The sequence below is a fragment of the Cohnella cellulosilytica genome, from assembly GCF_042431195.1.
GTDB lineage: Bacteria > Bacillota > Bacilli > Paenibacillales > Paenibacillaceae > Cohnella > Cohnella cellulosilytica.
Genome location: NZ_JBHMDN010000018.1, coordinates 57,672 through 115,342 on the forward strand (window position 1 = coordinate 57,672; position 57,671 = coordinate 115,342).

42 protein-coding genes (1 of these 42 only partly in view) are annotated in these 57,671 nt (G+C 56.7%); 34 read left to right on the forward strand and 8 right to left on the reverse strand.

The window, feature by feature from the left end:
• Nucleotides 1-516 carry the 5' portion of a helix-turn-helix transcriptional regulator gene (locus tag ACFFT4_RS14595; RefSeq protein WP_378048770.1) on the reverse strand. Its footprint begins 432 nt before the window's first position, so only the first 516 of its 948 coding nucleotides appear in the window; it begins with the start codon at nt 514-516; its stop codon lies off the left edge, out of view.
• Between the two features lie 181 nt (nt 517-697).
• On the opposite strand from ACFFT4_RS14595, the gene ACFFT4_RS14600 reads away from it, so the two are divergent.
• Both ACFFT4_RS14600 and ACFFT4_RS14605 read left to right on the forward strand, forming a co-directional pair.
• Nucleotides 698-1,894 carry an ROK family protein gene (locus ACFFT4_RS14600; protein WP_378048771.1) on the forward strand — a complete coding sequence of 399 codons (1,197 nt, stop codon included), beginning with the start codon at nt 698-700 and terminating at the stop codon, nt 1,892-1,894.
• Nucleotides 1,895-1,916: 22 nt separating this feature from the next.
• Nucleotides 1,917-2,645, forward strand: coding sequence for a glucosamine-6-phosphate deaminase (locus ACFFT4_RS14605; protein WP_378048773.1), 729 nt, complete (start codon nt 1,917-1,919; stop codon nt 2,643-2,645).
• Here ACFFT4_RS14605 and ACFFT4_RS14610 read toward each other — a convergent pair.
• On the reverse strand, nt 2,634-3,767 hold the full coding sequence (locus ACFFT4_RS14610; protein WP_378048775.1) for a Gfo/Idh/MocA family protein: 1,134 nt from the start codon (nt 3,765-3,767) through the stop codon (nt 2,634-2,636). The genes ACFFT4_RS14605 and ACFFT4_RS14610 overlap by 12 nt on opposite strands.
• A 120-nt stretch (nt 3,768-3,887) precedes the next feature.
• On the opposite strand from ACFFT4_RS14610, the gene ACFFT4_RS14615 reads away from it, so the two are divergent.
• The 10 genes from ACFFT4_RS14615 (at nt 3,888) to ACFFT4_RS14660 (ending at nt 15,783) form a co-directional block, all read left to right on the forward strand.
• A complete protein-coding gene (locus ACFFT4_RS14615; protein WP_378048777.1) occupies nt 3,888-4,700 on the forward strand; it encodes a helix-turn-helix transcriptional regulator in 813 nt (270 codons plus the stop codon).
• A gap of 114 nt (nt 4,701-4,814) precedes the next feature.
• Complete coding sequence (locus ACFFT4_RS14620; protein ID WP_378048779.1) at nt 4,815-5,402, forward strand: TetR/AcrR family transcriptional regulator; 588 nt, start codon at nt 4,815-4,817, stop codon at nt 5,400-5,402.
• Nucleotides 5,395-6,375, forward strand: coding sequence for a glycerophosphodiester phosphodiesterase family protein (locus ACFFT4_RS14625; protein WP_378048781.1), 981 nt, complete (start codon nt 5,395-5,397; stop codon nt 6,373-6,375). The genes ACFFT4_RS14620 and ACFFT4_RS14625 overlap by 8 nt, the downstream gene beginning before the upstream one ends.
• Before the next feature lie 255 nt (nt 6,376-6,630).
• On the forward strand, nt 6,631-8,187 hold the full coding sequence (locus ACFFT4_RS14630; protein WP_378048782.1) for a response regulator transcription factor: 1,557 nt from the start codon (nt 6,631-6,633) through the stop codon (nt 8,185-8,187).
• Nucleotides 8,184-10,010 (forward strand): cache domain-containing sensor histidine kinase, encoded by a 1,827-nt coding sequence (locus ACFFT4_RS14635; RefSeq protein WP_378048784.1) that lies wholly within the window; start codon nt 8,184-8,186, stop codon nt 10,008-10,010. The genes ACFFT4_RS14630 and ACFFT4_RS14635 overlap by 4 nt, the downstream gene beginning before the upstream one ends.
• 217 nt (nt 10,011-10,227) lie before the next feature.
• On the forward strand, nt 10,228-11,646 hold the full coding sequence (locus ACFFT4_RS14640) for an ABC transporter substrate-binding protein (protein ID WP_378048786.1): 1,419 nt from the start codon (nt 10,228-10,230) through the stop codon (nt 11,644-11,646).
• Between the two features lie 116 nt (nt 11,647-11,762).
• Entirely contained in the window at nt 11,763-12,668 is a 906-nt protein-coding gene (locus tag ACFFT4_RS14645; protein WP_378048896.1) for a carbohydrate ABC transporter permease, read from the forward strand.
• An 8-nt stretch (nt 12,669-12,676) separates the two neighbouring features.
• The gene (locus tag ACFFT4_RS14650) at nt 12,677-13,534 is read left to right on the forward strand and encodes a carbohydrate ABC transporter permease (RefSeq protein ID WP_378048789.1); all 858 of its coding nucleotides are present in this window, start codon (nt 12,677-12,679) and stop codon (nt 13,532-13,534) included.
• A gap of 12 nt (nt 13,535-13,546) precedes the next feature.
• Complete coding sequence (locus ACFFT4_RS14655; RefSeq protein WP_378048791.1) at nt 13,547-14,647, forward strand: glycoside hydrolase family 172 protein; 1,101 nt, start codon at nt 13,547-13,549, stop codon at nt 14,645-14,647.
• Nucleotides 14,648-14,685: 38 nt separating this feature from the next.
• Nucleotides 14,686-15,783, forward strand: coding sequence for a glycoside hydrolase family 32 protein (locus tag ACFFT4_RS14660; protein ID WP_378048792.1), 1,098 nt, complete (start codon nt 14,686-14,688; stop codon nt 15,781-15,783).
• Between the two features lie 277 nt (nt 15,784-16,060).
• Here the strand turns inward: ACFFT4_RS14660 and ACFFT4_RS14665 are convergent, their stop codons facing one another.
• Nucleotides 16,061-17,041, reverse strand: coding sequence for a glycoside hydrolase family 43 protein (locus ACFFT4_RS14665; RefSeq protein ID WP_378048793.1), 981 nt, complete (start codon nt 17,039-17,041; stop codon nt 16,061-16,063).
• A 189-nt stretch (nt 17,042-17,230) separates the two neighbouring features.
• Here ACFFT4_RS14665 and ACFFT4_RS14670 point away from each other — a divergent pair, with 189 nt between their 5' ends.
• The 6 genes from ACFFT4_RS14670 (at nt 17,231) to ACFFT4_RS14695 (ending at nt 24,670) form a co-directional block, all read left to right on the forward strand.
• Nucleotides 17,231-19,030 carry a sensor histidine kinase gene (locus ACFFT4_RS14670; RefSeq protein ID WP_378048794.1) on the forward strand — a complete coding sequence of 600 codons (1,800 nt, stop codon included), beginning with the start codon at nt 17,231-17,233 and terminating at the stop codon, nt 19,028-19,030.
• Nucleotides 19,027-19,815, forward strand: coding sequence for a response regulator transcription factor (locus ACFFT4_RS14675; protein ID WP_378048796.1), 789 nt, complete (start codon nt 19,027-19,029; stop codon nt 19,813-19,815). Before ACFFT4_RS14670 ends, ACFFT4_RS14675 begins: the two co-directional genes overlap by 4 nt.
• A gap of 109 nt (nt 19,816-19,924) precedes the next feature.
• A complete protein-coding gene (locus ACFFT4_RS14680) occupies nt 19,925-21,331 on the forward strand; it encodes an ABC transporter substrate-binding protein (RefSeq protein ID WP_378048798.1) in 1,407 nt (468 codons plus the stop codon).
• A gap of 63 nt (nt 21,332-21,394) precedes the next feature.
• Complete coding sequence (locus tag ACFFT4_RS14685) at nt 21,395-22,369, forward strand: carbohydrate ABC transporter permease (RefSeq protein WP_378048800.1); 975 nt, start codon at nt 21,395-21,397, stop codon at nt 22,367-22,369.
• 3 nt (nt 22,370-22,372) lie between these two features.
• Entirely contained in the window at nt 22,373-23,266 is an 894-nt protein-coding gene (locus ACFFT4_RS14690; protein ID WP_378048802.1) for a carbohydrate ABC transporter permease, read from the forward strand.
• A 51-nt stretch (nt 23,267-23,317) separates the two neighbouring features.
• Nucleotides 23,318-24,670: an extracellular solute-binding protein gene (locus ACFFT4_RS14695; protein WP_378048803.1), complete on the forward strand. Its 1,353-nt coding sequence runs from the start codon at nt 23,318-23,320 to the stop codon at nt 24,668-24,670.
• A 104-nt stretch (nt 24,671-24,774) separates the two neighbouring features.
• Here ACFFT4_RS14695 and ACFFT4_RS14700 read toward each other — a convergent pair whose 3' ends face one another.
• Together ACFFT4_RS14700 and ACFFT4_RS14705 are read right to left on the reverse strand one after the other, a co-directional pair.
• Nucleotides 24,775-25,608, reverse strand: coding sequence for a phytanoyl-CoA dioxygenase family protein (locus ACFFT4_RS14700; RefSeq protein ID WP_378048805.1), 834 nt, complete (start codon nt 25,606-25,608; stop codon nt 24,775-24,777).
• Nucleotides 25,609-25,712: 104 nt separating this feature from the next.
• The gene (locus ACFFT4_RS14705; protein ID WP_378048807.1) at nt 25,713-26,606 is read right to left on the reverse strand and encodes a helix-turn-helix transcriptional regulator; all 894 of its coding nucleotides are present in this window, start codon (nt 26,604-26,606) and stop codon (nt 25,713-25,715) included.
• A gap of 314 nt (nt 26,607-26,920) precedes the next feature.
• Here ACFFT4_RS14705 and ACFFT4_RS14710 point away from each other — a divergent pair, with 314 nt between their 5' ends.
• A complete protein-coding gene (locus tag ACFFT4_RS14710; protein ID WP_378048809.1) occupies nt 26,921-28,054 on the forward strand; it encodes a serine hydrolase domain-containing protein in 1,134 nt (377 codons plus the stop codon).
• A gap of 47 nt (nt 28,055-28,101) precedes the next feature.
• Here the strand turns inward: ACFFT4_RS14710 and ACFFT4_RS14715 are convergent, their stop codons facing one another.
• Both ACFFT4_RS14715 and ACFFT4_RS14720 read right to left on the reverse strand, forming a co-directional pair.
• Nucleotides 28,102-29,931, reverse strand: coding sequence for a sensor histidine kinase (locus ACFFT4_RS14715; protein WP_378048811.1), 1,830 nt, complete (start codon nt 29,929-29,931; stop codon nt 28,102-28,104).
• A 17-nt stretch (nt 29,932-29,948) separates the two neighbouring features.
• A complete protein-coding gene (locus ACFFT4_RS14720; protein ID WP_378048813.1) occupies nt 29,949-30,671 on the reverse strand; it encodes a response regulator transcription factor in 723 nt (240 codons plus the stop codon).
• Nucleotides 30,672-30,915: 244 nt separating this feature from the next.
• Between ACFFT4_RS14720 and ACFFT4_RS14725 the strand changes: the two genes are divergently transcribed.
• The 3 genes from ACFFT4_RS14725 to ACFFT4_RS14735 are packed head-to-tail and all read left to right on the forward strand — an operon-like array spanning nt 30,916 to nt 34,112.
• Entirely contained in the window at nt 30,916-32,292 is a 1,377-nt protein-coding gene (locus ACFFT4_RS14725; RefSeq protein WP_378048815.1) for an ABC transporter substrate-binding protein, read from the forward strand.
• 48 nt (nt 32,293-32,340) lie between these two features.
• Nucleotides 32,341-33,276: a carbohydrate ABC transporter permease gene (locus tag ACFFT4_RS14730; RefSeq protein ID WP_378048817.1), complete on the forward strand. Its 936-nt coding sequence runs from the start codon at nt 32,341-32,343 to the stop codon at nt 33,274-33,276.
• Nucleotides 33,273-34,112, forward strand: coding sequence for a carbohydrate ABC transporter permease (locus ACFFT4_RS14735; protein WP_378048819.1), 840 nt, complete (start codon nt 33,273-33,275; stop codon nt 34,110-34,112). Before ACFFT4_RS14730 ends, ACFFT4_RS14735 begins: the two co-directional genes overlap by 4 nt.
• A 91-nt stretch (nt 34,113-34,203) precedes the next feature.
• Here the strand turns inward: ACFFT4_RS14735 and ACFFT4_RS14740 are convergent, their stop codons facing one another.
• Nucleotides 34,204-34,764 carry a TetR/AcrR family transcriptional regulator gene (locus ACFFT4_RS14740; RefSeq protein ID WP_378048821.1) on the reverse strand — a complete coding sequence of 187 codons (561 nt, stop codon included), beginning with the start codon at nt 34,762-34,764 and terminating at the stop codon, nt 34,204-34,206.
• Between the two features lie 176 nt (nt 34,765-34,940).
• On the opposite strand from ACFFT4_RS14740, the gene ACFFT4_RS14745 reads away from it, so the two are divergent.
• The 12 genes from ACFFT4_RS14745 to ACFFT4_RS14800 all read left to right on the forward strand — a co-directional run bounded on the left by ACFFT4_RS14745 (nt 34,941) and on the right by ACFFT4_RS14800 (nt 57,647).
• Entirely contained in the window at nt 34,941-35,684 is a 744-nt protein-coding gene (locus ACFFT4_RS14745; protein ID WP_378048823.1) for an SDR family oxidoreductase, read from the forward strand.
• A gap of 191 nt (nt 35,685-35,875) precedes the next feature.
• Nucleotides 35,876-36,031, forward strand: coding sequence for a hypothetical protein (locus ACFFT4_RS14750; RefSeq protein WP_378048825.1), 156 nt, complete (start codon nt 35,876-35,878; stop codon nt 36,029-36,031).
• Nucleotides 36,032-36,117: 86 nt separating this feature from the next.
• Nucleotides 36,118-36,654, forward strand: coding sequence for a hypothetical protein (locus tag ACFFT4_RS14755; RefSeq protein ID WP_378048827.1), 537 nt, complete (start codon nt 36,118-36,120; stop codon nt 36,652-36,654).
• 413 nt (nt 36,655-37,067) lie between these two features.
• Nucleotides 37,068-38,033, forward strand: a complete 966-nt coding sequence (locus ACFFT4_RS14760; RefSeq protein WP_378048829.1) for an ABC transporter permease — start codon at nt 37,068-37,070, stop codon at nt 38,031-38,033.
• A 12-nt stretch (nt 38,034-38,045) separates the two neighbouring features.
• A complete protein-coding gene (locus ACFFT4_RS14765; RefSeq protein WP_378048831.1) occupies nt 38,046-38,927 on the forward strand; it encodes a carbohydrate ABC transporter permease in 882 nt (293 codons plus the stop codon).
• 69 nt (nt 38,928-38,996) lie between these two features.
• Nucleotides 38,997-40,697, forward strand: coding sequence for a type 2 periplasmic-binding domain-containing protein (locus ACFFT4_RS14770; RefSeq protein ID WP_378048833.1), 1,701 nt, complete (start codon nt 38,997-38,999; stop codon nt 40,695-40,697).
• Between the two features lie 116 nt (nt 40,698-40,813).
• On the forward strand, nt 40,814-42,556 hold the full coding sequence (locus tag ACFFT4_RS14775) for a cache domain-containing sensor histidine kinase (protein ID WP_378048836.1): 1,743 nt from the start codon (nt 40,814-40,816) through the stop codon (nt 42,554-42,556).
• Entirely contained in the window at nt 42,553-44,118 is a 1,566-nt protein-coding gene (locus ACFFT4_RS14780) for a response regulator (RefSeq protein ID WP_378048838.1), read from the forward strand. Before ACFFT4_RS14775 ends, ACFFT4_RS14780 begins: the two co-directional genes overlap by 4 nt.
• Before the next feature lie 77 nt (nt 44,119-44,195).
• Nucleotides 44,196-45,341, forward strand: coding sequence for a sensor histidine kinase (locus ACFFT4_RS14785; RefSeq protein ID WP_378048840.1), 1,146 nt, complete (start codon nt 44,196-44,198; stop codon nt 45,339-45,341).
• A 2-nt stretch (nt 45,342-45,343) separates the two neighbouring features.
• Entirely contained in the window at nt 45,344-46,012 is a 669-nt protein-coding gene (locus ACFFT4_RS14790; protein WP_378048842.1) for a response regulator, read from the forward strand.
• A gap of 170 nt (nt 46,013-46,182) precedes the next feature.
• Entirely contained in the window at nt 46,183-49,689 is a 3,507-nt protein-coding gene (locus ACFFT4_RS14795; protein ID WP_378048844.1) for a chitobiase/beta-hexosaminidase C-terminal domain-containing protein, read from the forward strand.
• Nucleotides 49,690-49,826: 137 nt separating this feature from the next.
• Nucleotides 49,827-57,647 (forward strand): S-layer homology domain-containing protein, encoded by a 7,821-nt coding sequence (locus ACFFT4_RS14800; RefSeq protein ID WP_378048846.1) that lies wholly within the window; start codon nt 49,827-49,829, stop codon nt 57,645-57,647.
• Nucleotides 57,648-57,671 lie beyond the last annotated feature (24 nt).

Consider the following 57,671-nt stretch of genomic DNA (forward strand, 5'->3'; position numbering starts at 1 on the left):
ACTTTTCCGATTGCCGTCTGTTTCCGGCATTTTTTTCAGATAGGTTATACGCAATTTGCGGCGCTCCATAATTGCCCGCCTGGCTTGTCCGAGATAATCCTTCTCCCTCAAGCTGGTTATCGGCTCGCCTACCTGAAGAAGCCGCATCGTTTCCCGAACGCGCGTCGACTCGTCGCGCACGGTTTCCGGCAGAATAGCTTCAATTTTGCGCCGGGCCGCCTTAGCTACGCTTGCGTAATCGCCATCCAGCCTCTGTTCGATAAAGTCAGTGCCCATAAGCATGGTTACTGCCTCTTCAGCGGTAAACCCGACCGGTGGAAGAAAATATCCTTCCATCAGGGAGTAGCCCTGCCCGGGCGCCCCAAGGATGGGAACCCCCATTTCGCTTAGAGCTTGTATGTCACGGTATATTGTCCGCACGCTAGTCTCAAACAGAGAGGCCAGATCTTCCGCTCTCAATACTTTATTCCGTTGCAGCTCCAGCATGATGGCGAGCTGCCGATCGGTCTTGTTCATTCCTGCTCCCCCGGTGTCCGTCCTGTTCATCCATTTACTTATTCTACCACAGCAAACTTCACGTTAGCATGGAAGGGACATAACGATTTAAGAGTTTACAAAATAAATCGAATTGAGTAATATAATTAATAACTTTAGTTTATCAATTAAGTTTAGCAATTCAGAAGGAAGGAATTTCGTCATGTTCGAGGGGTTAGGGCACGATCAGTCGATGATGCGCCGGCATCATTCCTTGCTGCTCTTTAATTTAATTCGAGACGCGCGGCAAATTTCTCGGGTCGATCTGGCCAAAGCGTCGCAAATGAGCGGCACAAGCGTGGGGAAGATCGTTAAGGAGCTAATGGATTACGGTCTCGTCATTGAAACGGGTCAAACGTCCGGGAAAGTCGGCCGCAAGCCGACCCTTCTGCAGATTAACCCTCAAGGGGCGCACGTTATCGGGGTTGACGTCGATATCGATCGAATTACATTGGGCGTCGTCGACCTCAACGGGAAGGTGATCAGCAGGCGGGACCAAGCGATCGATATGGAGCAGGAAGATGAGGTCGTTTTGGACGGCATCGCCGATCGCATACTGGAGCTTATCGCCTCTAACGGCAGCAGGAATATGATTGGCGTCGGCGTCTGCATTCCGGGTCTCGTCTCTTGGCCCGACGGGAATGTGGCGGCGGTGCCGCAATTTCATTGGAAAAACGTCAAAGTACGCGAGCATTTGGAAGAGAAGCTGAATTTAACGGTATATGTCGATAACAACGTAAAAACCTCGCTGCTGGCCGAGTATTTGTTCGGAAGCGTCAAAGGGTTAAAGCACGTCGTCGGCATCCATATCGGAAGCGGTCTGGGAAGCGCGGTCATTGAGAATGGAGAAATTCTCAGAGGAGTCGGCAATACGCTCGGGGAAATCGGCCATACCCTTATGGACCCGACCGGCCAGCTGTGCGATTGCGGCCGGTTCGGCTGTCTGCAGACGTTTATTTGTTCGACCGCCCTGGAGAAGCAGGCGGGCAAGCCGATCGCCGAGATCGTGGCGGCGGCGAACGACAACGACCCTGCGGCCGTAAGGCTCATGGATCGCGCCGGAGAATATTTGGCGATTGCGATCGCTAACGCGATTTGCCTGTATAACCCTGAAAGCGTTTTGCTGATGGGCGCCATGACCGAATATTATCCGCAAATCGTCTCGAAAGTCGAGGAATGTCTGCCCAAGTATTCCTGGGAGCCGCTAAGCCAGTCGTTCAGCCTTCGTTCGCCGCAGCTCGGCAGCGACAGCGGAATTATCGGCGGGACGGCGCTTGTCCTTAACGAACAATTGAAGTCTCCTCTCCATAAATTTAACGGGTTCGAGGATAACAACATTCTGCCGCTGGATCTAAATTAAAAAGAAAAGGGAGCTGTTGATTTTGAAAATCGTAAAAACGTCGGACTATAAAGAAATGTCGTACGAGGCCTATAAAACCGTTGCAAAAGTGCTGGAAGAAAACAAAAGCGCGGTAATCAATACGACAACCGGAGCCAGCTACGACGGATTGTTCGAGCTAATGGTCGAAGCGATCAATAAGGGTGAATTGAATATCGAGGAAGCCGTCATTATGAACCTGGACGAATACATCGCGGACAGGGACAAGCCGTTCACCGTATACAGCTACATGAATCAAAAACTATACGGTTTAATCAACCAACGTCCCAAAGTCATCGAATTGATAGACGGCAGCCTGGAGGACAGCGATTCCGAAATCGCCCGTTATGCCAAGGTGCTGAGCCGATATCCGAGAGACCTGCAGATCGTCGGCCTGGGCGTGAACGGGCATTTGGGAGCCAACGAGCCCGGCGCCTCGTTTGATTCCCGTATTTTTCGGGCCGACAGCCACGAATCCACGATACAGAGCACGATGCTGTATCATCGTTTAAGCAGGGACGAAGCGCCTACGCAAATGATCACCTTAGGCTTGGCGGACATTATGGAGGCCCGCAAAATACTGCTGGTCGCATCGGGGGAGAGAAAAGCGCTGGCGGTCAAGCAGACGATCGAAGGTCCGATCAGCGAGGAATGCCCGGCCAGTCTCTTAAGGACTCACCCCGACGTTACGTTTGTCATCGATTCCGCGGCGGCTTCCCTTCTATCCGAATAACGGAACGGTTACCGGATCGCCGTTGTTCATGGCCGATTCGTGCGCGCAGATGCCGGCGGCCGTGATGTTGCCTCCAAGCGTCTCGTCGATCCACGGCTTGCGATTGTCGATCATGCTGGATACGAATTCGTGCACCAGATGCGGGTGCGAGCCGTGATGTCCCGCGCCCGCGCCTTTTTGGAGAGACTCCTGCGGGTTAAGCGGATCGTAGTTGCCGCCGACCGTAAAGCGCTGAATTTCTTGCGGCAGCGACCGATGATAGTTGGGCATTTCCGCAATTTCGACGGTCATGCCGCGTCCGCGCCTGCCGTCGACCGCCGGAAGCGCCGTTGTGACGTAGGGCTTGTCGCTATCCTTAAATCCCCATTCGAAGCTTTGGCTGCTTCCGTATACGAACATGCCCTCCTGATATTCCCGCGCGGTCGCGAACAGCGAACGGGTCGCTTCGCCTTTTAACCCGTTTTCGAATTCGAAATGGGCGCTTTCGATCGGAAACGGATTGCCGTACCGCTTCGTTAATTGCTCCTCCATCGTCCCCGAGCCTACGCAGCGAACCCGCTTAATTCTCGAACCGGAGAGGGCGACCATCGGTCCGATGGCGTGCGTGCCGTAATACATCGGCGGAAGGCCGAGCCAGTAGTCCGGCCAGTTGGACATATCCTGATAATGGGAGCCGCGCAGGAACTGAATTGTGCCTAGCTCGCCGCTGGCGATCATCTGCCGGACGTAGAAAAACGGATACGTGTAGAGAGCGGTCTCCATCATCATATAATTTTTGCCCGATTTGCGCGTCGCTTCCGCGATGCGGCGAATGCCGTCCAGCGAAATCGCCATCGGCACGGTGCAGGCGCAATGTTTGCCGCTTTCCAATACCTGGACGGTTTGCTCTTCATGCAGGGGAATCGGCGTGACGAGGTGAACGGCGTCTATCGACTCGTCGCGGAGAATTTCTTCAAAGCTGCCATAGGTTTTCTCGATGCCGTAATAGCTCGCCGTTTTTCTTGTCAACTCGCTGCTCGCGTCATAGAGGCCGATCGATCCTACGTTCGGATGGCATTGATAGATTTCAGCGAAAGCTCCCCCGAACCCCAGTCCCACAAGCGCCACGTTTATTTTCTTCATCGCATTCCCTCCTATCGAATTTATCTCAAGCTTAGGCGTTTTCCTGGGAAAAACACATTGATAAACCGGATTAAAGCATGTATAAAATGTACTTATGAGATATTTACGGAGGGACGGCGATTGAGGCAAACTTATCGGATCGACGCGAACAGAATCATCGGCAGCGCCAATCGCAATGTGTACGTGAACGAAGCGCTGCATCCGGACAGAGTGATGAGAGAGCATGATTTTGTTTATATTGAAGAGGGGTATTGGGAGATTTATCAGAACGATCAAGGCTATAAGCTGTATCCGGACGATGTGATCCTGCTCCATGCCGGGGAGCATCATTACGGATTAACGCCTTGCAGCCCCAATACGAAGACGATGTACCTGCATGTAAATTATGATGGTCAGGATCGTACAGTCGCGGGCGAGGAAGACGCCGGACACGTCGTGCTGGACACGGTCATTCGCTGTCAGGGCAGCCCGAAAATCAAAGAGATTTTCCAGCAAATCGTGCATGCGTATTTATCCGAAAATCCGCGCAAGGAGGTAAAGCTGTCCGTCCTGTTTAATCTGCTGCTGCTGGAGCTGGACGAGCATTCCGCCTCCGCGGCGGACAAGCCGAAGCTTGCGGAACGGATCGTTCGGCTCATCCAGCAAAATCCGCAGCGTTTTTATACGGCCAGACAGCTGTCCGATCAGTTTTATATGCACGAACGCACGCTCATGAAGCAGTTCAAATCCCAATACGGCAGAAGCTTATACGCCTATCAGCTCGATATGAAGATGGAAGCCGTCCGGCTGTTTTTATTGAATCATCCCGATATCAAGCTGCACGAAGTCGCGCTGAATTTCGGGTTTTACGACGAATTTCATTTGAGCAAGACGTTTAAGAAGAAATTCAAGGTTTCTCCGAATCAATACAAGCGGCAAATAACCGACTCCTGATCGGAGGGCGGTTATTTGCGTTTATGCGGTCCGATTTACAAACGATCGGAAAAATAGTAAAATGACCACAGTCATAAATGACCGTGGTCATTTTTGTTGGAGGAGGAACTGCTGATGTTAAGGGAAACCAGAAAAAAAGATACGAAGGAAAGAATCGTACGCCATGCCATCCAGCTATTCAAAGAAAAGGGATACGACAATGTCACGGTAGACGAAATCACGAAAATTTGCGGGATCGCCAAAGGCACCTTTTTTAACTATTTTCCGAAAAAGGAGAGCGTCCTGCTTCACTTGGTCAATTCCTATGCGGAACGGATGGACGAAATTGTCGGCCAGCATCGGGAGGGGGACTTGAAAGATCGGTTGCTGAAGATTTTCGGCGAGTTGATGCACATTTACGTGCAGCATGCGGACCTGCTGCGATTTGCCTTGATCGAGACGATTAAATCGGCCATGGAATCGCACGAGGAAGGCTTGACTAACCTGTCCGTATTTCAGGAGACGGTTCGCGACATGCTGGAGAAGGCCAAAGAGGGCGGATCCGTCCGGAGCCGCCTCGATGCGAACGCGAGCGCTTCGGTGCTTGTCGCCATTTTCTATCACACGCTTATTGGCTGGTCGGGAACGGCCGGCGAAGAAAAGATGATGACCGTTTTGCGGCAGCAGCTTGATGCGGTTTGGGAGGGGATTGCCGGTGAATAGACTCAAGAAAATCCTTAAAAGCAAAATCTTCCTGTTCATCGCGGCGCTTATCGTCTTTATTTATTTGAATAACAGCTCTCTGTTTACGCGAACGCGCAGCGGAGACCCGCTTCTATTGGCGCACCGCGGACTTGCGCAAACCTTTGTGATGGAAGGCATTGCTAACGATACTTGTACCGCGCAGCGAATCTACGAACCGGAGCATCCCTACCTGGAAAATACGATTTCTTCGATCGAGGCGGCGTTCGAGGCCGGCGCGGATGTGGTGGAATTCGACGTGCATATCACGAAGGACGACCAATTCGCCGTTTTTCACGACTGGACGCTAGACTGCCGGACGAATGCGGAAGGGGTCACCAAAGACTATCTCATGTCAGAATTGAAGCAATTCGATATCGGATACGGCTATACGGCCGATGGCGGCGCGACGTACCCTTTTCGCGGCAAAGGTGTGGGTTTGATGCCGTCGCTGACGGAGGTTCTGGAACGATTTCCGGACAAGCCGTTTTTGATCGATGTGAAAAGCAACGACCCTACGGAAGGCCAACTTCTTGCTAGCTATCTGTCGAAGCTGCCCGAGCGACAGCAGAGTCTGCTCGCCGTTTACGGAGGGGATGAGCCGATCGCCGCTTTGAAGGAAAGGATGCCCGATATGCGCGTCATGTCGAAAGCGACGATGAAAAGCTGCCTAATCCCTTACCTGGCGGTTGCTTGGACCGGGTACGTACCGGCTGCTTGCGAGCATACCGAGCTGCATGTTCCGGACAAAATCGCGCCATGGCTGTGGGGATGGCCGGATAAATTCCTGAATCGGATGGAGCAAGCCGATACCCGTGTTATCGTCGTCGGGGGCGATGGAAGCGACTTTTCCAGAGGATTCGATACGCCGGAGGACATCGAAAGATTGCCGTCGAACTACTCGGGAGGCCTCTGGACGAACCGGATTGATCGAATCGCTCCGTTATACCGCTAGAGAACTAGCGGTCCGGGGCATACCCCGCAGGCAGTCAGCCTTGCGGGGCGATTTCGCGCGCCAGGCGAATGATCGGGGCTGCGGTAGCGGCCCAATCACCGACGCCAACACCGACACCGACGAAGTCTCATTTTGCAGGTTGGTTTTTTTTGTGCCCTAACCGATTCCGGTAACGGGTTTCATAAACCATATTGAAATATTAAATATATATTTTATACTTACGGTGACTACTCATGCACACTGAGAGGATAAAATATGTACAACGTTCTGATTGTCGACGACGAATCCGCTCATCGTAAAGGCATTATTCAATTGCTGAACAGAATCAAGCCCCACTATCGATTGCTGGAGGCCAGGGACGGCAGCTCGGCCGGACAGATGCTGGCGGCAGCGGATATCGATATCGTTCTGACCGATATCCGCATGCCGAATATGGACGGGCTTGAACTCCTGCAGGAAATCAACAAGGCGAATCGCGAGGCGAAGGTGATCATGATTACCGGGCATGCCCAATTCGAGTATGCCAAGCGGGCTTTATCCGACGGAGCCTTTGATTTTCTGATGAAGCCGATCGATATTAAAGAGCTTAACGCGGCTTTGGACAAGGCGGAGAACAGCATCCTGACGAAAAATGCGCAGCAGCTTACCCAAGGCCTCGGCATGGATATGCTGCTGGGGAAGCTGGTTAAGGGCAAGCTGGACGAGCAGGAGGGACGGCAATTGGCGGGAATGGTGCCCGACGCTCTCCCGGGCTTTCTGTTCGTGATCAAGATTCCTCCGTCGGCGGCGCAAATTTTGGGTCCCGATTGCTTCGCGGCGACCCGGTCGGCCATCGGCAAAGCGATGAAGCCGGTCGGACCCTGTCTCCAATTTCAGCTTCTGGACGGCGAAGTGTCGCTTGTCGGCATGGTTTTTCTCGACCGCGGCCAAGGGACTGTTCAGGGGGCCGCTCGCGAAGCGATAAACCGAATCGTCCGCGAATTGCCCAGCATTTTCAAGATGGGGGTAAGCGAGTGCTTTGACCGGCTAAGCGCCAGCTCCGCCCAGGCGTATGCCCAAGCGAGGGATGCGCTGCTGATGACGTTCTACTCGCATGCGATCTGCGGGGAATTCAAGGACCAGAATCGCAACGACCAGAATCGCAACGACATTCATCTGCCGAAGCTCTTTAACGATCACGAGGCGTTTCTTGCAAACGCAATCAAATACGAGAGCCGGGAGCGAGTCGCCGAGACGGTGTCCGGCCTGTTCGGCAAGCTCGGCGCGCATGACACGACGAACCCGAACCGGATGAAGGAATTGATGCTGCTGACGGCGCTGCGGCTGACCGATGGCTTGCAAAGCAAAATCGCCGCTCGCGATTCCCATCCGGAAATCGCCGGCTTCAACGCCCGAATTACGGAAGCCCCGAGCCTGCAAGCTCTGCAAGCGGCCGTAGAGGGGCTATGCCTCATGCTTTACGACATTTCCCATTCGAACGATTCATCCGAGGAAGCCATTACGCTGGCTCTGAATTATATCGACGAGCATTTTGCCGAGGAGGTAAGTCTGAGCCAATTGGCGGAGAGGTTCTACTTCACCAGCTCTTATTTCAGCTTGTACTTCAAGAAAAAAACGGGACAAAATTTTAATCAGTATTTGACGGCGCTGCGGCTGGAACGCGCCTGCAAGTATTTGCTCGAGACGGCCGACAAGGTCGGGGATATCAGTCTCAAGGTGGGTTACACCGATTCGGCCTACTTCGGCAAGCTGTTCAAAAAAAGGATCGGCTGCAGTCCCGAAGAATACCGAAGGAGAAACTACAAAATTTGAAAACGATACGATCCGGACCTCCCCGCAAAATCGGTCTGCAAACGACGCTGATTCTGTCCTACATCCTGGTCGCTCTGACGGCGCTGTGCTTATTCGCCTGGCGCTCCTACATGACTACGGAGAAGTTCATGACGCAGATGGCCCAGGATAACGTTCACGAGAACATCACCTCCAAGAACAAAATTCTCGATCTGATCTTCGCCAACATTCGCGAGTCGACGCTGAACCTGCTCGTCGACAAGGAATTGTACAGTCTGCTGCACGAGCTGGACTTTAACGAGTATTTGGAGCTGACCGAGGCGGATAAGGAGATGCAGGAGCTGCTGAAAAAATATTTTTACAGCTATCCGCAGATCGCCTCCGTCGCGCTCGTCACGGAAGACCATACCTTCGGTTACTGGAAGGACGACATTACCTTCGACAGGTCCTTTTACGACAGCGAGATTTATCGGTTGGCCGCGCGCAAACAAGGCGGAAGCTTCTATGTTCCCACCTACAACTTCAACAAAGCGATGGGGAAGAAAGCCGAAGACCAGCCCGATTATCCGCAGGAAATGATTTTCTCCCTGGTGCGCGTGGCCAATTTTACCTATATCACCGAGCAGTTCACGACGGAGAAGCTTGACCGCTTCAAGCTTCATCCCACGCTGGTGATCAGCTTCACGGACGAGACTTACCGTTCGGAGATGGAGAGTTTGATTCTGCCCGAAGGCTCGGAATACATGGTTTTTGACGCCGATGGACGGATCGTTTCGCACAGCAATCCCGCGCGTATAGGAACCACGTACAACCGCCCGTGGATTTATCCGCTCATCGCCAAAGACTCGGGAGTCGATTACCTGAACATCGACGGGGAAAATACCATTATCAGCTACGACACCTCCGACGCGACGGGATGGGTAACGATGGTCACGATTCCCCGCAGCTCGTTGTTGAAGGATGTTCTGCATCGCATCCGCAACGATATTTTTCTGTTTTCCGTGCTGGCGCTGCTCGTTGCCGTATCCCTGTCCGTCATGCTGACGCGGAAGTTCAGACAATCGCTGAATCAGGTGCTGAAAACGATCAAAAGCGTCGGCATCGGCAATTTTAACGTAACGGCCAAGTATACCCGCATTCCGGAATTCGACTTTATGGTCGACCGTTTCAACGACATGAGCGGGCAGATCAAGAAGCTGATCGATGAAAATTATATTTCTAAAATCAGACAGCGCGAAAGCGAGATTGCGATTCTCACCACCCAGCTTAATCCGCATTTTCTGTACAACACGTTAAACGTCATCCAATTGGCCAGCCTGAACGGCGAGCATGAGAAGACGGAAGAGATGATTGTCGCGTTGTCCCGAATGCTGAACTACACCGCCGATAACCGCAAGGAAATGAAGCCGCTGCGCGAGGATCTGGCATGGCTTAACCAGTACATCTACATTATGAAGTGCAGATACGATGACGACGAATTCCAGATCGAATGCTCGATCGAGGAGGAGCTGATGGATCTTCTCGTTCCGAAGCTGTTTCTTCAGCCCATTCTGGAAAACAGCATCATCCACGCGTTCAAAAGCCGCGACCGCGGCGGCATGATTGCCATTACCGGCCGGCTCGCCCGGGAGGGCATGATGTTTACGGTGGAGGATAACGGAGACGGAATGAGCGAGGAGCAGGTCGCGGGTTTCTTTGAAAACAAGAACGAGCATATCGGCATCAAAAACGTGTACCAACGTCTTCAGCTGATTTACGGAGAAGCCGTCCGCTTCGAGGTGAAAAGCGAGCTGGGCCGGGGGACCCGAACGACGATCCTCATTCCCGATTCACGGGGCGCATAAGGGAACGAGCGGGAGCGAACAGAGGGTCTCTGTTCGTTTTTTGCTTAATTCCGTTATTTTCAAGTCATTTTGAAATCGCTTTCCACACGTGCGTAAATTTACACCTACCATCCAAAAAGATTCCCGTATAATTCGATTTTTCGTCCACGTTATAATGAACTCGCAACGAAGCATGCGGGGTTGTATTTCATAGAAAGCGAGAGAGGGAGAGTGCTTTATGTTCACGTTTAGAAAAGGGTTAATGACAGCGCTTGCGGCCGTAATGTTCACCGCGATCGTCGGCTGCAGCGGCAAGCCTCAAGAGGGGACGGGGGCTTCCGCGCCGAACGATGCCGAGGCCTCCTCGGCCGCTCCGGCTTCCCAATCCGGAGGCAAATCCTCCGTCAAATTCATGTACTGGGGCTCGCCGGCGGAGAAGGCGGCCGTGGAGCAGGCGATCGCCGATTTCGAGGCCGCCAATCCGGACATCAAGATCGAGGGCATCAACGTTCCCGGCGGCGATTTCTATACGAAGCTGACGGCCATGATCGCGGGCAACGAGGCGCCCGACATGAGCTACTCCGGCCCCTGGAAGCTCAAGCTTGGCGAAGACGGTTATATCTACGAGTTCAACGAGCTGGCCAAGCAGTATCCCGAGATCAATCAGGACGGCTTGCTCAAGTACAACGAATGGAAGTGGGCGCCCGACAAGAGCGCCGGTCCGTTCCAGGCCAGCGTAACGCCTTCCCTCGTCTACAACAAGCAAATTTTCGAAGAGCTTGGCGTCGAATTGCCGCCAACCAAGGCGGAGGAAGCCTGGAGCTGGGACGAATTCGTTCAGGTCGCCAAGCAGCTGACGCTGGACAAGAAGGGCCGCAACGCCCTGGATCCGAACTTTGACGAGAAGAACATCAAACAGTACGGCATCAAGTTCAGCACGGGCTGGAACGGCTATATGCCTCTCGTTCTCTCCAACGGCGGCAACTACTTGTCCGAGGACGGCGCGGAGTTCGGGCTGAACAAGCCCGAAGCGGCGGACGCGATTCAGAAGCTGGCCGATCTGATCAACGTGCACCACGTCAATCCGACGCCGTCGGCGGCCAAGAGCATTCCGGCTCCGGCTACGGCGCTGCAGTCCAAGCGCGTGGCCATGACCGTGGACGGCAGCTGGGTTCACGCGGATTTGGCCAAGACGGACATGGATTGGGGCGTAGGCGTTCTGCCTCGGATGGGCGGCAGCTACAAGACCTTCTTCCACGGCGGCTCGTTGATCATCTATAAGAATGCCAAGAATCTGGACGCCACGGTCAAGTTCTACGCCTGGATAACGGATCCGAAGCGCGTGCTGAGTCTGCATCAAGGGCTATGGCTGCCGCAGTATGAGGAGTATTACACGAATCCCGAGCTGATCGAGACGTGGGCCAGCGAAATGCTGCCGGGTCGTCCCGCGGGCTTCCAGGATGCCGTCATGAAATCCACCTATGAGAACGCGGTACTGGCTCCGGAGCAGGGGGTTAAAAACTTTGCCGAGATCGAGCCGATGGTCTCCTCGGCGCTGGACGAGGTATGGGCGGGCAAGAAGACGGCCCGGCAAGCGCTGGACGGCGTAGTCGGGAAGGTTAAGCCGTTGATTAAAGGCTGGTATTTCGACGACTGACCGCGCTTGAACATCCGCTATCCCTCCTTGAAGCGAAGCCCGCGAGGCCCGCGCGGCGAGGAGGGATACGAGAGGATTTACCGAAAGGAGGCCGAATTCTTGTGACGGCCAAGACGATGAATCCGGCAGCGGGAAGCAAGAAGGCGGCCCTGCGGAACAACGCAACCGGCTACCTGTTTGCCGCGCCGGCGATATTGGGCTTTCTTATCTTCACGATCGGTCCGATGATCGCGAGCCTGGTGTTCAGCTTTACCGATTACTCGGTCACGGGCGGCGCGGATTTTATCGGACTGGATAACTACAGCCGCATGTTCGGCGGTCAGGACCCGTATTTTTACAAATCTTTGTGGGTCACGACCTATTATGTTTTGCTTAGCGTGCCCATGCAGATCGTTTATGCTTTTCTGCTCGCCATCCTGCTCAATCAGAACGTGCGCGGCATGTCCACGTGGAGAACGATTTTTTATTTGCCCTCCATCGTGCCGGCGGTCGCCCTCTCCATGATCTGGTTGTGGATTCTGGATCCCGATTTGGGCTTGGCCAATGAGCTGCTGAGAATGACGGGACTGCCTACGTCGCAGTGGATCTATGCGGAAGAGACGGTCATCCCGACGCTGGCCGGAATGAGCATGTGGTCGACCGGCGGCACGACCATCATTTTCCTGGCCAGCTTGAAGAACATCTCGAAGCAGATGTACGAGGCCGTCGATATCGACGGGGGCAGCTCTTGGCACAAGTTCAGGCATATTACGCTGCCCACGATGACGCCGATTATTTTCTACAATGTCATCATGGCGCTGATCGGGTCCTTCCAGGTCTTCTCGCAAGCTTACATCATGACCAACGGAGGGCCCAACAATTCCAGCCTGTTCTATGTCTTCTACCTGTATCGCGAGGCTTTCGAGTTCTCAAGGCTTGGCAGCTCGTCCGCCATCGCCTGGGTGCTGTTTATCATCATCATGGCGGCCACGGCTTTGATCTTCAAATCGTCCAATTCGTGGGTCCACTATGAGAACAAGTAGGTGCGCGAATGAAGGTTAAATCGAATTCCTATTACCAAAATCGGAAAACAACCGTTAAATTTTTAATTTATATGATGCTGCTCGGCGGAGCGGTCTTCGCGCTGCTGCCTCTCTACTGGCTTGTCCGCAGCTCGCTGATGGATACGGTGCAAATATTCGAAATGCCGCCGGTGTGGGTTCCGCATCCGATCCACTGGGATAACTATGCGCAGGCGCTGACGATCCTTCCGTTTGCCCGGTACTTTTTGAACACCGCCTTGATCGTCGCGGGAGTTGTTGCCGGAACCTTGATCTCCAGCTCGATCAGCGCGTTCGCTTTCGCCCGATTGAAGTGGAAGGGACGCGATACCGTCTTCGGCATCTTGATGACCGGGATGATGCTTCCCTTTGCCGTCACGCTTATCCCTACCTTTATCGGGTGGAGCGCCTTGGGGCTTACCGATACCTACGCGCCGCTTATTATTCCCGCCTGGTTCGGCGGCGGCATGGCCAACGTTTTTCTGCTGCGGCAGTTTTATACGACCCTTCCGCAGGATCTGGACGAGGCCGCGATTATGGACGGCGCGAGCGCTTTTACGATTTTCCTGAAAGTGGTGCTGCCGCTGTCCAAGTCCGCGTTGATCGTTGTAGGGCTGTTTGCTTTCATGGGGGCGTGGAACGATTTTCTGGGGCCGCTGGTCTATATCAGCACGCCCGATAAATACACCGTCGCGTTGGGCTTGCGGCAATTCCAAGGGATGTATAACGCGGAATGGCACCTGATGATGGCCGCCTCCGCCGTCGTTATTCTTCCCGCCATCATCGTTTACTTTATCGGTCAGCGATACTTTATGGACGGTATTGCATTGACGGGTATCAAAGGATAAAGGAGAATGGATATGAATACGGATCTTGGACGTCTGTCCCTGTTGGATGACGGGGAAAGCCGCGCGATTACCGCGGAAAATCCCCGAGGGGAGAAGGGCAAAGGAGGGATGGCCAGCAGCAGCCTCGGTCAATCCCGCAAAGGCTCGCCATGCCTGCCGGAGATCAAGCCGGGCGATACGGCGGTGCTGATGGATATCGACGGACCGGGGGTCATTGAGCATATTTGGATAACCGTCACGAACAAGACGAGCGACCGCAATCCCTTCGTGCTGCGCGATATCGTGCTCAGAATGTACTGGGACGACGAGACGACGCCTTCCGTGGAAGCGCCTCTCGGCGACTTCTTCTGCTGCGGATTCGCTCAGGGGACCAGCGTCAATTCCATACCGGTCGTCGTGATTCCCAATCGGGGGATGAATTGCTATTGGTCGATGCCTTTCCGCAAGCATGCCAGGATCACGGTCGAGAATCAATCGGACGAAGCGATTCCGGCCTTCTTTTATCAGATCGATTACTGCAAATATCCTTCGCTTCCGGAGAATACGGCTTATTTCCATGCGCAGTGGCGCAGACAGCCGATTACGGAGAAGAAGAAGGACTACGTGGTGTTGGACGGGGTAAAAGGAAAGGGCCGTTACGTGGGAACCTACCTTGCCCTGACCACGCTGGAAAGATACTGGTGGGGCGAAGGAGAGATGAAATTTTTCATCGACGGGGACGACGAGTTTCCGACGATCTGCGGAACCGGAACCGAGGATTATTTCGGGGGCGCATGGAGCTTTGCCGCTTACGACGAGCACGGCAAAATGAGAGAGGTGAATTACTCCACGCCTTATATGGGCTATCCGTATCATTCCGCCGCGGACCAGACCGTCACTCATCCTTGCCACGACGACGACGCTCCGACGATGCGGGGATTCTATCGCTGGCATCTGCCGGACCCTGTCCGCTTCTCCAGCGATCTTAGAGTGACGCTGCAGCAGATCGGCGTGAGCCACCGCGGTCTGTTCGAACGGCAGGACGACGTGGCGACCGTCGCTTACTGGTATCAAACCGAGCCTCATCGGCCATTCGGGGAATTCGCAGCCCGTGAAGAGCGCTGGCCGAGATAGGACGCAGAGCCCACCCTATATAATGGAGGTTATACCGAATGGCAGAACGTCTCAAGTATCACTTCGAGCCTCGAACCGGCTGGATCAACGACCCCAACGGTCTGGTCTTTTTCCAGGGGAAATACCACGCCTTCTTCCAGCATTATCCGTTCGCTCCCCGCTGGGGACAGATGCACTGGGGACATGCGGTCAGCGAGGATCTGGTCCATTGGGAGGAGCTTCCGATCGCGCTCTATCCCGACCGGGAGTACGAGGACAGCAAGCAGGGCGGCTGCTTCTCCGGCTGCGCCGTCGTGAAGGACGACGTGCTGTATCTCATCTATACCTCGGTATCGGATCGGCATGGCCAGACGCAATCGGTGGCGATGAGCCGCGACGGAGTCCGCTTCGACAAATACGACGGCAACCCCGTCATCGGATTGTTTCCCGCCGAAGCCAGCGCCGACTTCCGCGATCCCAAGGTTACGTACATGAACGGAGCCTACTATATGGTCGTCGCGTCCGGGAAGGACGGCATCGGCAAAATCCTGCTGTACAAATCGCAAAACCTGCTGGAATGGGACTACGAAGGCGTTCTGTTCGAGGGAGCGCAGTTCGGAGGCATTCTGGAATGTCCCGATTTCTTCCCGTTCGAGGACAAGTATTTGCTGATGTTCTCGCAAATGAATTGCGACACCCGTTCGACGATGTTTGCCTACGGCGACTTCGACGGCAAGAAGCTGACGAACTATTCGCTGCACACGCCCCATATCGGGCCGCACTACTATGCGCCGCAGACTTTCCAGGATCATCGGGGCCGCAGAATCCTCATCGGCTGGCTGTTCAACAAGGACGAGAAGCTTAACGGCGGCACGGACTATGCGGGCGCATTGACGATTCCGTGCGAGCTGAGCATGAAGGACGGCAAGCTGCGCGCGTACCCGGTCGAGGAAGCGCAAGGACTGCTGAGCGGCTCCGATGAGCTGGTCGTTGTCGAGGACGATAAAATCCGGATTAAAGCCGACAACGTCGCCTTCCCCGTTGAATACAGCTCCAGGATCGACTCGGTCCGGGTGCTGCGCGACACGAAAACCATCGAGGTCTTCGTTAACGAAGGCGAGGCCGTTTTTACTTATTGGTATTATGCAGGGAAATAGCTTTCGGCTTCACGCTCAAAACGGGCTGTGCCCTAAGCAGAGCCGCTTAAGATGATCGATAGACAAAGAAGGGGTATGTGTCTCCTGGAGAATGCCTCATACGCTCCTGAAATCACTGATTAACGGGTTAATCCTTCCCATTTCAGGAGCGTATAGCATCGGAAGGAGATACATACCCCTTTCACCTTGTTCATCGATTATCTTTTAAAGCGGCTTGATTGGCTTAGGGGACAGCCTCTTTTGGCTTGCGTAAGCTTCTCCGAAGCGGAGCGGGAGCTTATGGCCCGTACGGCTCGATCGTCCGGATCGTGCCGTCGGCGTTGTACTTCAATTCGGTGAATTTCACGCAGCGCTTGTTGTCGGCGCCGCCGGACAAGGAGCTGTCGTGGTAGAACAGATACCATTTACCCTGAAATTCGACGATCGAATGATGGGTCGTCCAGCCGATGACCGGCGTCAAGATCGTGCCCTGGAAGACGAACGGCCCATACGGATTGTCGCCGATCGCGTAGACGAGCTTGTGTGTGCTGCCGGTCGAATACGAGAGATAATATTTGCCGTTGTACTTGTGCATCCACGGGCCTTCGAAATAGCGTCTGTCCTCGTCGCCGGCCAGAAGAGGCCGGCCGGACGAATCGACAATCGAAATTTCGCGCGGCGTTTCCTTGAACGTCAGCATATCGTCGCTCAGCTCGGCCACTCGCGGACCGAGGGCGGGCGCGTCGGGCGCCGGTCCCGCGGCATCCGCGACGAATTCGCCGGTCTGCCATTTCTCCAGCTGTCCGCCCCATAAGCCCCCGAAATACATATAGGCTTTATCCCCTTCCACGAGAACGGCGGGGTCGATGCTGAAACTGCCGGGAATATAGCTCGGCTGCGGCGCGAACGGACCGGCCGGCGAAGCGCCGGTCGCTACGCCGATGCGGAAGACGTGGTCGTGATCGCGCGCCGGGAAGAACAAATAATAGGTGCCGTTCTTGTAAGCGGCGTCCGGCGCCCACAGCTGCTGCTTTGCCCAGGGAATATCGCGCAGATGGAGCGCTTCCCCGTGGTCGACGCAAGGAGAATTCTCGTCCGCCAGCGACAGAACGTGGTAGTCCTCCATATCGTATTGATCGCCGTTGTCGTTCGATACCTGTTCGTGATCGAGATCGTGCGAAGGATAGATATACAGCTTGCCTTCGAATACATGCGCCGACGGATCGGCGGTATAAATATGGGTGACGAGCGGTTCGTTGCGTTTGACCGGCTTCGACATAGGCCTATCATCTCCGTTAAAATAATCGCATACCTTCCTATTCTATCGTTTTTTGCCGCGCGCCGCAGCCCCTTGATCTTAGGTTTAATACCAAAAAAATTAGCTGTAGGCGCCGCGGAATCGTTTGACACTCCATTTTGAATAAGGTACGTTGGACCTAGATCTACTAAAAGCGAGGAATGGGTGCATGTGAGAAAGTGGGCGGATCGGCTCATCAATATGCGAGAGATCAACACCCTGAGAAACCAGATTTTCGTCGGCTTTACGCTGACGATGATCCTTGTGCTTACGTTTGCGGGCGCCTTTATTTACCGCGAGGTTTCCGTACTTCTCAGGCAGAGCGCGGCCAAGCATATCCAGCAGACCGCGATTCAAGCCAACGGGAGACTGGACGCGCTGCTGAAGCAGATCGATTCGCTGACGACCCAGGTATCCGCGGATTCCTACGTGCAGAAGCTGCTGTTAAAAGAAGTGCAGGGAATGCCGTCGAATTTTAACGAACGCCAGTCGCTGCTGCAGATCGCCAACAACTATATGGCCTATTCCTCCGGCATCAGCTCGCTGGAGCTGTACACGCTGGACAACCGGCGGCTGTTCCCGCTGGACGATTCCAGCATCAACCGCATATCCGGGGAAGAGCTTGCGGCCGCGAACGATCAGAAGGGGCGCATCGCCTGGATCGGCATGGACTCGCGCGTGCCGGACACGGTGCTCGCCATTCGCCGTATCAATTTGATGGACAATTCTTACTTGCCTGGCGGTTATCTGGTCGTTCATATCAACCGGGAATACTTCGATATGTACGGACCGGAGGCCAAGAACGATCCGGCCAGAAGCAGGGAGTTCATGCTGCTGAGCGACAGCGAGGGCAACCCGATCATATCGGATATCGACGACGAAGCGGCGCAATCGGTGCTCGCGCAAGCCGGAAGCACCGTGATGATCGGACAGGAGCGGATGCTCGCCGTCCGGCAGCATTCCGATGTGGCCGGCTGGAGACTGGTGCTGCTCATGCCGGTCGAGGCGGCGACGGAGGGGATTTCCGTGCTGCGAACGGCGATTTACGTGTCCATCGGCATCGCCGCGTTCGCTTTCCTGCTGTTGACGCTGCTGCTGTCGACGATGATAACGCGGCCCATTCAGCGGCTGAGAAGAAGCATGCGCGGCGCCAAATTCGGAGGGCTGAGACTGATTCCCGCCGGCCGCAACCGTTTCCGGACGCTGGAAATCAACGAGCTGAACAATACCTACAACCAGATGGTTACCCACATGAACGAGCTGATCCAAGTCGTCTACGAGAAGGAAATTACGCAGAGCCGCACGGAGCTCAAGGCGCTGCAGGCGCAGATCAACCCCCATTTTCTGTTCAACACGCTGGAAGCCTTCTATTGGTCGTTGGAGGAAAAAGAGGAAAGCGAGCTGGCCCGGACGATTCTCGCCATGTCCGGATTGTTCCGCTATGTCATCGGCAGCGCGGCGGGCAACGAAGAGCGGGTGACGATCCGCGACGAATTGGAGCACGCGCAGCGCTATTTGCAGATTATGAAAATGCGTCTGGTCGATCGCTTGAATTGGAGCATCGACGCGGACGAACGCTTGCTGCAGACGCCGATTCCGAAGCTGATCATTCAGCCGCTGGTGGAGAACGCGATTCTGCACGGCGTCGAGAGCCGCATCGGGCCCGGATCGGTGACGATCCGCGTATTTTCCGCCAGGCCGGGCATTGCGACGATCGCCGTCATCGACGACGGACTCGGCATGGACGAAGAGACGCTGAGCCTGCTTATGCAAAGCATCGAGGGCGCGGCCTCGCAGGATCCGAAGAATGGAGCGGGGGTGGCCATGTCCAACGTGCAGCGGCGCCTCAGGCTGTATTATCCGAACACGGCGGAGCGCGCCGGCGGTTTGCAAATTGACAGCAAGGCCGGCGCAGGCACAACGGTAAGCTTCGAAATTACGATTCCTTCGGAAGGGGACGAACTGTCTTGAAAACCCTGTTAATCGTGGACGACGAACCGCGCACGCGCCTCGGCATCCAGAAGACGCTCGACGCCTGGTCGGCGGGCCGGCATCGAATCGAGACCGCCGCGAGCGGAGTCGAGGCGCTGGAATGGCTGAAATCGAATACGGCCCATATTCTTATCACGGATGTCCGCATGCCGGAGGTCGACGGCCTGCAGATGCTGGAGACGTTGTCCGAGCGCGGGCGGCTGCCCGTCGTCATTGTCATCTCGGGATATGCCGAGTTCGAATACGCGAAGAAATCGCTGCAGCTCGGGGCGTTCGAATATATTCTCAAGCCGCTCGACAAATCCCTGTTGATCGACGCCGTGCAGCGCGCGCTCGAGCTCGACAGCGGAAGGGAGCGCATCGACGCGATGGAGAAGCTTGTCGATCCGAAGCTGCTTGAAGTCGGCCGGGACGAAGCGCGTTACGGCACGGCGATCAAGGACGCCATCGATTACATTTACGCCCATCTTCACGAAGCGATCAGCATGAAGCAGGTGGCGGATCAACTGCACCTGAACGCGAGCTATTTCAGCGTATTGTTCAAGGAGCAGACGGGCGTGACCTTCAGCGATTACGTGACGCTTAGAAGATTGCAGAAGGCCAAGGAGCTGCTGGTCACGACCAGCATGCCGATCTGGGAAATCGCCGAGAAGGTCGGATACCAGACGGCCAAATACTTCATTAAGGTGTTTAAAGAAAACGAAGGCTCGAGCCCCAGCCAGTATCGGCATCGGATTCTGGATACCGGGCAATCTATCCAATAAAAGTGGAATTTCTCCCAATCGTCGGTTACTTATGCGCTTACACCACAAATATTATAATTGTGAGAGCGGTTACAAAGTAACTGTATGTATACAAAAGGGAGGACATGGTATGAAACGCTTTTTAACTGCGACCACTGCAATTTTACTGTTGACTTCCGTTCTCGCCGCTTGCGGCGGAAACTCGAATTCGAACAGCAACGCAGGCGCAAGCTCGAGTCCAAGCACGGGGGGAAGCAGCAGCACCGAGCCTTCGGGGGGAGACAAACCCAAAGAGAAAGTCACGGTCAATCTCTGGAGCTTCACGGACGAAATTCCGAACATGACGGCCAAGTATCTGGAAACGCATCCGGACGCGAACGTCGAGTTCAAGACGACGATTATCGCCACGACGGACGGCGCTTATCAGCCGGCGCTTGACCAAGCGCTTGCCGCCGGCGGCAAGGACGCCCCGGACCTCTACGCTGCGGAAGCCGCATTCGTGCTGAAGTACACGCAGGGCGACGCATCCGATTACGCGGCCAACTACGCGGATCTCGGTCTGACCGACGATATGGTGAAGGAAGCCGATATCGCGCAATACTCGGTCGATATCGGCAGCAAGGACGGTCAACTGAAAGCTCTCGGCTATCAAGCGACAGGTGGCGCGTTCATCTATCGCCGCTCGCTGGCCCAGGACACTTTCGGCACGGACGATCCGACAACGATCAAGAACGAAATCGGTCCCGGCTGGGATAAATTCTTCGAAGCGGCCGCCAAGCTGAAAGCCAAAGGCTACGGTATCGTATCTGGCGACGGCGATATCTGGCACCCGATCGAGAACAGCTCCGACGTGGGCTGGCTCGTAGACGGCAAGCTTCATATCGATACGAAGCGCGAACAATTCCTCGACCTCTCCAAGAAGCTGAAAGACAACGGCTTCCATAACGATACGCAAGACTGGACGGAAGCCTGGTACGCGGATATGTCCGGCTCCGGCCAACAACCGATCTTCGGCTTCTTCGGTCCCGCTTGGCTCATCAACTACGTGATGAACGGTCAAGTCAAAGACACGAACGGCGACTGGGCGGTTACCGAGCCACCGACAGGCTTCTTCTGGGGCGGCACCTGGCTGCTGGCCAACAAGGACGTTGCCAAGGACGACGCCAAGAAGGCGGCCGTTGCCGACTTCATCCACTGGGTGACGCTCGACACTTCCGATACCGGCCTGCAGAACTACTGGGCTAACGGCACGATGAAGGACGGCGAGCAAGGCACGAAAGACAGCGTCGCATCGGCGGTCGTCATGTCCAAGTCCAACGGCGAAATCGATCTTCTCGGCGGACAAAACATGTTCGACGTGTTCGTTCCGGCCAACGCCAACGCTTCCGGCAAAAACTTGACTCAATTCGACGAATCGATTAATAGCATCTGGCGCGATCAAGTACGCGAATATACCGCGGGCAACAAGTCCCGCGACCAAGCGATCTCGGACTTCAAGCAACGGGTCAAAGACGAATTGGATATCGACAGCGAATAACAAAGCGCCGAAGGGGCGGGTGAAATTTCCCGCCCCTTCATATTAATCGATGGGGTGAGAGTCATGCGGCGCAAAGGAGTCAACTATTCGAAATACGGCTATATTTTCAGTCTTCCGTTCATATTTGCGTTCCTGGTTTTCTCGCTGTATCCCATTTTATACACCGCAGCAATCGGGTTCACTAATTTGCAAGGATTGATACCCAAGCCGATTCAGATTCTGGACAATCCGTTCAAGAACTTCACGGATCTGATTTACCATAATGTCGCTTTCCGGACGTCGCTGTCGAACACCGCGCTGCTCTGGATCGTGAACTTCATTCCTCAGATCGCTCTCGCGCTTTTGCTGGCCGCCTGGTTTACGAACCAGCGTCTCCGGATTCGGGGACAGGGCGCGTTTAAAGTTTTGCTCTATATGCCGAATATTATCACGGCGAGCACGATCGCCGTGCTTTTCAGCACGTTGTTCGCTTACCCGATGGGGCCTGTGAACAGCTTGTTCGAATTGATGGGCTGGTCCGACGGGCCGATCTTCTTCCTGCAGGACAAGACGACGGCGCGCGGCATCGTGTCGTTCATCCAATTCTGGATGTGGTACGGCAATACGATGATTGTTCTTGTCGCGGGCGTGATGGGGATCAATCCCGCGCTCTTCGAGTCTGCGGCGATTGACGGGGCGAACGGGTTTCAGACGTTCTTCCGCATCACGCTGCCGAGCCTTCGCACGATCCTTCTGTACGTTATGATCGTGTCGATGATCGGCGGCTTGCAAATGTTCGATATTCCGCAGCTGTTCATCGCTCCGGGCGGAGGCCCCGACAACGCCACGCTGACAACGTCCGTGTTCATCTACGGACAGGCGTTCAAGGGCAGCTACCTGTACAACCGCGCGGCGGCGGCAAGCATGATCATGTTCCTGATCGCGGCGGTGCTGTCCGCAATTATGTTTTACGCGATGCGCGACCGCGACGCGGGCCTGATCAGGAAGCAGGAAAAGAAGATCAGAAAAGCTGCAAAAGCAGCGGCAAGGGGGGCGTAATTCGTGGCCAATGTGGAAAGAAACGGAACCGTCTCCCTGAACGCCAACGCAAGGAAGGAGAGCGGGAGCGTCGTCAGGGGCGTCAACAAGACGATTATTTACATCGTGCTTATTTTTCTGGCGCTGCTCAGCATTATGCCGTTCTGGATTATGTTCGTAAACGCGACGCGTTCCACGCCGGAAATCCAAAGCGGTCTCTCCCTGCTTCCTTCGTCGCACTTGGCAACCAACTGGAAAGTGTTGATGGACAAGAGCTTCGATCCCATTCAGGGATTTTTTAACTCGCTGATCATCTCCGGCGCCGCGACCGTGTTAACGGTTTATTTCTCGTCTCTGACCGCTTACGGGCTCACGGTATACAATTGGAAGATGCGCCAGTCGTTCTTCACGTTTATCATGTGCGTCATGATGATCCCGGCGCAAGCCAGCGCTATCGGCTTCTACCAGTTCATGTACCAATTGCACTGGACGAACAATTTCCTGCCGTTGATTCTGCCGGCGATCGCGGCCCCGGCGGTGGTGTTCTTCATGCGGCAGTACCTGCTCGCCACGCTGTCGATCGAGATGGTGGAGGCGGCGAGAATCGACGGATCGGGCGAATTCCATACCTTTAACCGGATCGTGATGCCGATCATGATTCCGGCGGTGGCGACGCAGGCGATCTTCGCCTTCGTGGCCAACTGGAACAACCTGTTTATGCCGCTCATCCTTCTGACGCAGAAGGACAAATATACGCTGCCGGTTATGGTCAGCTTGCTGAAAGGCGATATTTACAAGACGGAGTTCGGTTCGATTTATTTGGGACTGGCGCTGACCACGCTGCCGCTGTTTGTGATATACTTCCTGTTGTCGAGATATATTATCGCGGGCGTGGCGCTTGGCGGAGTGAAAGAGTAATCGTCCAAGCATTCTGCGGAATTGGCACGACGTTTGGTGGAGGATACGAACGTGCATACAAAAATTCGAGCGCTAATGGCACTTGCGGTTGGTCTGGCCCTGGTGGCGTCCGGTTGCGGGAAAAAGACGAACGATCACGTTCCGTACGCGGCGGGGGACGAGAAGGTGACCATCAATATGATGCACCTGTGGCCGGGAGCGGGCGCACCGGGCCAACACCAGGTCGTGAACGAAATTATCGCAGAGTATCAGGCGGAGAATCCCAACGTCACCATCAAGCAGGAAGTGCTTGATAATGAACGGTATAAAGCCAAGATCAAAGTGATTTCCGCCGTCAACGAGCTGCCGGATGTCGGCATGACGTGGGCGGCCGGATATCTTCAGCCATTCGTCGAGGGCAGGTTGTTCACGCCGCTCGACGAAGTGCTGCAGAACGGCCTGAAGGATTCGTTCGTTGCGGGAACTTTGGAAGCGTATACGGTGGACGATCATATTTACGCGCTGCCGCTGGAGTTCAATATCGCTCCGATCTACTACAACAAAAAAATATTCGCGCAATACGGCTTGCAGATCCCCACGACTTACGACGAGTTTCTGCAGATCGTGAGGACGCTTGCGGCCAACGGCGTAGAGCCGATCGCTCTGGGCAACAAGGATCGCTGGACGGGTTCGCTGTGGTACATGTATTTGGCCGACCGCATCGCCGGCGCCCAGACGCTTGCGGACGCGATTCAGGGCACGGGCTCCTTCACCGATTCGGGGCTTGTCGAAGCGGCGAAGCGGGTTCAGGATCTGGTGGATATGAACGCCTTTAACAAAGGCTTCAACGGCCTGTCGAACGACGAGGTCAAAGTCGATTTCGCTTTGGGCGGGGCGGCCATGTATCTGATCGGAACATGGGAGCTTCCGAACTATACGACCAACCAGGACGTCCAGCAATCGCTGCGCGACAACATCGGTTTCTTCAAATTCCCGACTATCGACGGCGGCAAGAGCCATATCGACAGCTGGGTAGGCGGTCCGGGCGTCGGCCTGTTCGTCGCCGAGAATTCGCCGGTCAAAGAGGAAGCGAAAAAGTTCGTCAGTTATTTCGTGAAGCGCTGGGGCGAAGAATCCGTAACCGGGGCAGGCGTCATTCCGGCTACGAAGGTGAACACGTCGCAAGTCGAGCTTCCGCAGCTGTACGTTGACCTGCTCGACGAAGTGAACAGCGCGACGAGGTTTACGCTGTTTGCCGACGTGCAGATGGCCTCGAACGCCGCCGAAGTTCATCTGAACGAGATCCAGGCGCTGTTCGGCAAGGAGATTACGCCGAACGAATTCGCCCAAGCGCACAATGCGGCCATCCTGACGGATAAAGACGCCGCGAAGACGTTGGCCGCAGAAGGCGCCGGCGGAGAGTAGAAGCAATAGCGAAGGGCCGTCCTTGAGACGCGGCTGGCGTAAGCCTCCGCGGCCTCCAGAGGACGGCCCTTCGCTTTTAATCCGTGAACGCAGCGCGCCCGGCCTCAGTTAGCCCGGAACAGCTCGGGAAAATTTTCGCCCGCGAACAAGTCGCCGTCGCGGCCGCCCAGCAGGCCTACGTTCATATGGCCGTCGCCGCGCGTGCCGGCTTTGTAACGGGTATCCCCGGTCATCAGATGGACGGCCAGCGAGCGGCGGGGGTTGGTCGTCGTGTTCGGTCCGCTGCCGTGTATGGTTAGCGCGTGATGGAAGCTCACCTGGCCGGCTTTCATGACAAGCGGCACCGGCTCGAACGCGTCGCCGTCGGGAATAGCCATCCCCTGACGCTGCTTCTCCATATCCTGCTCGAAGAAATCGTTCACGTTGACCAGGCCCCACCGATGGCTCCGGGGAACGACCTGCATGCAGCCGTTGTCCAGGCTTACGTCGTCGAAAGCGACCCACGCGGTGACGAGCGACGGCTCGGCCGCGCACTGCCAGTACGCGTAATCCTGATGCCAGCCCACATTGCCGCCCGCCCTGCGGTCGGGGTTGCCGGGCTTGAACAGCAGCTGGTCGTGCCAGAGGCGAATGGAGGCGGCCTTCATCAGCCGACAGCCGATCTCGCCGATGACCGGATCGACGGCCAGCGAACGAAGCTCCGGATCCGCCCAATGGGAGTTGTCGGTTTTGCGCAGTCCGTTGCCCTGCTCGGGGGTCCAATAACCGCTGTAGGGCGCGCGCCCCGTCGCGAATTGACCGGCATAAACCCGTTCCATGTGCTCGCGAAGCCGTTCCAGCCGGGCCTCGTCGATAAGCTGCGGCGCGACCCAGTAGCCGTTCCGCTCGAAAAAGGCGATGTCCGCCTCGGTCGGCAGTACTTTGTTCAGATTCGTCATTTCCGTTTCCTCCCGCTTGAATGATTGCCGCGCGATTGCCTCATGCGCTGCCTTCATCATAACGCGGGCTGCCGCCGGCGGCTTTGTCCGGCTTCCGCGAGAAGTTAACGTTTTTCGTCTTTTTCCAAGGAAGGACGGCGGTAGGCGTACGGAGAAATCCCCGTCCGGCGCTTGAAGAACACGCTGAAGGAATGAAGCGACGAGAAGCCGAGCCGTTCCGCGATCGCGGTAATCGTATCGTCGGTTTCCGTCAGCCAATATTTGGCGCGGTCCGTACACAGCGTGCGAATGTACTTGCCGAGCGGCATGCCGAACGCCCGCTTGAACTCCCGTTCCAGATGCGTCCGGCTGAGATGGTGCGCCTTCGCCAGGTCCGCGGCGTTGACGCCGATGCCGGCATGCTCGTGAAGCGAATGAAGCAGCTCCTTCATCGCCGGAGCGAGCGGGCCCGCTTCCGGATCGCCGTCCGGAAGGCCGGCGTCGCGATAGAGGCGGATAACGCGGACGAGCAGTTGGTGGAACAGGCTTTCCGCCATAAGCGCCGAATGCGGCCCGGCTTCCTCGATTTCGGAGAAGAGGGCGTCGAACAGCCGCTTGACCCGTCCGCTCGGATCGCGCACGGTGCGGCCGCGCCCCAGCCGATAATAATCCTTTTCCAGCTTGGGGCTTTTCGTCAATAGAAAGCCGGTGTAGTACAGCCGGTAAGTTTCTCCCAGCGAAGCGCCCTGGTGGCATTCTCCCGGCTTCGTCAGAAACAGGTCCCCCTGGCCCACGCGGTACAAATCTCCGTCGATCGAAAACCAGCCCTGTCCTTCATCCACATAACACAGCTCGAAATGCTCGTGAATGTGCCGGTCCACCTGCCAGGCGCTCAGCGCTTGAATGCCGAGGTAGGAGAGATTGTCGAATTCGTAGGGAAAAGGAAGCTCTTCCCGCAGCTCGGACGAACCCTTGTAGCGATTGCGCGCGGCGGGGAGCGGAGGCTTGTATACGGTCATCCCGATCGATCGTCTCCTTGCGTCGTAAAGTCCGGCGGCTCGATGCGCCGGGCGATTGCCGATCACAGCCGGTCGAGCCCGGCGATAAGTCGCTTCCATTATAGGCCGGGGACGGACGGCGATCAAGACCGCTGCTTGCGTTTTCGAGGCGGGCCATGACGAATTTGGCGAATCCCCCGCAATCCGCCCGCTCGTGGAGCGCTATCCCCGGACAAAGGCCGATCCTTCGCAGCAGCCCGCGCGGCGGAAGGATTCCGGGACCGGCTTGACGAATATCGAATATAGAGAGCAAGCACAACTAAAGGATGGCGATTATGGACTTCAAACCCTTGGCTCAATTTATCGATCGCATGACGGCTTGGCGCATTCCGTGGGCGGAGGTGCTGGTCATTCACCGCAATCGTCCCGTGTTCCGTTACCGGAGCGGTTATCTCGACCTGGAGGCGGGCACGCCGATCGAGGAAGGCAAAATGATCAATCTGTATTCCATGACGAAGGTGATGACCTGCGTCGCCGCGCTCCGGCTCGTGGAGCAAGGTCTGATTCTGCTGAACGATCCGTTGGGGGAATATTTGCCGGAATACGCGGAGATGAACGTGCAAAAGCGGCTTCCAGGCGGCGAAGTCGCGCTCGAGCGGGCGCAAAGGCCGATCACGGTACGCGATCTGTTCGCGATGACGGCGGGTTTCTCCTACGATACCGCCTCGCCCTCCCTGCAGGAAGCCGTGCAGCGCACGAACGGCCAAGTGCCGACGCGGGCGTTCGCGGAGGCGCTGGCCAAGGAACCGCTGCTGTTCGAGCCGGGCACCCGCTGGAATTACAGCCTGTGCCACGACGTTCTCGGGGCCCTCGTCGAGGCCGTGGACGGCAGGCGCTTCGGCGCTTATATCCGGGACGAGATCACCGGACCTCTCGGCATGCGCGACACCGTCTTCGACTTGTCGGAGGAGCAGAGAAGCCGATTGGCTCCGCAGTATGAATATAACGATGCGTTAGGCCAAGCTGTGCGCAAGGACGGGAACGGTTACCGGCTCGGCACGGCATTCGAGAGCGGCGGGGCGGGACTGCTGTCGACGGTAAGCGATTATTCGCTGTTCCTGAACGCGCTGACCAACCGCGGAACAAGCCCGGACGGAGTGCGCATTCTGGCGCCGGCAACCGTCGATCTGATGCGGACGGATGTGCTGACGGGGCGCATGCGCGAGGATTTTTCCTGGGAACAGCTGAAGGGCTACGGCTACGGATTGGGCGTCAGAACGCATATCTCCAAGGCGGAAAGCGGAGCGTTAAGCCCGCTCGGCGAATTCGGCTGGGCCGGCGCCGCCGGCTGCCTGGCCGTCGTCGATCCGAACGAGCAGGTGACCGTCATGTACGCGCAGCACCTGCTGAACAGCCAGGAGCCTTACGTGCATCCGCGCCTGAAAAACCTCGTATACGCCTGCCTGTAACAGAACGGGACCGCTTGCGCGCCTATCGCCAAGCGGTCCCGATTCATTCAAGCGGAAGGGGGCAGCAGCTGATCTTGCGGCGCCGCCGATCCCGCCGGCAGCGTAATCTCCACCTTGGTCCCCCAGCCGGATTTGCCGACGATCCGGATTCCGTAAGCGTCGCCGTAATGGAGCTGCAGCCGCTTGTGCGTATTGTACAGGCCGATGCTTTCCATTTTGCGGTCGGAGGCCGACAGGTCCCGATCCGAGAAGGCCGGATCGTAGCTGCGCAGCTTCTCGTTAACCTCCGTCAATCGTTCCCGGGGCATGCCGATCCCGTTATCGACGATGCCGATCCGCAGCTTGGGGCCGATTTGGCGGATTTTGATTTTGATGCAGCCTTTCCTTCGCGCAAGCTTGATTCCGTGCTCGATGCTGTTTTCGACGATCGGCTGGAGAATCAGCTTGAGAACGGGGAGATGCAGCACGTTCGGTTCGACCTCCCACGCCATCTCGAATTTGTCCTTGTTGCGGATTTTCTGAATCTCCAAATAAATTTTGGTGAATTCCAGCTCCTTGTCCAGCACGACGGTGCTTTGGGGGCTGCTCAGCGAAAATTTAAGAATATCGCTCAGATGCTCGATCATCTGGCTGGCCTCGTTGGGGCGCCCCGTCAGGCCGAGCGTTTTCCAATAAATGATTTCGAGCGTGTTGTACAGAAAATGCGGATTGATCTGGACCTGCAGCGCCAGCATCTCCATGTATTTCAAGCGGTAGGTGCGTTCGGACAGATGCGTCTTCAGATAGCTTTGCTCGAGGAACGTTTTGATCATATTTTGCAAAATAAAGCCGTATTCGTCCGAGACCCGCACGTTCATCTCCGGCAGCGCCTGCCCGTTCTGCGCCGCTTTGATCAACGAGACGATGGCCTTCAGATTGCGCCGGTTGCGCTTCGTCAGGCTGTAGCTGATCAGGACGCCGAGGACGAACGAGATGGCGAGCAGCGCGAGCGTCACGTTGCCGAGCAAATTCGGAACGCTGTACAGCACCTTCCGGGGGACGGCGGAGACGAGCTCCAGTCCGTGCCGGTCCGAGGACAGGCGCGTGACGACATGGCTTTTGCCGTCGATGTCCAGCGTCATGCGATGCTCCCGCGAGCGGACGATCGCCGCGAGATCGTCTTCGGAAATGCCGGTATCGCCGAGATTGGCCGAGAACAGAAGCGTCCGATTGCCGTCGAGCACGAGCAGCTTCTGCTCCGGATACAGGGCAATTTCCCGCAGCATGCCGTTGACGTAGGCGGGATCGAGATTCAGCACGAGCACCCCGGTCGCCCGGGCGGCTCCGGGCGTATACAGCTTGCGATAGAGCGTAATGACGGGCTTGTCGCCGATGTCGAAGCGGTTGATGCTTCTCCGTTCCAGCCAGGAATCGCCTTCCCCGTGCTCCAGGTAACGATCGAACCAGCTTTTGTCCGGAAAACGCTCCAGCTTGGTCAAGCCGTCCGTAGAGGTCAGAATATGCCGATAGGGATTGTTGTAATAGACGTAGATGGAATCGATGTACGGCCTCGCGTTGGCGGGAGATTTGATATAGCTGCTAATAATATCGAGCGCTTTCACCTGCTCGTAGGTCAGCTTCTCCGAATCGAGAATCGACTTGAGCGGCACGGAGATGTCCGCGATCGTCTGATAGCTGATGGACAGCGTGTCCATTTCGTTGAGCATGATGGCGATATTGTCCTTCGCCTGGGACAGCATGCCCGCGTTTTTCTGGTCGAGATCCCGGACGATGTAGCGCTGCGTCAGCAGGATGGAGAACGAGCCGAGCAGCAGGATGGGAACCATGAGAGGAACGATGAAGAATACAAGGCTCCTCGCCTTATCGTTGCGCTTCACGCGATCGAACGCCCTTTCTATTCCCCGCCCCGGAACTGCCTCGGGCTTTTGCCGAAGTAGGCTTTAAAAGCGTTGGAAAAATTTTTCGGATTGCTGTAGCCGACCCATTCGCTGACCTCGTACGTTTTGTTGGCGGGGTTCCGCAAATGCTTGGCGGCCGTCTCCATCTTGACCGACAGGACGTAATCGGAGAACGGCTGGCCGGTTTTCTTCTTGAACAGCGTGCTGAGGTAGTACGGATTCATATGCACGACTTCCGCCACGTCCTTGAGCTGAACGGTTTTGTAATGCTCCGCGACAAAGTCCTTGATCTGGGAGATCAGGTAATCTCCCGTTCGCTCCCCGTTCCGGCCGGCGCGGCCTTCCTCGTCCAGCTCTTCCTTTATTTTATGAAACACATTGGCCAGCTCCTGATACTTGGTCGGCTTCACGATATAGTTTCTGGCTCCGTATACGAGGGCTTCCTTCACCAGCTCGAAATCCTTGTAGCCCGTCAGGAAGACGACCTTGGCCGCATGCTTGCGCTCGTGCAGCGCTTTGGCGAATTCCAGGCCGGACATGAGCGGCATCTTGATGTCGCAGAGCACGGCGTCCACCGGATGGTCGCGGATGAAATCCAGCGCGTCCTTGCCGTTCTCCGCTTCTCCCGCCACGACGAATCCAAGCTCGGACCACGGAAAATAGTGGCTGATCCCGTTGCGAATTTCGAATTCGTCGTCTACCACGAGCAATTGATACATGATGCAGTCTCCTCGCCTCGTCAATCGAATCATGCCTAAAATATAGCACATTTGCGCCGTTGGCTCATCCGCGGCTCTGGAATCGGCACACCTTATCTGAAACGAGCATCCCTTTTCGGATAAAACGCTTAAAATCCCATAAACCGGCGACCGGAAATCGAAGGTCCGGTGCATTTAAAAGGTTCGCGTCCATTGGTACAGTTAAGCTGACTTCGCTTATCAAATCACGTTGGGGGATGGTCGTATGAAATTTAGAAAGCTCGCGGCAGCGGCAGGCTCGGTCCTGTTGGTATCGGGTCTGTTGGCGGCCTGCGGTTCGGGCGGCTCGGGGACGGCAAATTCGGGAACGACGAATTCCGAAGCGTCCAAGCCGGCGGCATCGTCGGAAGGGGCCAAGGAAACGGTTAAGGAAAATGTCACGCTTCGTTTCTCCTGGTGGGGCGGAGACAGCCGGCACAAGGCGACGCTGGAGGCGCTGGACAAATACATGGAGCTTCATCCGAACGTCAAGGTGGAGGCGGAATACGGCGGTTTCGACGGATACGAGCAGAAGCTCAAGACGCAGCTGGCGGGTCAAACCGCGCCCGATCTGATCCAGGTCGACCAGCCCTGGCTCTACGATCTGAGCGCGCAGGGCGAGATGTTCGCCGATCTGAGCGGCATGGGCGACCGGATCGACACGTCGACGTTCGACGCCAAGTTTCTGGCCGACTACAGCACGATCGACGGCAAGCTGCTCGGCCTGCCGACCGGATTAAACGGAACGATTATGTTCTACAACAAGGACTTGTTCGGCAAATACGGCATTCCCGAGGACGTTCGCTTCGACTGGGACAACCTGCTGACGTACGGGGAGAAGGTCTACGCGGAAAGCGGCGGCGAGGATTATCTGCTCAACATCGCGCCGGAATGGGTGGCCGAGCTGGCCCGCATCTACATCACGCAGAAGACCGGCAGCCAGTTCATCGGCGAAGATTACGCGCTCGGCTTCGACGCGGTTCTGGCGGAAGAGGCTTACGCTTATATCCAGAAGCTGCTGGACGCTCACGTCATCCAGCCGTTCTCGGAATCCTCGCTCTATATCAATAAAGAAGAAACGAATCCGAAATGGCTGCAGGGCCATCTGGGCATGACGATCAGCTATCCGTCGGTCATTCCCGCGGCCAGCAACGGCGTCGCGTTCGAGGTCGGCGTGCTGCCGATCGTAATCGCCAAGGATGCCAAGAACACGGCCTCTGAGGTTCGTCCTTCGCAAATCTATGCGATTGCCCGCAGCTCGCAGCACCCCGAGGAAGCCGCCGAGCTGATGAATTGGCTGCTGAACGATCCGGAAGCGGCGGCCCTGCTGGGCGATGCCCGGGGAACGCCGGCCTCCTCCGCGGCCGTGGAAGCGCTGAAGGCCGCCGGCAAGCTGGACCCGCTGATCGCGGAAGGCACGGAGATCGCGGTCGAGCAGAGCGGCGGTCCGGTTAACGGCATCGTGCGCAACGCGGAATTGGCCACGATCCGCACCGATCTCGTCGAGCAGCTCGGCTACGGGAAGCTTACGGCGGCGGAAGCGGCGGAACAGACCGTCGCCAAGCTGGGCAAGAAGCTGGAAGAGCTGAAGGCATCGCAATAAACCGAACTGTACGATTCGACCGATTATTCGCAAGGGAGGAACGCAGGCATGAAAACAGCCGCCGTATCCGTCAAACCGCTGCCTGCTTCATCCGCAAGGCCAAGGCGTCCGAAGGGCAGCTGGGTCGGATTTCTCTACATCGCTCCGTGGCTGCTCGGGTTTCTTCTGTTCGAGCTGTACCCTTTTCTCTCGTCGTTCGCGTACTCGTTTACCGATCTCAATATGTTCAAGTCGCCGAATTTTGTCGGGCTGGATAATTACCGCAAAATGTTCGCCGACGACGATCTGTTCTTCCAGGCGCTGAAGGTGACCCTGATCTACGTGCTGATCGCCGTGCCGGCCAAGCTGATCTTTGCGCTGCTGGTGGCGATGCTGCTTAATCGGAAGCTGCGGGGCATTCATTTCTTCCGTACGGTCTATTACCTGCCTTCCATCATGGGAGGCAGCGTAGCGATCGCGCTGCTATGGCGCTACTTGTTTTCCAGCGAGGGTATGGTCAATACGTTCCTGCAGGCGCTGTATCTGCCCAAGTTCGATTGGCTGGGCAGTCCGGGACTCGCGCTGTATACGATCAGCTTGCTGACCGTATGGCAGTTCGGCTCCTCGATGGTGCTGTTCCTTGCCGGATTAAAGCAGATTCCCGCGGAGCTGTACGAAGCGGGGCAGATCGACGGAGCGTCGCGCGTGCGCATGTTTTTCCGGATTACGCTGCCGATGCTGACGCCGATCGTCTTCTTCAACGTCATCATGCAGATGGTCAACGCCTTCCAGGATTTCACGGCGGCCATGGTCATTACGAACGGCGGGCCTTTGAAGTCTACCTACCTGTACGGACTGATGATCTACCAGAACGGCTTCCAGTTTTTCAAAATGGGCTACGCTTCGGCCCAGTCCTGGGTGCTGTTCGCGATCATCATGCTGGTCACGCTGCTCATCTTCAAGTCGTCGTCGCGCTGGGTCTATTACGGGGATGGTGAAAAATGACGGCGAAAACGTGGACGAAGACGCCTTCTTACGTATTGATGATCTTGTTCGGCTTGGTAATGGTGTATCCGCTGCTATGGGTCGTGTCGGCCTCGTTCCGCAGCAACGCCGATATTTACGCTTCGCTCTCGCTGATTCCCGCGGAATTCCGTTGGGACGGCTTCGTCGAGGGCTGGAAGGGGACCGGCCAGCTAACCTTCGGGACGTTCCTGATCAATTCTTTCCTGCTGGTGGCGCCTACGGTTCTGGGCACGCTGGTGTCCAGCACGGTTGTGGCTTACGGCTTTACCCGGTTCGATTTTGCGTTGAAAAAGCAGCTGTTCGCGCTTGTCATCGCGACGTTGATGCTTCCGCAGGCGGTCGTCATCATTCCGAAGTATTTGCTGTTCAAGCAGCTCGGCTGGCTCGACTCGTACTGGCCGTTTATCGTACCGGCTTTCCTGGGAACGTACTCGTTCTTCATCTTTATGATGGTCCAGTTCATGCGCGGCCTTCCCAAGGACCTGGACGAGTCGGCGAAGATCGACGGCTGCGGCTCCGCGGGCATTCTGCTGCGGGTGCTGGTTCCGCTCAGCGGACCGGCGCTGTTCTCCGTCGGCATCCTCCAGTTCATCTGGCTGTGGAACGATTTCTTCAACTCGCTGATTTACATTAACAGCGTCAGCAAATTCACGGCGCAGCTCGGGCTGCGCATGGCGATCGACAGCAGCGGGGACATCCAATGGAATCAAATTATGGCGATGTCGCTGCTGACGATGCTGCCCTGCGTGCTCATCTTCTTCATGGCGCAGAAGCATTTCGTGGAGGGCATCTCCACGACGGGCCTCAAAGGGTAAGCGGCGGATTCGTTCCGGGCATGTCTTCATCGAATCGCAAAAACGACCGGCAGAGCGAGCGCTCTTGCCGGTCGTAAACAAAATATGCGGTTCAGGGATACACATCGTTTTTAACGAACAGGTTTTGCAGCTGTTTCGCCATATACTCGGGCGGATGCGGCATGCCGTGCTGTATCCACCACTCCACGATGCCGACGAACGCCGAAGCCATGAACTGCGCGTTTAATTCGTCGTCCAGCTCCGATCGGGAGCCGCGGCGCTCCAGCTTCTCCTTGACGTTGACCGATACGAATTCCATCAGGCGGCTCCGAAACACGGCGGCCCGAATCGTGGACAGCATGGCGTTGAAGAAAAGAAAGTGGTCCTGAATGTACAGAAATACCGGCAGCAGTTCGCCGGTTAACGGCGTATCCCCGCCGGGGTCACAGAAGGAAATCAGCTTGTTCAGATGATCTTCGATCAGCTTGTCGAGCAAGTCATATTTGTCGCTGTAATGCAAATAGACCGTTCCCCGGTTCACATTGGCCAAATCCGCGATATCGTTGATCGTGATCTGCTCGAGATTTTTGATCGTGAACAATTCCAGAAAGGCCTTCGTGATCGCTTCTTTCGTCTTCAAGACGCGCCGGTCGACTTTCGCGGCGGTTCCCATGCTTCGCATCCCCTTTTTTTTCAACAAATTCGCACGGGCTGTTGATTAGACCACAGATGCGCTCGGATTAACGATTGAACTCCGTTCCGGGCTCCCTATAATTATATTCAACGCATGTTATTTAATCAACGCATGTTGGTTTTAGCGTAAATATTAAAAGCAGGGAGCGGATTGCAATGGAGCAGCGCGCATCGAAAGTCGTTATTATTACGGGGGCCTCGAGCGGAATCGGGGAAGCGACCGCAAAGCTGTTGGCGTCTAATGGAGCCGCGGTGGTATTGGCGGCGAGAAGAGAAGATCGCTTGCGGCAGATTGCGGCCGACATTCGTCGGGCCGGCGGAGAAGCGGACTACTTTCAAGCAAACGTTGCTTCTTCCGAAGAAATGAACATGCTGGTCCGGCATGCGGTCGAACGTTACGGCCGGGTAGACGTCCTGGTGAACAATGCCGGGATTATGCCGGTTTCGAAGCTCCGGGAGCTGCGCGTGGACGAGTGGGAGCGCATGATCGACGTGAACGTGAAGGGCGTACTTTACGGCATTGCCGCCGTGCTGCCGGTCATGCGGGACCAGAGGTCGGGGCATATCGTTAACGTATCCTCGGTCGCGGGTCATGTCGTCAGTCCGACATCGGCGGTCTACAGCGCGACCAAATTCGCGGTTCGAGCGATTACGGAGGGACTGCGTCAGGAAGAGTCGCCGGAGACCGGAATCCGAACGACGATCATCGCCCCGGGAATGACCGAGACGGAGCTGATGAATACCGTCAGCAGCCCCGAAGTCAAGCAGATGGGCGAGATGCTCCGCGGCATGAGCATTCCGCCCGATCGCATCGCCAAGGCGATCGCATACGCCATCGATCAGCCCGACGATACGTCCGTGAGCGAGATCGTGATCCGGCCTACGGCACAGCCCATGTAACCGGGAACGAAATAAAGGGCCGCAATATCTTTCTATTTGCGGTCAGCGGCAGCGCCTACGCAGTCTGATCGGCAGCGCAATTTATTTTCTCATGATGGGTATTCTAATCCTGAAGCCCATAGATGGATATTTTCTTTTTATGTTACAATAGATATTAATAAGAAAACGCTCCTTCTTGTGAGGTGGATAGCATGACAACAACCGAAATGAAAAAGTACATCTGCGATATGGATGAGTACATTAAAAAAATTAGTGCGGAGCCTCGCAGGGAGTCTTTGGACTTCTTACAAAAGGCAGGCATCGTGGATAAGGATGGCAAGCTTACGCCACAATATCAAGAAAAATGATGTATTCCAATCTTCCTAATTTTATACTCGGTTTTCATGGTTGCGATAAAGCTGTCGCTGAGAGAATATTGCTTCACGAGGATAATATGCGTTTCAGTGATAACGATTATGACTGGCTGGGGCCCGGCATTTATTTTTGGGAAAACAATCCTCAACGCGCCATTGATTACGCTCAAATGCTAAAGGATTACCCGAATCGATCAAGAAAGCCGATCAGAGAGCCTGCATCCCTCGGCGCAATCATTGATTTAGGTCATTGCTTGAATTTATTAGAGCAAAGTTCCTTAGATGTTTTAGGGCGGGGCTACGAAATATTAAAAATGAAATTCAAAAATCTAGGCACTCCAATGCCTGAAAATAAGTACGGACTCGGTAATGAAAGTAAGGATCTGTTACGGCGTTATTTGGACTGTGCCGTGATCCAAGCCGTACATGAGTACAATAAAGAAACTGGACAAAAACCGTATGACTCGGTTCGAGGAGTATTCTTCGAGGGAAGGGAACTTTATCCTGGAGCGGGCTTCAAGGAAAAGAATCATATCCAAGTTTGCGTCATAAATCCGAATTGTATAAAGGGATATTTCAAACCTATGGATCCTGTAGAAGGGTTTGATATTCCATGATACGCTCTCTGTGTATTAAGCATGCAGAGCCCCCTAAGGCGTGTATGCAAACCCGCTCAGGGGCATCTATCACCGCCTTTTCGCCCCCTGCATCGACCCTTTTGCTTGACGTACCCCCGGTACGCCTTCACAAAAGTTCCTTGCATGGAACGAAAATTCGGCAACATCTGCGATCCTCGGAGTATGCACACACGCCCTAGCGGCGATCTGACCAACAGTTTCGAAACGGCGAAGGACCTTTCCCAGGCAAACCAAACCTGGTGAAAGGTCCTTTTTTCGTTTCTCTTCCCAACGAAGGCCGCATTACAGTCGAGGAGTGTACATTTACAGTCGCAGAGTCCACTTGCGCGCGCAAAGTCCTTGCTATAATAGGCCATGTAAACGCTATTACAGCCAGAGAAGGGGGAGATATCGTGGCCCGAAAATGGCAGTCCGGCGCCAAGGCCGGGGGCGGGGGAGGCGTCGTCGCCGACAAAACCTTGCTGCAAAGCATCGTTAAGCACCGCACCCTGTACCTGATGTTTTTGCCGGTCGCCGCATATTATGTGATTTTCAGATATTGGCCGATCGCCCTTGCCTGGATCGTCGCCTTCAAGGACTTGCGGCTTGGCATGAGCGTCTTCGACAGCGAATGGGTCGGATGGGCCAATTTCAATGTCATGTTCGACGACCCGGAGATCGTGAACGTCCTGAAGAACACGGTGGAAATCAGCCTGCTGCGGCTGATCGTCGGCTTCGTGCCGCCGATTCTACTGGCGATCATGTTCCACGACCTGGCCTCCAAACGGCTCAAGAAGTGGCTGCAGAGCGCCGTGTACATTCCGCACTTTTTCTCCTGGGTCATTATATTCGGAATCGTATTCGCTTTCTTCTCCACCGGCTCGGGATTCGTCAATAACGTGCTGGAGAAGTTCGGGCTGGAGCGCTACGAATTTTTTCTCTCCGAGGGCTGGTTTCGTCCGATCCTGGTCGGCTCCGCGTTATGGAAGGAAATCGGCTGGAGCACGATTATCTACCTGGCGGCGCTCAGCACGGTCGATCCGCAGCTGTACGAGGCGGCCAGAATCGACGGCGCCGGTCCGCTGAGACGCATTGTCTCGATTACGCTGCCGGGCATCCTGCCGGTCATCACCTTCGTGCTCTGCCTCAGTCTCGGCAACATCCTGTTCGCAGGGGGCGAGCAAATTTTGCTCTTCTATAACAAGGCCGTTCTGGATACGGCGGACGTCATCGAGACCTGGGTGTACCGCGAAGGGCTGGGCAGGCTGCAATTCAGCATCGGCACGGCGGTCGGCATCTTCCAATCGTTCATCGGCATGGTCGTGATCGTGATCAGCAACAGTCTGGCCAAACGTTTTACCGGCCGGGGCATCTGGTAGAGGAGGGGTCAAGTGCATTACAAATCGGCGAGCGAGCGAACCTATCAGATCGTCATACACCTCATCGTAATCGGCGTGGCGATATCCGCCGTCTTCCCGCTGCTCTACGTCATCGGGATGTCGCTGACGACGAAGGCGGAGATGATCGCGCGCAACTACTTCGTCATCATTCCGCTGGAGCCGACGCTGGAAGCCTACAAGCGGCTGCTGGCCTCCTCGGTCATCTGGAACGCCTTCGTCGTGTCCACGGGGAGAGCTGTCGTCGGACCGCTGCTGACGCTGCTGCTGACGACGATCGGCGCTTACGTGCTGGCGCAGCGGACGCTGCCCGGCCGCGGCATCTTCCTGTTCTTCATCCTCGCGACGATTCTGTTTAGCGGAGGGTTGATTCCGACCTATCTCGTGATCAAAAATTTGGGGCTCATCGATTCCTACTGGTCGCTGATCCTCCCGATCATGGTCGACAGCTTCGGTCTGCTCGTGATCAAAATTTTTATCGAGAACTTGCCGGACGGCTTGACCGAATCCGCCAAAATCGACGGCGCGGGAGAATGGAGCATGCTGCTGCGGATCATCATCCCGCTTGCGGCGCCGGCGCTTGCGGCCATCGGCTTGTTCAATCTGGTCGCGCATTGGAACAGCTGGTTCGACGCGCTGCTGTATTTGAACGACAAGCAGATGTATCCGCTGCAGATGGTGCTCAAGAACATGTTGACGATCGATTCCGTCAGCGGAGATTCGATGAACGCCGTGCTCAAGTCGTCGCAGTCGATCAGCACGGAGACGCTGAAGATGGCCGCGGTTGTCATCGGCATTATTCCGGTGCTGTGCGTCTATCCGTTTTTGCAGAAGCATTTCGTCAAAGGCATGTACATGGGGTCCGTCAAAGGCTGACCGCGGTGTTCGGAGGCGATTCAGGCGCTTCTTGACATAAAAAAACAGAGCTCGAAAGGGGAAACACGAATGAAGAGAGGACATTGGTCTTATGCGGCGATTGCGTTGCTGATAGCTTTATCGGCGGCGCTTGGCGCTTGCTCGTCGGGCAATAAGGAGAACGGGACGGCAGCCGGCGGCGACGCGTCGAGCGCGTCGGAGACGAGCCAAGCAAGCCCGGCTTCGGAGAATACCGGCGATAACGGATCGCCGATCGGAGAGCTGGTTTTCCCGGCGGCGTTCCCCGAGGTGCCGAAGGCCGTGGACGCTTCCAGCTATGCGTATGACGATCTCGGCAAGAAATACGAGCTGGATCTGATGGTGGCCGGCGCCTTTAACCAGCCGGTGCCGGAGGATACGATCAAAGCGTATCTGGAGGAGCAATTCAACGTCTCGATCAAATTTTCGAGCATGACCGGCGAGGATTTGAAGAACGCCGTCAGCGTGCGGTACGCCTCCGGCTCGGAGCCCGATCTCGTCATGTTCTCCTACAAGGACGTGGCGCGCTCCCTCTTCGAGAGCGGGCAGCTGCTCGATGCCAAGGAAATTTTGCCGTACATGCCGCAGACGATGCAGTACGTCACGCAGGATTACGCCAATTGGGCGACCGTTGACGGCAACATGATCGGCATTCCGCGGTACCCGGTTTTCCCGAACAACTGGGGGTACTTCATTCGTCAGGATTGGCTCGAGAAGCTGGGCATGAGCATGCCGACCAACGAGGACGAACTGTTCGCTTACGCCAAAGCGGTGGTCGAGCAGGACCCCGACGGGAACGGCAAGCCCGACACCTGGTTTATGGCTACGGCCGGCGGGGGCAACGGCTGGAGCATGATGGACGCGCTTAAAGCGATGTACGGGCATCCGAGCTGGAACGTGGCCGACGGCAAGCTTAATCATCCGATGCTGGACGGCACGACCAAGCGTTTCCTTGAGTTCGTGAAGAAGCTGTACGACAACAAGCTGCTGGCTCCGGACTGGTATACGATCGGATGGGAGCCGTTCAAGGCGTACAGCCTGAACGACCAGATCGGCATGGTCTGGTATCCGGGCTGGAACATCATCGACGAGCAGTACAACGCGAAGAAGAAGGACGCGAGCGCCGTCAATCTGTGGGCGCCGATCCAGCCGCTCAAGTCCAATGACGGCAAAGGCGGCATGTACGGTCCGGGCGACAATCCGGGAGGCATCTTCATCATCTCGAAGAAGGCGGCGGCCGATCCCGGCAAGCTCAAGCGTCTGGCGCATCTGATCGATTCGATGATGTATCCGAACGTCAATTACTGGGCCGTATCCCAGGGCGGCGGTCCGGAAATTTATCCGGGAGAATCCAGAGTGCAGCTGAACGAAGACGGCACGAACGTATTCGCCATCGCGCCGACCCACGTTCAGCTTGCGAAGCCGGAATATCAGTCGCTGGCGGATTGGCAATTTTTCGGCTACAGCCTCATCTGGCAGGTGTACGACGATGAACCCGTAGGCGTGCTGGGCAGCAAATACAATCAGGAAATCATCGCCATGCCCCGCTACAAAAATTTCGATATGAACCTTACGCTGGACGGCACGACCTCGACGAAAATAACCGATTTCCAGAACAAGAACGAGATTTCCTTCGTGCTGGGCAAACGTTCGCTGGACGAATGGGACAGCTACGTGGAGGAGTGGAAGAAGGCCGGCGGCCAGAAATTGATCGACGAGGCGGCCGAGCAGCTTCAGGTTGCCAAGCCTTAACCTGCGGAACGGGTCCGCGGTCCTATACTCACGAACGCTTGTACGTATAAGCGCTCGTGAGTATACTTCTATGTATGCAGGGAGAGAAGGGGCGAGCTTAGGTGAGAGGGTATCGGATGAGTTCGCGCAACAAGCTGATTTTGCTCCTGGTAGTCCCGGGTACCCTGTTCGTATTGATCGTGACGCAGATCGCCAAGGATTACGCGCTCGAATTTCTGCGGGAGACGCAGAACGAAGCGCTGGCGGGCATGTCCGACCAGGTGGTGCATTTGATCGGCATCTATAACAACGAGCTTACGTACAACATGCTGGAAATGGAAGAGATCATCAAGCAGGAGGGCGGCCAGGGGGACCGGCTGTACGAGGCTATGCGCACGGTCGCGATGATACGGGCCGATTTCGTGCGCGGCGTCGTGTACATTGCGGCGGACGGAGACATTACCGGCTACCCGATTACGTTCTGGGGCAATTTCTCCGCCAAGGAGGAGGCGCTGATCCACGAGCAGGCCGAACGGAGCCGCGGGGTATTCGAATGGTCCAATACGATCCGCTCCGATATCGGGCGCTCCGGAACGTTCGGACCGACGAGCATCGTGACCAAGACGGTGTTCGACACCGGCGGCCAACGGCTCGGCTATTTGGCGTTCCTCGTCGATTTGTCCGCGTTCCTCGAGCGGAGCGCCGCCTTCGCCGGAGCCTACGAAACCCAGACGCTGCTGTACGACCGCGAGGATCGGCTGATCGATTTTATGGGGGCGATCAATGTGACGACTCCGGTGCTGATCTCCGAAGAACAAGTGCAGACGCTCTCTTCGGCGCTTTCGTATTTTCGCAGCGAAGGCATCTATCATTCCGTCGGAACGATGGAAGCGAATCTCGGCTGGAAAATCGTTGTCGTCGGCGACGTGGAGAAGCTGGAATCGCGATTCGAGCCGCTGAGCCAGATCGCATGGGCCATCGTGCTGTTCGGCGCGCTCGGTTTTCTGTGCATCTACGTGGCGGTGTCCTGGTGGTTTACGCGTCCGGTGATGCTGCTGACCAAGGGCATCCGGAAGGTGTCCAAGGGGGATCTCGACAGCAAGCTGCACATTCGCCAGCAGGACGAATTCGGCGAGCTGGCCGTTCAGTTCAACCGGATGACGGCCACGATCAAGGCGCTGATCGTCGATCTGCAGGCGACGGAGGAAGCGAAGCGGAAATCGGAAATGCAGACGCTGCTGTCGCAGATCAATCCCCATTTTCTGTACAACACGCTGAACACGATCGATATGATGGTCGATTTCAGTCCCAAGCGGGAGCTTCACGAGATGATCAACGTGCTGTGCAGGCTGCTCAAGTACAGTCTGGACAGCCGCAGCGAGGAGCGCACGCTGGAGGACGAGCTGCAATATACGAAAAATTACTTATACATTCAGTCCGTCAGGTACGACAACAGATTCGAGATCGCCGTGTCTCCCGTGAGCGAGCGGCTGGGCGCGGTCAAGGTGTTGAAGCTGATTCTCCAGCCGATCGTGGAAAACGCGCTGTTCCACGGCCTGCACCCGCTGGAAGGACGCCAAGGCCGGATCGACATCGAGGTGGAAGAGAGAAACGGCGATCTGGCGCTGACCGTAAGGGACAACGGCGTCGGCATGTCCGCGGACCGGTTGTCCACGCTGCGCGGCGCGTTGTCCGGCATGGAGGAAGCGGACGGAATCGGCATCGGCGTACTTAACGTTCATCGCCGGATTCGCTTGTATTACGGCGCGGAATATGGGCTGGCCGTCGACAGCGCCGTCGACGGGGGCACGACGATCACCGTGACGCTGCCGCTGGGAAATCGATCGCTTGCAGCAGACAAGGAGAGGTTAATCCGATGAACGATTATGCGGACCAAGTCAGGCTCAAGCTGCTGATCGTCGACGACGAGCCGATGGCCAGAAGGAGAATCCGCTCTTTCGCCCTGGAGCGGCACGGCTTCGAGATCGTCGGCGAAGCGGAGAACGGCAATCAAGCCTGGAACAAGATACGGGAGCTGGCGCCCGACATCGTCGTTGCGGACATCGGCATGCCCGTGCTTAACGGGCTTGAGCTGCTGAAGCGGGTGCACGGGATGAATACGCCGCCGAAATTCATCCTGCTGACCTGCTACGAGGATTTCGACAAGATCCAGGCGGCGCTCCGTTACGGAGCGCACGATTACATCACGAAGCTGCTGCTCTCCGAACGGGATTTCATCGCTTGCCTGAACAAGGCGGCGCTGACCATCCGTCAGGAAAGGCGCAACAGGAAGCAGGCGCTGCGCCAGCTCCTGCTCGAGCGGCTGCTGTCCAACGACGACGCGGACGCCTCGGCCGATCAGCTTGCGGCGCTGTCCTTTCCTTCCCGGCGGCATATGCTGGCGCTGATTCGTTTTGCCCCGGAGCATAATCGCGCCATGTTCGGCGCGTCCCCGGCTCTGGAAAATGCCGAGGAGGACCGCGTGTCGCTCGCCGTGCAGATTGAACCGGGACTATGGGCGATGATCGCCGCCACGGACGAACGAGGGGGAGGGCAGGCGTTCTTCGGCTGGACGATGCAGACGCTGCGCCGCGGCTACGAGGCCTGCAGGATCAACGGAATCGCCGCGCTCCAGAGCGTATCCGACATTCGAAGCGGTCCCCCGCTTACCGCTTCGTTGATCCAGTGCCGTCAGCTGATGGATGAAGCGTATTATTTGCCTCTCGGGGTGCCCGCCGTCGCCGGAACGCCAGGCCGATCCTCGACGTTCCCTCCCGACGTCTTCGAAGCGATGAAGCAGGAATGCCGCCAAGCGGTCGAGCGGGGAGACCCGGAGGCCGTGGCGCAGCTGCTGCTTCGCTGGCTGGAGGAGGCGGAACGGCATTATTTGCCGAAGCCCGCGCAGCTGTGCATGATGGGCGCGGCGTTGGCGGGAGGTCTGAGCGACGATTATACGTGCCGCCAGACGGACGGCTTCGTTCCGCTGCGCCTTCGGCTGCAGAAACGCATAGAGGAAAGCTGCCATATTTCGGAGGTTAGGGCGGCGGTCGAGGAGGCGGCGGACGCTCTGCGGGAAACGCAGACGTCTCTGCGGAGCGTTCGCTCGGAGGTGTTGAAAGCGCTGCGCTTTGTCGAGCAGCGCTACAGGGAGCCGATCGATGCCGCGGCTGCGGCCGGTCACGTCAATCTGAGTCCGAGCTGGTTCGGTACGCTGTTCCGCAACGAGATCGGCTGCAGCTTCTCCGACTATTTGCTGACCTATCGGCTCGAGCAGGCCCGGGAGCTGCTGCTGCGCACCGATCTGAAGGTGTACGAAATCGCCGAGCAAACGGGTATCCCGAACTACCGCTACTTCTCCAAATTGTTTTCCGGCAAATACGGGCTCAAGCCCCAGGATTTCCGCTGCAGGCTGCGCGGCGGGGAGCGGGAGTACGACAAATGATCCGTGCCCGCAGCCCGAATGTAGTATAATCGATAGAAAATGGTCCAATCCGACCTTGCTTCTGAAAGGAACAGACGATGGCCGATTCTTTCTATCGTAAAGCTTCATGGGTTCTTGTTGTGCTGCAGACGCTCGTGTTTTTGATGCTCTGGGAGGAACAGAAGAGCTTCCTGCTATCCGCATTCGCCGCGGGGTACACCCTGGTCTACGCATTGTACAACTTTGTCCTCATACAGAATGCTCGGCCGTCGACGACTGTCGTCTATGTCATTGTACAGCTTTCCCTTGCGACAGGCGTCGTGATCCTTGAGGGGGACTTTCTCTGCCAGTCTTACTTGTTTATTCTGCTGGCCGAGATTGCCTTCCTGCATGCGCTTCGATACGGAGTGGCCGTGACGCTGCTCTGCTACGCGGCCTTTGCGATCGGCCATTGGATTCATTACGAATTTCCGCCGTTCGGGCAAATCTCCTATGTGATTCCGCGGGCGATGGAATACGCGACCTTCTTCGGTCTCAGCTATATGGCGAAAACCGCGTTTCTTCAGAAACAGCGGCTAAGCCATGCCTACGAGAGACTCGCCGAGTATTCGGTCGAATTGGAGCAGAAAGCGCTGATGCAAGAGCGCACGCGCCTCTCCCGCGAAATTCACGACACGGTCGGGCATACGCTGACCTCGGCGATTACGGGTCTGCAGACGGCGATTCGTCTCATGGATAAGGAACCTGCCGTTGCGACCGACATGATTCATCAAACGAAATCCCATATTCAAGAAGGACTGCAGGAAATCCGGCGTTCCGTTCACGTGCTGGACGCGGACGCGGCATTCCCGGATTTCGTAAGCGCGATGCGTCGTTTGCTGGAAGACACCCGGAGGCAGACCGGCGTTGCGATAGAAGCCGAGCTCGAACCGTCGCTGCCCCGGCTGGACCCGAAAGCCGAAATGACGTTTTATCGCGCGCTTCAGGAGGGCCTTACCAACGGCATTCGGCACGGAGGCGCATCGCGGTTTGTTTTTCGGTTCGTAATGGCTCCGGATCATATTCTCTTCGAGCTCGAGAACGATGGAAGCAGTTGGCGCAGTCAGCCGTACGGCTTCGGATTGTCCGCCATGCATGCGCGGGTGACGGATATCCGAGGGACGTTGACCCTAACGGCGGGCAAGCACAAGCGCGGGACCCGAATTCGGATTGCGCTTCCCTTCAAATCGAACAAGGAGGAATGAACATGTCTGCCATTACGCTCGTTATTGCGGACGATCAGCCCATCATCCGCAACGGACTCGCGGCAATGCTGGGAGCGGAAGCGGATTTCGAGGTGGCAGGCACCGCCTCCGACGGAGCGGAAGCGATCGAAGTCGTCGCGCGCGAACGGCCGCAGCTCGTTCTGATGGACATTCATATGCCGAACATGGACGGGCTAGCCGCCGCTCGAATTCTGAAGCAGCGTTTTCCGGGAATATGCATCGTGATGCTGACCACCTTCTCGGACGGGGAATATATCGAGGAAGCGATCAAGGCGGGGGCCAGCGGTTATCTGTTGAAGGATATGGAGCTCGATCCGATGATGCTGATCATGAAAGATTGTCTGTCGGGAAGAATCAGCTATCCGGCGGCCGTCAGGCCGATGCTGGCGACCGCTCTGGAGCAAGCCGCGGCGGGTGCGGATTCGAACGGGAACGGCTGGGATAACCTAGGCGTATCCTTCACTGACAGGGAACGGGAAATCCTGGACATGCTGCTGGAGGGGAGGACGAATCGGGAGATCGCGAACGCGCTGTTTCTGGGCGAAGGGACGATAAAAAATTATTTGGTCGGGTGCTATGCGAAGATGCGAGTTTCCCACAGGGGAGAAGCGACGGCCTGGCTTCGCAAACGGCTCGGCGGACAGTTTTGAATTCCGGTAAAAGTTAGGCTCATGGAGACGTCATGTGACGATAGTCATAGGGCGTCTTTTATTATGTGACGTTCTATATCTATAGCGCCCGATCCGGTTTTGGTAGGCTGGTTGATAGAGGACGAGGGAGCGGGCCCTTCGTTTCCGAATGCAGCGCGGGAGGAATGGCAATGAGGCAATTTATACGAAAAATAGCGGGGCCCATGGCGGTTTTGCTTATTTTGCAAGGAGGTCCGACGGTTCAACTTTTCGCGGGTTTTCATACGGCTTATGCCGCCGCCAGCGCCAATTGGGAAGTGGTAGGAACTCCCGGAATTTCGGTTGGAACAGTCACCAACAAGAGGTCGACGGTCGCAACCAGTGTATACGGGGATACCCCTTATGTTGCCTATACGGACAGAGGTTTGAACAATAAATTGGTCGTGCGCAAATACAGCGAGTCGACTTGGGAGTACGTAGGCAGCAGTAACGGAATTTCAGCGGGCATAGCCGACTGCATTTCTTTATTCCTCTACAGCGGAACGCCGTATGTAGCCTACTATGACGAAACCCTTCGGCAGGTGATCGCCAAAAGGTACAACGGATCGACGTTGACTTGGGACACTTTGGGGAGTTTGGGGTATGTGGACAATTCCGTTTCCAGCTACAACATTGCATTGGAGGTTTATGAAGGTACGCCGTATGTGGCTTATCAGGATAGCGATTATAAAGCGACCGTGCGAAGCTTGAACGGAGACGATTGGGACGTTGTAGGGCAGGCGGGCTTTTCGGCGGACAGAGCTTTGACCGTTTCAATGTCCGTGTATGGGGGAGATCCCTATGTTGTCTACCAGGATTATAAATCCGACAAGGCGACAGTGATGAAGTTTGATGGAAGCGCGTGGAACCCCCTAGGCCAAGCGGGCTTTTCGGACGGTTCGGCCTTGAATACGAAGATCAAGGTGTATAACGGCATTCCGTATGTGGCCTATTTAGACCAAGCGAACGGCGGCAGGGCGACGGTGAAAAGGTTTGACGGAAACGTATGGGAGAACGTGGGGCAGGCCGGATTTTCGCAGGGCGGCGTGACCTATCTCTCGCTGGACATCAATAACGGAGTTCCGTACGTGGCGTACGATGACGGCGGGAATAACAAGAAAGCAACGGTGAAAATGTTTGACGGAAACGCCTGGGCAGATGTCGGACAAACGGCGATTTCGCAAAGCCAATCCTCCTACCTCTCTCTTTCCGCCGGAGGGGGGATGCTCTATGCGGCTTACCGGGATATGTGGAACGACTACAAAGCTACAATTATGGCTTATCCGATTCATGGAATCGACGGCTTCGCTGATCAAACCTTGGCGGAGCTGGAATTCGGATACGATTCGGGCTCCCGGGAAACGAAAACGATCACGGTGAAACGAGCGGGAGCGGGCGATTTGAACAATCTGAGCGTTCGGATAAGCGGCGGGAGTTCGGACAGCTTTGCGCTTACGCAGCCGATTGACCGAACGTTGAATGACTCGCTGCCGACGACAACATTTACGATTCGGGCAAACGAGGGATTGGCCGTCGGAACGTACGAAGCGACAGTCGCGGTTGAAGCGGATAACATGGCGCCGCGGTATTTCAAAATAAGCCAAACGGTCATGCCGCGGCAAGCGGACGCGCCGACGGCCGTACCGGCGGGCGGCGGCATTTTGTTCGGAGAGACCGTTGCGTTAACGACCGCGACGCCGGGCGCTACGATCCGCTATACGACGGACGGCAGCGCTCCGACTGCGAGCAGCGCGGCTTACACGGGGCCGATTCCGATCACGGCTCATACGACGATTAAAGCTATCGCCTTAAAGGCAGGCACAAGAGACAGCGAAGTGATGACCGAATTCTACACGGCCGCTGCGGCCAGTCCTGCTGCTTCGCCGACGGGCGGCGAAGTGCTGAGCGGGACGACTGTTACGTTAACGACGGAGACGCCGGGGGCGTCGATTGCCTACTGTACGCGGACAGGCAGCGATCCGACTCTCGAATGCGCAGCGTACACGGGACCGATCCGCATCACGGACGAGACGACAATTCAGGCCACGGCCCGCAAGGACGGGATCGAAGAAAGCGCGATGATGAGCGAGCGCTACACGATCCGACCGCAGGCGGCCGCACCTGTTGCCGTGCCGTCCGGCGGCGTAATAGTGCCGGGAACGTTTGTCGTCCTGTCGACGGCCGCGCCCGGCGCAACGATCTACTATACGACGGATGGCAGTTATCCGACCGCAAGCAGCGCGATCTACGCGGAGCCGATTCCGATTACGGCCGAAACGACGATTAAAGCGATCGCCGCGGCGCCAGGCATTGCCGACAGCGAAGTGATGAGCGAGCGCTATACTCTTATGACACCGGCGGCTGCGCCGTTTAACCTGACCGCCAGAGCGGTCGATCGTTCCGTCGCGCTAAGCTGGGACGATTCCGCGGCCGCGGGCTCCGTAACTTATTCCGTATACCGGTACGCGGGCTTAACGGCTCCGGCCGATCCCGGACTATGGGAACTCGTTCAATCGAATATAGAGGATAGGGCCTATACGGTTACGGGCCTGACGAACGGAACGAGCTACAGTTTTGCCGTGACGGCCTTCAATGCCGGCGGTACCAGCGAATTCTCCGATTCGACCGCAGCGACTCCGGCGGCATCTTCGTCCGGATCGGGAGGGAGCCCTTCCGGGGGCGGATGGATTCCGGCCGAACCGGCTCTGAGCGAAGCGGCAGCGGACTTCGGAGGGATATTCCGCATCATGGCCGGGAATTATTCTGCGGATCGGATGCCCGAACTGTCCGTGAATCAAGCGGAAGCTCCTGCTGCCGAACCTGGATTATGGCGGATAACGGCAGGCTATGAGGTTGTCGATTCTTCGAAATTGTTGGATAACGTTAACTCTACGGCAGCGGTATACCTGCGGCTTAACGCGGATTCAAGGCTGCCGGAGGGCTACGAGCCAAGACTGTTCCTATTCGATAAGCGGAAGCGGGAGTGGATCGATCTCGGCGGCGAACGGCAGAACGGCTATCTCAAGGCCCGGTCCGATCGTTTGGGCATATTCGCGGGATTTTTGGTTCGGGACAAAGAAACGGCGACGGATGCCGGGTTTGTCGATATCGACCGGCACTGGGCGGCTCCATGGATTGAACTCGGGTCGGCTCTGGGGTTGACGGGAGGCTATCCGGACAGGAGCTTTAGGCCGCAGAAGTTGGTCAATCGGTTGGAGTTTACTTCCATGCTCCTGAGATTGACGAGCCGGGAGCTTTCGGATGCGGAGGGAAGGAGAGTCGGCGCGGAGCAGCGGTTCTCGGACTGGAGCGACATGCCGGATTGGGGGGCGGAATATGCCCTTGCCGCCTTGGAGGCCGGCATCGTGCAAGGCTACCCCGACGGTACCTTCCGTCCTCATGCGACGCTGACTCGAGCGGAAATGATAGCGATGATGCAACGGACGATGCGGTTGCCGGAAGCCGATCCGGCGCTGCTGGAAGATTATCGCGACAAGGATGAAGTTCCCGAATGGGCTGTTTCCGCTATGGCTGCATTGTTGGAAGCCAAATACGTCCAAGGCAGCGGTGCCGGAAATTTGGAGCCCCTGACCCCCGCGACGCGCGCGGAAGTCATCAAGATTTTAACGGAGGCCTATCTCGAAACCCTTCGGAGATGAAGCTGCGGGAGACGTCATGTGACGATAGTCATGTGGCGTCTTTTATTATGTGACGTTCTATATCTATAGCGCCCGATCCGGTTTTGGTAGGCTGGTTGATAGAGGGCGAGGTCTGTTCATGGAGAGGGAGGCAAATGATGAGAAAACGAACGCATATGTTCAGATGGATGTCCTTGTTGTTGCTTGTCTCGACTTTGATAGGAACGATGCCGTTGAATCCAACGGCTTCCGCCGCGCATGCGGCGCAGGCAAGCGACGAGTGGATCGACCGCTCCGGCGAGCAGACGATGCTGTTCGGCACGGTCAGAGAGGCGACGGAGGGGGAATATGTCGTATCCGCATCGCCGATCGAAGTGTCCTATAGGGGAGCAACGTATTCCGACGGAGACGAGCGGAATCTAATTCGCGTTGCGGTTCGCAAGGATACCGAAGTCGTCACGGCGGACAACTCCGGCATGCTCGTCCCCGGAACGGCGGTCGTAGTTGCGGGATATGCGACCGGCAACCGGCTCGAGGCGCAGGTGATCGGGGATTTGCAGGCGGCGGAGCCGGTCGAGGAACCGGCCGGAGACGCGATGATGGTCGACGAATTTATGGGGAACGCGGCTGCGGATTCCGCGTTTTCCGAGCAGACGGATTCGACCGGTTCGCCGAGCGTAAGCATTCTGAGCGATCCGTCCGGCGGCAATTCCTATCCGACACCGGGCAGCCCGGACGTGATTAAACGATTTACGACAATCTCGGGCGCGTACGACAAGGCAAATAGCGGCAGGAAGGACTTTCCGGCCCTGAGAGTCGGAGCGCTGTCCATTTCGATTTTCTTCGAATATTCCGCAGGGCTGGACGTCGGCTGGAACTGGCCGTTCGAGGTGCAGACCAAGCTGACGAAGCCGGTGCCGCAGATGGAGTTTATCGAACCGTTCTTGCCGGGCGAGACGGCCGCGGAGCGATTCGAACGAGTCGATCGGATGAAGTCGATCGTGAAGGTCAATGTCGTTCCGCAGAAGCCGAAAAACAATTGGTCGTTCTACAGCGAGGTCGGCTTGCGGATGTCCGTAGGTTTCGAAGGCTCGATTCTCGGATACGATTTCGATGCCCGGGTCGATCTGAACAAGCTGGTCGGCGGTTTGACGGGAACGGGCCTCGTCTCCAGCATGGGGGTCAGCGGCAAGAAAGCGCCGCCTCTGGAAGGTCAGTCTGCGGCGATCGGGGTTAAAGACGAGATCGGTCTGAACGCGAGCGCATTCAGCTGCGGACTTACCGGCTGTACGTTCGATATGTTTTCCGAGGACTCGATCGGGGTTCGCGTTCCTTTCTTCGAGGCGGGCATTCTGTCTATGGGCTTCGTCTTCCAGCCGATTGTCGTCGCCTACGGCTATTTTCCGAAGCTGACGCATATTACGGGCGACAATGGTCTGCTAGTCGAAAAAATTCAGGAATACGACCGTGTCTCAAGCAACCCGGCCATGCCGATTGCTTACGATTTCGAGCTGTATCCCTGGGATGCGCTTGCCTTGTCCGTGCCTGATGTTCTGCCGGGTGAAGCCGCGCCTGCGATTACCGAAGGAGGGACATTGAATTTTGACGTCGTGTACGAGCCGAGCATTCGGGTCGGATATGTCGTGCAGGCCTCGATCAGCGCGAAGAAATTCGGCATCGGCACCGAGTTCAGGCTGCCGGTATGGATGATCGAGCTTCCGTTCAATATTCAGTTGAAAGCGGAAAAGTTGGGCGGCATCCAGTGCATGGATGAGGACGGCAACAAGGCGTTCGATAAGTACGGATGCAGCAGCGAATTGGGCGAAGGGGAAGGCATCTATTTCCCGCCAAGCGTCATCTCGTCCAAGATGCGACTCGCAGATGCCGAGGGCAATGGAACGAGCAAGCTGCCGCTGGCGGTAAGTGATGCGCCGTACGCAGGGGGGACTGTTAAAGTGCTCGGCGGCGTAGGCGGTTCGAGTAAGTTGAAGACAAGCGGACTATTGCCGCAGGGGATCGGCTTCAAGAAGACCGGAACCGATTCGACCGGAGCGAATCTGTACCGGCTGGAAGGGACGCCGGCCGCCAAGGAAGGCGATTTCGTCGTCAAACTCGTCGGAACGGATGCGGCAAGCGCGAAGAAGGACTTCACGCTTACGCTGCCGATTGCCAAAGTATACCCGGAGCAAGTCGACACGACCCTGGTGGAGGGGCAAGTCTGGACGCAGCAATTCAAGCTGGCCGGTCCCGACGGGGTCGCGATGGCCGACGTAAACTGGAGCTTGAGCGGCGATCTGCCCGCGGCGGCGTATACACTGAACAAAAATACGGGCGTATTGACGATCCATAACGCTCCGAAGGGCGACTACATCTTTAAAATGACGCCTGCGGTAAACGGAGTATCGTACGAGGTAGTAACGGAACATCATCTTCGCGTGGACAGCAGGGCGATCGCGGCCGCCCATCGTTGGACGGTCAATCAGCCGTTGCGCTCGAATGCCGCGCTGTACGACATGACTTACGGCGATATCGCATGGCATGAAGGGCTGCGGGAATTGATCGCGGCAACGCCGGGCGGCCTATTCTCGCTGCAATGGCAGACGGCGCAAACGATGCCGGGAGGTCCGCTGCCTTATCCGTATTACACCTCGATGGCCTACTACGATCCGAGTTCTGCGGGAGAGGAAGGCTGGATGTATCTGTTTGGCGGAAGCGAGCATACCACACCCTGGTGGAACGAGTCGCGCGGCGCCGTCTATAAGCTGGATAAGGCGAATGGGCTGGTCCTGCTGGACGATGGCGGCGACGACCATTTAACGACGCCGGGAGCCGAGTACGGCACGGCGGTCGCCGATGCGTTGACGGCCGCGCTTCCCGACGGGCGGCTGCTCGTTCACGGAGGTAAAATCAAGACGGAAAATGCGGGAGCAAGAGGGATTTCGGATGAAACATGGGTTTTCGACCCGTCCAGCAAACAATTCACGCTGTTGCAGCCGACGGTCCATCCCGGCAGACGAACGGGCGCCGATTCGATGCTGTACGTCCCGGATTTGGGCCAAGTCGTGCTGTACGGCAGCGATTACTCGCAAGGAGCGGGCTATTGGGGCTTTGATCCCGACGACCGAATCTGGCTGTTCGATCCGGGGACGATGAGCTGGCAGACGGCGGATGAGAATAAGAACATTGGCGTCGCCGACGGGGAGATGACGTTTCTTGCCTATTCGAAGCAGGAGCACAAGCTTTTCATTCTAATTACGGGCAGCGGCCAAGAGGGGTCCGTTACGAGAATGTATTCCATCGACGTATCGGGAGGCACGCTCGGTCCCGTCATGCAGGAGCCGCTGCCGGATGACGCCGCCGCTTGGCAAGGCGTAGGAGGTTTGTTCGCCTATGACGAACTCTACGCGCGTTTGCTCTATATCCAGGATAAACAAATTTCCTCATACGATCTGCCCGAGGCGGACAAGGATCGTCAGAGTCTCGTGGCGAACGGGGAGGATACGATCCGGCTCGGTTTTAATCTGAATCGCTACACTGAAAATATCGCGGATTGGGACGTTGTCTGGAGGCCGATCGGAAAGCTCCGTCTGTTGGATGCGGATCATCGAATGACCCCGGACGCGGATGGCAACGTCGACCTGGCTCTCCAGTACGCCGATTTCGGTCAAGCGGACATTCACACGGCGCATTTGCTCGTATACGCTGCGTATAAGGGGACGGACCCTAATCTCGCAGGATCGGAGATCCCGATTGCCAAGGCGACGATAGAAGTTCGTCCGGTGCCGGCCGATCCGGCCAACAGCTTCATTACGCTGACTCCGAACGAATTGATCGATCATTACGAGGAGGGCATTCCGTACCGATCGGATTTGATCATCGAACTGCGATCGGCCGGCGTCGACGGGGGGCAGCCTTTGCCTAACCGTACGCTTAGGATGCGGAACGCGCTCGAGCTGCAAAATCTTCCCGTCACGATCGGCCCGGACGCCGAGTACGACGAGAACAGATTGATCTGGGACGATACGGATCTGCTCACCGATGCGAACGGGCGAATGCACCATCAACTGTGGAATACCGGCAATCGTCCCGGAGAATACGCCCTTCGGTTCGGACTGGAGGACGGCTCCGGCTTCGAGATGACTAGCGCGATCGAGATCGTGCCGTTCGTGCCGATCGCGAAACAGAGCGATTACTGGTACGACGGACTGGCGGGCCAGACCGTCTTCGGCCCGAGTAACAATGCGATCGAATTCGCGAATACGGACAGATGGATTTCCTTCGAGTGTTCGGAGGAAGGCGTTCGGGCCTGCTACGAGCTGGTCGAAGGGGAGCCGCCTGCAGGCGTGACCTTCGATGCGGGATTCGGGGTGTTCCGCGGAACGCCAAGCGTTTCCGGCATAAGCCAAGCTGCGATCCGGCTGCCGAACAGCGAGGAACGTGTGACCGTGAACTTCGATATTCGCGAATCGCTGTCGCTTGCGGACGAATACAGGCTGTGGGAATTCGAATACGAGGTCGGAGATTTCTTCGAGCGGTCCTTCGGGGAGAAGGTCAAGGGCGGAACGCGCCCGTTCGCGTTCGAAGTCGATACGACGAGGGTGGACGGCGCCCTGCCGCCGGGGCTTGCGCTGGATCCCGACACCGGCGTCATCAGCGGCTCCTTTGCCGAGAGCGGCACCTTTACGACCGTCGTCAGGATGACCGATTCCTCGCCGCTCGGCTCGCGGACGGAGTGGAAGCAGTACCGCTTCGTCATTACCGAGCCGGGAATTACGGGAACGGGGACATATGCTTACGGAGATATCCAGACGAACAGCACCATTTTATATATCAGTCAGTTTACCGGCAATCCGGCCGGTCCTGCGGAAGGCGTATTCGAGCCTTGGGGCGGAGGAACCGCCTTCTATGAATTAAAGCGGAAAGATACGTCCAACGCCGCTCCGTTCACGCTCCGGTTCTCGCCGCTGGCTTACGAGCATCTGGATTTGTATTATTGGCATCCGGGCCATCGGCAATGGGAGAAATTCGGCAATCAGACGTGCTACAGCTGCGGCGAATCCAATTACGCGTTTTTGTCCGCAACCGTAGACAACCCGGACGAGTACGGCGGAACGGGCGACATTTGGACGCAGGGAGAAGGTCTGCTCGGCTATAGTCCGTACAAATACTTGCGCATTGCGGTAGGTGCAATTCCGCCAAAGCAGCCGGTTATTACGGGGATCGAGCCCGAGCTGGACGAGTACGGGAAAATGAAGTTCGTGAACGGGTATTCGAAGCTGAGGATTTATGGGGACCACTTTGCCGAGGATGCGATTGCTTATGTCGGGGGCAAGCAGACGCTGGGCGGTTATACGCAGTGGTCCGAGGCCGACGGCAAGTGGGTGATGGAGACGTACGTGCCGCCCGGCGAAGGCAAGAAAAGCGTCTATGTCATGACGCGCGGAGGCATCGGCGAGAGTTCCGAAGCGATATTCGAATATCCGGAGGAAATGCGCGTTCCGAAGGACGGTTTGCGTCTGAAAGTTACGGTGCTGCCCGAGGGCGGAGATCCGGACGCGCCGTTATTGATCGGTCAAGGGGCCTATGTGAAGGTCGAACTGGTGGATGAGGAAGGGAAGAAGGTGCGTCTGGTCGACACGGACGGCTTCGATCCTCAGGTCCGGGTGCGATTTTTCCGCAGCGACGATCACTCCTATGTCAGATTGGCCTGTGCGGGGGGCGATGCCGCTTGCCAGGTCGAAGGCGCGCAGCGGGACGAAATGATCGGTTACTTGGACGGCAATGGCGAATATACAGGATACATGTATTTGTACAATTATGACGATACGCTGCCGGAATGCATAGGCGATTACTGGGGCGAAGATTGCAGGCTCCCCTCTGACGAACCGACGCTGGCAGACGCCTTGTCTCCGGACGACAACGTGGTCATTAATATCGGCGTCACCAATCCGGACGGGCATTACGGACGTTACGAATCGGAAGCGGCGCCGCCGGAATCCGCTTTATACGGAGACACGGAGACGCTGGCGATCGTGACGCCGAGCGTAACCGCTGCCGTCTACAGCGACTATGAATTCCAATTTGAAGGAATCGGCGGCGCGGAACACTTTTATAGCTGGAACTGGGGACCCGAGTCGGAAATACCGCACGGAATGGTACTATCCAAGGGAGGTCGTCTGATCTTTGATGAGGACAGGGGATTTGCAGAGGCTGTCCCCGGTCATTATGCGATCCAGGTGCGTCTATCCGATGGCGTTGCCTCCGCCACGAGAAAGTATCATCTGACCGTGACCGGAGCCGTCTATACCCAAGCCGGGCTCGACGGCATCCATCTGCATCTGACGGAGCCCGCCGTCGTGCTCCAACCCGAGGAGTCGTTCGACCCGCAGCAGACGCTGTATCACGCGAATGTCGGCTATAGCGTGGATGAAATCCGGTTGGAGCCGCTCGCGGCGGCCAATACGGCAAACGTATATGTACAAGTGAAGGGGAAAGCGTTGCAGGCGGACCTGGACGGCTACTATCCGATACGTCTGCCGATCGGCAAGACGCCGGTCACGTTCATCGCTCAAGCGGATGACGGGACGATGCGGTCATACGTTCTCGAAATATCGCGGGCGTCATCCGCGGACTTGCTCGGTCTAACGATCGATTCCGAGCAGATGCCCGGCTCGATTGCCATTCCGATCACTGCGGACAGGCAAAGCTATAGCATCGAGCTGCCTTATCGCGTCGAACAATTCACTTTGCATCCCAAGACGGCGGACGCAACGGCCAGTCTGCAGTTGGACGGAAAGTACCTGACGAACGGCGCGACTTCGGCGCCGATTGCGCTGGGGGCGGAGGCCGGCACGGTGACGCTGCAAGTGACCGCGCGCGGCGGGGTGGAATCGAAGCTCTACGTCATTACGCTGCAACGCGCCGAAGCGCCGGAGGGATCGGATCCCGGAACGGACCCCGGGACGAATCCGGGAACAGACCCCGATCCGAACCCGAATCCGGGAACCAATCCGGTTGCCGATCCGGCTGCAGAGCCGAGCAAGCAGCAGCCGGACGATGTCAGCGGCAAATTCGGAGACGGCTTCACCGTCACGATTCCGCTCGCCCTGATGGGGAACGCGGAGCGTATCGATGTGAAGGAAGCGGGGCTGCCGCCGAAGCTGCCATCGGCATTGCGGCTGTCCCCGGCGTTCCAAGCCTCTTGGATGCCGAATCGGACTTCCGGAGGAGCACTGGAGGCAACGGTTGAAATCCGGTTGGATCGGACGAAATGGCCGGAAGGCTGGGTACCCAAGCTTTTCGTATACGATTCGGCCGATGGACAGTGGCTCGATCTTGGCGGGGTACGACAGGAGGGACGCATTGTCGCGCAATCGGACCGTCTGGGCATATTCGCCGTCTTCGCCGTGCCAGCAACGCCGGAAGCCGTCTTCAGCGATGCAAGCGGGCATTGGGCGGAGCAGTGGATAGCGCTCGGACAAGCCTTCGGCGTCACGACAGGATTCCCGGACGGCACCTTCCGTCCGAACCTGCCGGTCAGCCGCCTGGAATTCACGGCGATGCTGCTTCGGATGCTGGACGCGGACATGGACGAACAAGATCGGGAAGCGGCGGCTTCCTCCTTCAACGATGCGGACCGCATTCCTGCGTGGGGAGTCCCCTACGCGAATGCCGCCAGACGGCTGGGTATCGTCTCCGGCTACGAAGACGGCACGTTCCGTCCGGAAGCGCCGATCAGCCGCATGGAAATGATGGTCGTTCTATCCAAGGCGCTGAATCTGTCTTCAGCCGAGCTGTCCGGACTTGCGGCTTTCAGCGACCGTGGCGAGGTTCCATACTGGGCCGAAGCCGCGATCGCCTCCGTTCTGAAGGCGGGTTACGTGCAAGGACGCGGCAACGGCATCCTTGCTCCGCGGGACCGGACGACGCGCGCGGAGGTTGTCGTCATGCTCATGCAAGTCTATCTTTCCCGCGAATAACGATAAGAGGTTGTTCCATAAGCC

Coding starts and splice junctions, on each gene's coding strand:
- ACFFT4_RS14600 (WP_378048771.1), top strand. CDS start 698: ATGTTCGAGGGGTTAGGGCACGATCAGTCGATGATGCGCCGGCATCAT.
- ACFFT4_RS14610 (WP_378048775.1), bottom strand. CDS start 3,767: ATGAAGAAAATAAACGTGGCGCTTGTGGGACTGGGGTTCGGGGGAGCT.
- ACFFT4_RS14620 (WP_378048779.1), top strand. CDS start 4,815: ATGTTAAGGGAAACCAGAAAAAAAGATACGAAGGAAAGAATCGTACGC.
- ACFFT4_RS14630 (WP_378048782.1), top strand. CDS start 6,631: ATGTACAACGTTCTGATTGTCGACGACGAATCCGCTCATCGTAAAGGC.
- ACFFT4_RS14640 (WP_378048786.1), top strand. CDS start 10,228: ATGTTCACGTTTAGAAAAGGGTTAATGACAGCGCTTGCGGCCGTAATG.
- ACFFT4_RS14645 (WP_378048896.1), top strand. CDS start 11,763: ATGAATCCGGCAGCGGGAAGCAAGAAGGCGGCCCTGCGGAACAACGCA.
- ACFFT4_RS14650 (WP_378048789.1), top strand. CDS start 12,677: ATGAAGGTTAAATCGAATTCCTATTACCAAAATCGGAAAACAACCGTT.
- ACFFT4_RS14655 (WP_378048791.1), top strand. CDS start 13,547: ATGAATACGGATCTTGGACGTCTGTCCCTGTTGGATGACGGGGAAAGC.
- ACFFT4_RS14660 (WP_378048792.1), top strand. CDS start 14,686: ATGGCAGAACGTCTCAAGTATCACTTCGAGCCTCGAACCGGCTGGATC.
- ACFFT4_RS14665 (WP_378048793.1), bottom strand. CDS start 17,041: ATGTCGAAGCCGGTCAAACGCAACGAACCGCTCGTCACCCATATTTAT.
- ACFFT4_RS14680 (WP_378048798.1), top strand. CDS start 19,925: ATGAAACGCTTTTTAACTGCGACCACTGCAATTTTACTGTTGACTTCC.
- ACFFT4_RS14685 (WP_378048800.1), top strand. CDS start 21,395: ATGCGGCGCAAAGGAGTCAACTATTCGAAATACGGCTATATTTTCAGT.
- ACFFT4_RS14700 (WP_378048805.1), bottom strand. CDS start 25,608: ATGACGAATCTGAACAAAGTACTGCCGACCGAGGCGGACATCGCCTTT.
- ACFFT4_RS14705 (WP_378048807.1), bottom strand. CDS start 26,606: ATGACCGTATACAAGCCTCCGCTCCCCGCCGCGCGCAATCGCTACAAG.
- ACFFT4_RS14710 (WP_378048809.1), top strand. CDS start 26,921: ATGGACTTCAAACCCTTGGCTCAATTTATCGATCGCATGACGGCTTGG.
- ACFFT4_RS14720 (WP_378048813.1), bottom strand. CDS start 30,671: ATGTATCAATTGCTCGTGGTAGACGACGAATTCGAAATTCGCAACGGG.
- ACFFT4_RS14725 (WP_378048815.1), top strand. CDS start 30,916: ATGAAATTTAGAAAGCTCGCGGCAGCGGCAGGCTCGGTCCTGTTGGTA.
- ACFFT4_RS14730 (WP_378048817.1), top strand. CDS start 32,341: ATGAAAACAGCCGCCGTATCCGTCAAACCGCTGCCTGCTTCATCCGCA.
- ACFFT4_RS14735 (WP_378048819.1), top strand. CDS start 33,273: ATGACGGCGAAAACGTGGACGAAGACGCCTTCTTACGTATTGATGATC.
- ACFFT4_RS14740 (WP_378048821.1), bottom strand. CDS start 34,764: ATGGGAACCGCCGCGAAAGTCGACCGGCGCGTCTTGAAGACGAAAGAA.
- ACFFT4_RS14745 (WP_378048823.1), top strand. CDS start 34,941: ATGGAGCAGCGCGCATCGAAAGTCGTTATTATTACGGGGGCCTCGAGC.
- ACFFT4_RS14750 (WP_378048825.1), top strand. CDS start 35,876: ATGACAACAACCGAAATGAAAAAGTACATCTGCGATATGGATGAGTAC.
- ACFFT4_RS14755 (WP_378048827.1), top strand. CDS start 36,118: ATGCGTTTCAGTGATAACGATTATGACTGGCTGGGGCCCGGCATTTAT.
- ACFFT4_RS14770 (WP_378048833.1), top strand. CDS start 38,997: ATGAAGAGAGGACATTGGTCTTATGCGGCGATTGCGTTGCTGATAGCT.
- ACFFT4_RS14775 (WP_378048836.1), top strand. CDS start 40,814: ATGAGTTCGCGCAACAAGCTGATTTTGCTCCTGGTAGTCCCGGGTACC.
- ACFFT4_RS14780 (WP_378048838.1), top strand. CDS start 42,553: ATGAACGATTATGCGGACCAAGTCAGGCTCAAGCTGCTGATCGTCGAC.
- ACFFT4_RS14785 (WP_378048840.1), top strand. CDS start 44,196: ATGGCCGATTCTTTCTATCGTAAAGCTTCATGGGTTCTTGTTGTGCTG.
- ACFFT4_RS14790 (WP_378048842.1), top strand. CDS start 45,344: ATGTCTGCCATTACGCTCGTTATTGCGGACGATCAGCCCATCATCCGC.
- ACFFT4_RS14795 (WP_378048844.1), top strand. CDS start 46,183: ATGAGGCAATTTATACGAAAAATAGCGGGGCCCATGGCGGTTTTGCTT.
- ACFFT4_RS14800 (WP_378048846.1), top strand. CDS start 49,827: ATGAGAAAACGAACGCATATGTTCAGATGGATGTCCTTGTTGTTGCTT.